56 protein-coding genes (2 of these 56 cut by a window edge) are annotated in these 57,671 nt (G+C 44.9%); 27 read left to right on the top strand and 29 right to left on the bottom strand.

Features of this window, described 5'->3' with window-relative positions; genetic code table 11:
- Window positions 1-988: the 3' portion of an efflux RND transporter periplasmic adaptor subunit gene (locus LT679_RS17155; protein ID WP_232178898.1), read on the top strand. Its footprint begins 353 nt before the window's first position; 988 of the gene's 1,341 nt are visible here — the last part of the coding sequence; its start codon lies off the left edge, out of view; the stop codon is at window positions 986-988.
- A gap of 372 nt (window positions 989-1,360) precedes the next feature.
- On the opposite strand, the gene LT679_RS17150 is transcribed toward LT679_RS17155, so the two are convergent.
- From LT679_RS17150 to LT679_RS17135, 4 genes are all read right to left on the bottom strand, one after another.
- Window positions 1,361-2,458 carry a glutaminyl-peptide cyclotransferase gene (locus tag LT679_RS17150; protein WP_232178897.1) on the bottom strand — a complete coding sequence of 366 codons (1,098 nt, stop codon included), beginning with the start codon at window positions 2,456-2,458 and terminating at the stop codon, window positions 1,361-1,363.
- Between the two features lie 5 nt (window positions 2,459-2,463).
- Window positions 2,464-2,832, bottom strand: coding sequence for a YraN family protein (locus LT679_RS17145; protein WP_232178896.1), 369 nt, complete (start codon window positions 2,830-2,832; stop codon window positions 2,464-2,466).
- Entirely contained in the window at window positions 2,832-4,793 is a 1,962-nt protein-coding gene (gene dnaG / locus LT679_RS17140; RefSeq protein WP_232178895.1) for a DNA primase, read from the bottom strand. The genes LT679_RS17145 and dnaG overlap by 1 nt, the downstream gene beginning before the upstream one ends.
- Window positions 4,794-4,854: 61 nt before the next feature.
- A complete protein-coding gene (locus LT679_RS17135; RefSeq protein WP_232178894.1) occupies window positions 4,855-5,793 on the bottom strand; it encodes a DMT family transporter in 939 nt (312 codons plus the stop codon).
- A 143-nt stretch (window positions 5,794-5,936) separates the two neighbouring features.
- On the opposite strand from LT679_RS17135, the gene efp reads away from it, so the two are divergent.
- Both efp and LT679_RS17125 read left to right on the top strand, forming a co-directional pair.
- Window positions 5,937-6,500, top strand: a complete 564-nt coding sequence (efp, locus tag LT679_RS17130; protein WP_232178893.1) for an elongation factor P — start codon at window positions 5,937-5,939, stop codon at window positions 6,498-6,500.
- Between the two features lie 92 nt (window positions 6,501-6,592).
- Window positions 6,593-6,970, top strand: a complete 378-nt coding sequence (locus LT679_RS17125) for a PH domain-containing protein (protein WP_232178892.1) — start codon at window positions 6,593-6,595, stop codon at window positions 6,968-6,970.
- 19 nt (window positions 6,971-6,989) lie between these two features.
- Here LT679_RS17125 and LT679_RS17120 read toward each other — a convergent pair whose 3' ends face one another.
- The 5 genes from LT679_RS17120 to LT679_RS17100 all read right to left on the bottom strand — a co-directional run bounded on the left by LT679_RS17120 (window position 6,990) and on the right by LT679_RS17100 (window position 12,868).
- Complete coding sequence (locus tag LT679_RS17120; protein ID WP_232178891.1) at window positions 6,990-8,051, bottom strand: AI-2E family transporter; 1,062 nt, start codon at window positions 8,049-8,051, stop codon at window positions 6,990-6,992.
- A 119-nt stretch (window positions 8,052-8,170) separates the two neighbouring features.
- Entirely contained in the window at window positions 8,171-9,451 is a 1,281-nt protein-coding gene (locus tag LT679_RS17115; RefSeq protein ID WP_232178890.1) for an MFS transporter, read from the bottom strand.
- Window positions 9,452-9,463: 12 nt separating this feature from the next.
- The gene (locus LT679_RS17110) at window positions 9,464-9,700 is read right to left on the bottom strand and encodes a hypothetical protein (RefSeq protein ID WP_232178889.1); all 237 of its coding nucleotides are present in this window, start codon (window positions 9,698-9,700) and stop codon (window positions 9,464-9,466) included.
- Between the two features lie 20 nt (window positions 9,701-9,720).
- Window positions 9,721-10,311 carry a TetR/AcrR family transcriptional regulator gene (locus LT679_RS17105; RefSeq protein WP_232178888.1) on the bottom strand — a complete coding sequence of 197 codons (591 nt, stop codon included), beginning with the start codon at window positions 10,309-10,311 and terminating at the stop codon, window positions 9,721-9,723.
- Between the two features lie 88 nt (window positions 10,312-10,399).
- Entirely contained in the window at window positions 10,400-12,868 is a 2,469-nt protein-coding gene (locus LT679_RS17100) for an OstA-like protein (RefSeq protein WP_232178887.1), read from the bottom strand.
- A 51-nt stretch (window positions 12,869-12,919) separates the two neighbouring features.
- On the opposite strand from LT679_RS17100, the gene tilS reads away from it, so the two are divergent.
- From tilS to LT679_RS17085, 3 genes are read left to right on the top strand one after another with little or no spacing between them, the layout of a single operon-like run.
- Window positions 12,920-14,251: a tRNA lysidine(34) synthetase TilS gene (gene tilS / locus LT679_RS17095; protein ID WP_232178886.1), complete on the top strand. Its 1,332-nt coding sequence runs from the start codon at window positions 12,920-12,922 to the stop codon at window positions 14,249-14,251.
- A gap of 3 nt (window positions 14,252-14,254) precedes the next feature.
- On the top strand, window positions 14,255-14,737 hold the full coding sequence (locus LT679_RS17090; RefSeq protein WP_232178885.1) for a hypothetical protein: 483 nt from the start codon (window positions 14,255-14,257) through the stop codon (window positions 14,735-14,737).
- A gap of 35 nt (window positions 14,738-14,772) precedes the next feature.
- Window positions 14,773-15,705 (top strand): cobalamin-binding protein, encoded by a 933-nt coding sequence (locus tag LT679_RS17085; RefSeq protein ID WP_232178884.1) that lies wholly within the window; start codon window positions 14,773-14,775, stop codon window positions 15,703-15,705.
- A gap of 53 nt (window positions 15,706-15,758) precedes the next feature.
- Here LT679_RS17085 and asnS read toward each other — a convergent pair whose 3' ends face one another.
- The 9 genes from asnS to LT679_RS17040 all read right to left on the bottom strand — a co-directional run bounded on the left by asnS (window position 15,759) and on the right by LT679_RS17040 (window position 24,261).
- Window positions 15,759-17,207 (bottom strand): asparagine--tRNA ligase, encoded by a 1,449-nt coding sequence (asnS, locus tag LT679_RS17080; RefSeq protein ID WP_232178883.1) that lies wholly within the window; start codon window positions 17,205-17,207, stop codon window positions 15,759-15,761.
- Between the two features lie 32 nt (window positions 17,208-17,239).
- Window positions 17,240-17,725 carry a hypothetical protein gene (locus tag LT679_RS17075; protein WP_232178882.1) on the bottom strand — a complete coding sequence of 162 codons (486 nt, stop codon included), beginning with the start codon at window positions 17,723-17,725 and terminating at the stop codon, window positions 17,240-17,242.
- A gap of 93 nt (window positions 17,726-17,818) precedes the next feature.
- Entirely contained in the window at window positions 17,819-18,313 is a 495-nt protein-coding gene (locus LT679_RS17070) for a DUF6252 family protein (protein ID WP_232178881.1), read from the bottom strand.
- 72 nt (window positions 18,314-18,385) lie between these two features.
- Entirely contained in the window at window positions 18,386-18,874 is a 489-nt protein-coding gene (locus tag LT679_RS17065; RefSeq protein WP_232178880.1) for a DUF6252 family protein, read from the bottom strand.
- A gap of 102 nt (window positions 18,875-18,976) precedes the next feature.
- Window positions 18,977-19,594 carry an ABC transporter ATP-binding protein gene (locus LT679_RS17060; RefSeq protein ID WP_232178879.1) on the bottom strand — a complete coding sequence of 206 codons (618 nt, stop codon included), beginning with the start codon at window positions 19,592-19,594 and terminating at the stop codon, window positions 18,977-18,979.
- A 132-nt stretch (window positions 19,595-19,726) separates the two neighbouring features.
- The gene (lpxA, locus tag LT679_RS17055; protein WP_232178878.1) at window positions 19,727-20,509 is read right to left on the bottom strand and encodes an acyl-ACP--UDP-N-acetylglucosamine O-acyltransferase; all 783 of its coding nucleotides are present in this window, start codon (window positions 20,507-20,509) and stop codon (window positions 19,727-19,729) included.
- 3 nt (window positions 20,510-20,512) lie between these two features.
- Window positions 20,513-21,916 carry a bifunctional UDP-3-O-[3-hydroxymyristoyl] N-acetylglucosamine deacetylase/3-hydroxyacyl-ACP dehydratase gene (locus tag LT679_RS17050; protein WP_232179056.1) on the bottom strand — a complete coding sequence of 468 codons (1,404 nt, stop codon included), beginning with the start codon at window positions 21,914-21,916 and terminating at the stop codon, window positions 20,513-20,515.
- Between the two features lie 23 nt (window positions 21,917-21,939).
- Window positions 21,940-22,980, bottom strand: a complete 1,041-nt coding sequence (gene lpxD / locus LT679_RS17045) for a UDP-3-O-(3-hydroxymyristoyl)glucosamine N-acyltransferase (RefSeq protein ID WP_232178877.1) — start codon at window positions 22,978-22,980, stop codon at window positions 21,940-21,942.
- A gap of 54 nt (window positions 22,981-23,034) precedes the next feature.
- The gene (locus LT679_RS17040) at window positions 23,035-24,261 is read right to left on the bottom strand and encodes an HD domain-containing protein (protein ID WP_232178876.1); all 1,227 of its coding nucleotides are present in this window, start codon (window positions 24,259-24,261) and stop codon (window positions 23,035-23,037) included.
- A 136-nt stretch (window positions 24,262-24,397) separates the two neighbouring features.
- Here LT679_RS17040 and porX point away from each other — a divergent pair, with 136 nt between their 5' ends.
- The 6 genes from porX to LT679_RS17010 all read left to right on the top strand — a co-directional run bounded on the left by porX (window position 24,398) and on the right by LT679_RS17010 (window position 30,888).
- Window positions 24,398-25,954 (top strand): T9SS response regulator signal transducer PorX, encoded by a 1,557-nt coding sequence (gene porX / locus LT679_RS17035; RefSeq protein WP_232178875.1) that lies wholly within the window; start codon window positions 24,398-24,400, stop codon window positions 25,952-25,954.
- An 83-nt stretch (window positions 25,955-26,037) separates the two neighbouring features.
- Window positions 26,038-26,454: a tRNA (adenosine(37)-N6)-threonylcarbamoyltransferase complex ATPase subunit type 1 TsaE gene (gene tsaE, locus LT679_RS17030; protein WP_232178874.1), complete on the top strand. Its 417-nt coding sequence runs from the start codon at window positions 26,038-26,040 to the stop codon at window positions 26,452-26,454.
- A 56-nt stretch (window positions 26,455-26,510) separates the two neighbouring features.
- Window positions 26,511-27,737 (top strand): alanine dehydrogenase, encoded by a 1,227-nt coding sequence (locus LT679_RS17025; protein ID WP_232178873.1) that lies wholly within the window; start codon window positions 26,511-26,513, stop codon window positions 27,735-27,737.
- 5 nt (window positions 27,738-27,742) lie between these two features.
- Window positions 27,743-28,423, top strand: coding sequence for a M15 family metallopeptidase (locus LT679_RS17020; protein WP_232178872.1), 681 nt, complete (start codon window positions 27,743-27,745; stop codon window positions 28,421-28,423).
- A 114-nt stretch (window positions 28,424-28,537) separates the two neighbouring features.
- Window positions 28,538-29,581, top strand: a complete 1,044-nt coding sequence (locus LT679_RS17015) for a YihY/virulence factor BrkB family protein (protein ID WP_232178871.1) — start codon at window positions 28,538-28,540, stop codon at window positions 29,579-29,581.
- A gap of 203 nt (window positions 29,582-29,784) precedes the next feature.
- Window positions 29,785-30,888 carry an aspartyl protease family protein gene (locus tag LT679_RS17010; protein WP_232178870.1) on the top strand — a complete coding sequence of 368 codons (1,104 nt, stop codon included), beginning with the start codon at window positions 29,785-29,787 and terminating at the stop codon, window positions 30,886-30,888.
- A gap of 8 nt (window positions 30,889-30,896) precedes the next feature.
- Here the strand turns inward: LT679_RS17010 and LT679_RS17005 are convergent, their stop codons facing one another.
- Entirely contained in the window at window positions 30,897-31,163 is a 267-nt protein-coding gene (locus LT679_RS17005; protein WP_232178869.1) for a hypothetical protein, read from the bottom strand.
- A 186-nt stretch (window positions 31,164-31,349) separates the two neighbouring features.
- Here LT679_RS17005 and dtd point away from each other — a divergent pair, with 186 nt between their 5' ends.
- From dtd to LT679_RS16990, 3 genes are read left to right on the top strand one after another with little or no spacing between them, the layout of a single operon-like run.
- The gene (gene dtd, locus LT679_RS17000; RefSeq protein ID WP_232178868.1) at window positions 31,350-31,802 is read left to right on the top strand and encodes a D-aminoacyl-tRNA deacylase; all 453 of its coding nucleotides are present in this window, start codon (window positions 31,350-31,352) and stop codon (window positions 31,800-31,802) included.
- A gap of 30 nt (window positions 31,803-31,832) precedes the next feature.
- Window positions 31,833-32,159 (top strand): nucleotide pyrophosphohydrolase, encoded by a 327-nt coding sequence (locus tag LT679_RS16995; protein WP_232178867.1) that lies wholly within the window; start codon window positions 31,833-31,835, stop codon window positions 32,157-32,159.
- A 6-nt stretch (window positions 32,160-32,165) separates the two neighbouring features.
- Window positions 32,166-33,023 carry a DUF4349 domain-containing protein gene (locus LT679_RS16990; protein WP_232178866.1) on the top strand — a complete coding sequence of 286 codons (858 nt, stop codon included), beginning with the start codon at window positions 32,166-32,168 and terminating at the stop codon, window positions 33,021-33,023.
- Here LT679_RS16990 and LT679_RS16985 read toward each other — a convergent pair whose 3' ends face one another.
- The 4 genes from LT679_RS16985 to LT679_RS16970 all read right to left on the bottom strand — a co-directional run bounded on the left by LT679_RS16985 (window position 33,024) and on the right by LT679_RS16970 (window position 36,835).
- Window positions 33,024-33,773 carry a 2-phosphosulfolactate phosphatase gene (locus LT679_RS16985; protein ID WP_232178865.1) on the bottom strand — a complete coding sequence of 250 codons (750 nt, stop codon included), beginning with the start codon at window positions 33,771-33,773 and terminating at the stop codon, window positions 33,024-33,026.
- A gap of 12 nt (window positions 33,774-33,785) precedes the next feature.
- Entirely contained in the window at window positions 33,786-34,865 is a 1,080-nt protein-coding gene (gcvT, locus tag LT679_RS16980) for a glycine cleavage system aminomethyltransferase GcvT (protein ID WP_232178864.1), read from the bottom strand.
- A 42-nt stretch (window positions 34,866-34,907) separates the two neighbouring features.
- Window positions 34,908-36,110: a glycosyltransferase family 4 protein gene (locus LT679_RS16975; RefSeq protein ID WP_232178863.1), complete on the bottom strand. Its 1,203-nt coding sequence runs from the start codon at window positions 36,108-36,110 to the stop codon at window positions 34,908-34,910.
- A gap of 113 nt (window positions 36,111-36,223) precedes the next feature.
- Entirely contained in the window at window positions 36,224-36,835 is a 612-nt protein-coding gene (locus tag LT679_RS16970; protein WP_232178862.1) for a ribonuclease HII, read from the bottom strand.
- A 160-nt stretch (window positions 36,836-36,995) separates the two neighbouring features.
- Between LT679_RS16970 and LT679_RS16965 the strand changes: the two genes are divergently transcribed.
- Window positions 36,996-37,367 (top strand): response regulator, encoded by a 372-nt coding sequence (locus LT679_RS16965; protein WP_232178861.1) that lies wholly within the window; start codon window positions 36,996-36,998, stop codon window positions 37,365-37,367.
- Between the two features lie 45 nt (window positions 37,368-37,412).
- On the opposite strand, the gene LT679_RS16960 is transcribed toward LT679_RS16965, so the two are convergent.
- Both LT679_RS16960 and rsgA read right to left on the bottom strand, forming a co-directional pair.
- Window positions 37,413-40,388 carry a TonB-dependent receptor gene (locus LT679_RS16960; RefSeq protein WP_232178860.1) on the bottom strand — a complete coding sequence of 992 codons (2,976 nt, stop codon included), beginning with the start codon at window positions 40,386-40,388 and terminating at the stop codon, window positions 37,413-37,415.
- A gap of 347 nt (window positions 40,389-40,735) precedes the next feature.
- A complete protein-coding gene (gene rsgA / locus LT679_RS16955; protein WP_232178859.1) occupies window positions 40,736-41,656 on the bottom strand; it encodes a ribosome small subunit-dependent GTPase A in 921 nt (306 codons plus the stop codon).
- 111 nt (window positions 41,657-41,767) lie between these two features.
- On the opposite strand from rsgA, the gene LT679_RS16950 reads away from it, so the two are divergent.
- From LT679_RS16950 to LT679_RS16925, 6 genes are all read left to right on the top strand, one after another.
- On the top strand, window positions 41,768-42,565 hold the full coding sequence (locus LT679_RS16950) for a carbon-nitrogen hydrolase family protein (protein WP_232178858.1): 798 nt from the start codon (window positions 41,768-41,770) through the stop codon (window positions 42,563-42,565).
- A gap of 235 nt (window positions 42,566-42,800) precedes the next feature.
- Window positions 42,801-45,251, top strand: a complete 2,451-nt coding sequence (gene thrA, locus LT679_RS16945) for a bifunctional aspartate kinase/homoserine dehydrogenase I (protein WP_232178857.1) — start codon at window positions 42,801-42,803, stop codon at window positions 45,249-45,251.
- Window positions 45,252-45,296: 45 nt separating this feature from the next.
- Entirely contained in the window at window positions 45,297-46,304 is a 1,008-nt protein-coding gene (locus tag LT679_RS16940) for a homoserine kinase (protein ID WP_262909332.1), read from the top strand.
- Window positions 46,305-46,406: 102 nt separating this feature from the next.
- Window positions 46,407-47,711: a threonine synthase gene (gene thrC / locus LT679_RS16935; RefSeq protein ID WP_232178856.1), complete on the top strand. Its 1,305-nt coding sequence runs from the start codon at window positions 46,407-46,409 to the stop codon at window positions 47,709-47,711.
- Window positions 47,711-48,058 (top strand): hypothetical protein, encoded by a 348-nt coding sequence (locus tag LT679_RS16930; RefSeq protein WP_232178855.1) that lies wholly within the window; start codon window positions 47,711-47,713, stop codon window positions 48,056-48,058. Before thrC ends, LT679_RS16930 begins: the two co-directional genes overlap by 1 nt.
- A gap of 26 nt (window positions 48,059-48,084) precedes the next feature.
- Window positions 48,085-48,450, top strand: a complete 366-nt coding sequence (locus tag LT679_RS16925; protein WP_232178854.1) for a hypothetical protein — start codon at window positions 48,085-48,087, stop codon at window positions 48,448-48,450.
- Window positions 48,451-48,579: 129 nt separating this feature from the next.
- Here the strand turns inward: LT679_RS16925 and LT679_RS16920 are convergent, their stop codons facing one another.
- Window positions 48,580-48,984: a hypothetical protein gene (locus LT679_RS16920; protein WP_232178853.1), complete on the bottom strand. Its 405-nt coding sequence runs from the start codon at window positions 48,982-48,984 to the stop codon at window positions 48,580-48,582.
- Window positions 48,985-49,163: 179 nt separating this feature from the next.
- A protein-coding gene (gene prfB, locus LT679_RS16915) for a peptide chain release factor 2 (RefSeq protein WP_232178852.1) occupies window positions 49,164-50,253 on the bottom strand; the annotation gives its coding sequence in 2 pieces (ribosomal slippage) (window positions 49,164-50,192 and window positions 50,194-50,253; 1,089 coding nt in all).
- A gap of 169 nt (window positions 50,254-50,422) precedes the next feature.
- Between prfB and pgi the strand changes: the two genes are divergently transcribed.
- From pgi to LT679_RS16895, 4 genes are all read left to right on the top strand, one after another.
- Window positions 50,423-52,069 carry a glucose-6-phosphate isomerase gene (gene pgi / locus LT679_RS16910; protein ID WP_232178851.1) on the top strand — a complete coding sequence of 549 codons (1,647 nt, stop codon included), beginning with the start codon at window positions 50,423-50,425 and terminating at the stop codon, window positions 52,067-52,069.
- Window positions 52,070-52,453: 384 nt separating this feature from the next.
- Window positions 52,454-53,461 (top strand): NAD(P)H-dependent glycerol-3-phosphate dehydrogenase, encoded by a 1,008-nt coding sequence (locus tag LT679_RS16905; protein ID WP_232178850.1) that lies wholly within the window; start codon window positions 52,454-52,456, stop codon window positions 53,459-53,461.
- A 65-nt stretch (window positions 53,462-53,526) separates the two neighbouring features.
- Complete coding sequence (locus LT679_RS16900) at window positions 53,527-54,039, top strand: hypothetical protein (RefSeq protein ID WP_232178849.1); 513 nt, start codon at window positions 53,527-53,529, stop codon at window positions 54,037-54,039.
- A gap of 80 nt (window positions 54,040-54,119) precedes the next feature.
- Window positions 54,120-54,413 (top strand): hypothetical protein, encoded by a 294-nt coding sequence (locus LT679_RS16895; RefSeq protein WP_232178848.1) that lies wholly within the window; start codon window positions 54,120-54,122, stop codon window positions 54,411-54,413.
- Window positions 54,414-54,466: 53 nt separating this feature from the next.
- Here LT679_RS16895 and LT679_RS16890 read toward each other — a convergent pair whose 3' ends face one another.
- Entirely contained in the window at window positions 54,467-55,099 is a 633-nt protein-coding gene (locus LT679_RS16890) for a DUF4136 domain-containing protein (protein WP_232178847.1), read from the bottom strand.
- A 70-nt stretch (window positions 55,100-55,169) separates the two neighbouring features.
- Window positions 55,170-56,819 carry an NAD+ synthase gene (locus LT679_RS16885; protein WP_232178846.1) on the bottom strand — a complete coding sequence of 550 codons (1,650 nt, stop codon included), beginning with the start codon at window positions 56,817-56,819 and terminating at the stop codon, window positions 55,170-55,172.
- 40 nt (window positions 56,820-56,859) lie between these two features.
- Between LT679_RS16885 and gldB the strand changes: the two genes are divergently transcribed.
- Window positions 56,860-57,671: the 5' portion of a gliding motility lipoprotein GldB gene (gene gldB, locus LT679_RS16880; RefSeq protein WP_449560089.1), read on the top strand. 223 nt of this gene lie beyond the right edge of the window; 812 of the gene's 1,035 nt are visible here — the first part of the coding sequence; its start codon is at window positions 56,860-56,862; its stop codon lies beyond the right edge, outside the window.

Below are 57,671 nucleotides of genomic sequence, written 5' to 3'. Positions count from 1 at the left end.
GGCACAGATGCTGAAACAAGCCGAGGCAAACTTTAATAACCAGGCATCTATCTATAAACGTAATAAGGAGCTTTATGATAGCAAAGTAGTTACAGCTGCTGAGTTTGAAACAGCAAAAGCGAATTATGAAAGCGCCAAAGCCAACCTGGAAGCCGCTAAGCAAAGCGTTATAGGCGCTAAGTTCGGGCTTGATCAATCACAGGCATCTGTAAAAGAAGCGCAGGATAACCTGGCCAAAACATCTATCTACTCTCCGGTGGATGGTGTAGTATCAAAACTATCTATTGAAAAAGGCGAGCGCGTATTGGGTACCATTCAGATGGCGGGTACAGATATCATGACCATATCTGACGTAAACGCGATGGACGTGAACGTTGATGTGAACGAGAACGATATTAACCGCGTAGCCGTTGGCAATGAGTCGGACATTGAGGTGGATGCCTTTTTAGGCAAAAAATTCAAAGGCAAAGTGATCGAGATCGGCAGCTCGGCTAATGTAGTGGGTACCAATGCCGACCAGGTAACTAACTTCACGGTTAAGGTACGCATAAACCCGGAATCATATAAAGCGTTAATGGCTGACAAAGCGGGTACGCCATCTCCTTTCCGTCCGGGACTAACCGCTACGGTCGAGATTAAGACAAACAACGTTAAGGGTCTGTCAGTGCCTATCCAATCGGTTACTACCCGTGAGGATGAAAAGAAAAACGCGGCAGCCGTCAAAAAGGATGATGACGATGACGACAAAAAACAATTAACCGAGCCGGTTAAAGAGTATGTATTTGTGTACAGTGCCGGTAAGGTAAAGCAGGTACAGGTAAAAACCGGTATTCAGGATGATGCTTATATCCAAATACTATCCGGCGTTAAAGCAGGTGACGAAGTGGTTTCTGCACCGTACTCGGCTATATCGAAAACATTAAAGGACAACGAAGAGGTTGAAAAGGTTGATAAATCAAAACTTTTCGGTACCGAAGAAAAGAAGTAGTAGTTTAGTTTTATAGTGTTAATATGGAAAAGGGCTTGCTAATGCAGGCCCTTTTTTGTAACCATCATTTTTATTAAGAAACAGTTCGTTACCTGTCCTGAATTTCTTTTGAACGATCAAAAGAAACAAAACTCGCCGGCTGCGTCCTGCCCGGTGATAGTTTCTGCTTTGGCTGGGTGTGTGCTGTTCCGGGCATTACTGATGCCGGTAGATCAGGTTATTTAAGGCTTATGCTTTTATAAAAAAAGCACTTTCGAAGCGTCAGCGAGAAATCTGCCTGCATATAATCAAGCGACAGATTTCTCCTGGTACCTCGTTCGAAAGGACAAATAATTTATTAAAGTCCTCCCCTTGGGGAGGATTTAGGAGGGGTTACAGCGGCAACTCCGACGTCTTTACAAACTTTACCTGGAAAAGCTTGTCCCAGTTTTTGCCGGTAACAAATATACGTTTGCCTTTGACATCGTAAGCAATACCATTTAGTACGTCGGCATTGGCATTACGCTTATCTTTAGGGTATAAGCTGCTCATATCAATCTTGGCCAGCACCGCACCTGTTTTAGGGTCGATCACTAATATATCGTCGCTTAAGTAAACGTTAGCGTATAGCTTGCCATCAATATATTCCAATTCATTAACCTGGTCTATCTGTTTTTCGTTGTCGTAAACGTTAATGGCGCCAATCTGGTGGTAGTCGTTCTTATCTAAAAACAAAATACTGTTGCTGCCATCGGTATTATAGATCTTTTCGCCATCAAAGCATAAACCCCAGCCTTCGGTACCGGCGGTGTAGCTAAATGTTTTCAACTGTTTGAACGATTTTTTATCGTACACGTAGCCAATTTTCTCCTTATAGGTAAGCTGTACAATCTTATCCCCAACAATAGTTATACCTTCAGCAAAAACCTTTGGGTCAACCATAGCTTGCTGTACTACTTTGCCGGTATTCAGGTCAACTCTGCGCAGGCTTGATTGCCCGGTTACATCTTCGCCCTCGGGTGGCGTAAGGTAACCACCATCACTTTCAAATAAAAAGCCATCGTGGTACTCCAATCCCTCTGTGTACGATGTAGTATCATGAGGGAATACCTTTTCAACTTTGAAAGTATAAACATCGGGCGCTTTGGCAGCTAATAAAACCACGTTGCTTGTCACTTCCTGGCTTTTGCCGCCGGTAAATACATTAGCAGTTATAACCTTGTTACCTAAGGGCATACCGTCAGTTTTAATCATAACGGCAGTGGTATCTTTACGTGAGCCTATACGCAATGTATCCAGCATGTACACTACCGAGTCAATGCTCAACCCATCAGGCAAGTTCACTTTAACGGCAAGTTCTTTACCACTGTTAATGCTTGTACCGGCTTCCGGACTTAAGGTAATGTCAGCAGTTTTCTTTTTATCGTCGCCGCAACTTGCTACGGCCAGTAGCGATGCTCCGGCTAAAAAAAGTTTAAGTTGTTTGTTCATAAGTATCAATCAGCAGATGGCCAAAAGGCATCTTCAATATGTTTTAACGTATAATTCCCGCTTTTATTAAACAGTACCGAAATTATATCAAAACGCGCATCGCCCTGGTGATTTGTTATGTAGATGTATTCGTCGGCCGCTTGTGCCATCAGGCGCTGTTTGCGGCTGTCAACAAAATCTTCGGGCGCTCCAAAACCGGTTCCGGTACGGGTTTTAACCTCCGCAAATATAATCACCCTGTCCTTATAAGCTATCAGGTCAATTTCGGCCTTGCCATAGGTCCAGTTCTCATCCAATATTTCATAACCCAGATTTTCCAGATAAGTTTTAGCTAAAGCTTCGCCCCGGCGACCTAATTCGAGGTGTTGCGCCATTATTTAAGGATTACCGAACCTAAATAATCAGATATATGCTTTTCAACCTTTTTCATGCGCATATACTGGTTAAGCAATATTTCCTGATCCTGCTCGCCCGGGGTGTTCTGCAATTCCTTACGCAGGTTTTCCAGTATTTGGGCTACCTTATGTTTTTTAAGATGAAATATAGCGCCGAGTATAGTAGCTTTCATATTGGCCTGTTCATCAGGTACGCTGATGTGGTGCATCTCGTACCAGTTTTCGCTCAGCGTATAGCGTGAGGCCAGCATCGTTACGGTTAGGTCAACAATATCTTTCTCTTTGTGATGAATGTAATGCTGTTCATCAGGCAATACGCCGTTTTCAACATTGGCGCGGTAGTCTTCCACAAAAGCCTTGCAGGCGGTATTATCAAAAGTAACATCGCTTAGCTCGGCTATCATGAATGGCCCTATGTAGGTGTTGGCAATGCCATCCCAGTCAATCATACGACTACCGTACAATAACAGCAGCCGGATAATTTCCCGCTCCTGGTTATAAGCTTCCTCTCTTTTTTCAGTAACAGGAGAAGTAGTTTCGCCCGGCTCATCAAAAAACAGGTCTTCGGGTGGCATATCCGGATGCTGCGTTGCGCGCTGATTTTGATTGTATTGCTGCTGCGAATCTTTTTTAGCCTTGGTAAGGCGCATTTTATTCAATTCAGACAACAGTGCACGCTCATCAATCTGCATAATGTGGCTGCACTCCTTAACAAACACCGATGCTTTGATTGAATCAGGTATTTTAGCGATGCTCTCCACTATTTCCCGGATAACCCCCGCCTTGCGGATAGGATCATTACCTGCTTCTTTTAACAGGATACCGGTTTTATAAAGTATAAAGTCTTTTTTATTTTGGTCGATGTAGGTTTTGAAGGCGTTGGTGCCCACATTGCGCACATATGAGTCGGGGTCGTGCCCATCCGGAAAGGACACTACTTTTACGTTTAGCCCTTCTTCCAATATCATATCCAGTCCGCGTAACGAAGCTTTGATGCCCGCCGCATCGCCATCATATAATATGGTTACGTTTTTGGTAAAACGACCTATCAGCCTGATCTGCTCAACAGTTAATGAGGTTCCTGATGACGCTACAACGTTCTCGATACCGGCCTGATGTACCGATAGTACATCCGCATAACCCTCAACCAAGTAACAATTGTCCTCATCACGAATGGCCTTTTTCGCAAAATAAAGCCCGTAAAGCACACTCGATTTATGATATATCTCCGACTCCGGAGAGTTTACATATTTGGGTACGCTTTTGTCGCTCTTAAGGGTTCGTCCGCCAAAGGCTATTACCCGGCCGGTAAAGCCATGTATCGGGAACATTACGCGCCCGCGATAGCGGTCGTACATGCTGCCATTGTCGCGTTTTACCGATAGGCCCGTTTCTTCCAGGAATTGTGCCTGGTAGCCTTCTTTTATCGCTGCCGAGGTAAAGGCCTCCCACTGATCGGGCGAGTAGCCCAACTCAAACTTACGGATAGTTTCAGGTGTAAAGCCTCGCTCTTTAAAATAACTCAAGCCAATGCTTTGCCCCTCGTCGGTTTCCCACATGCTGTCCTGGAAAAACTTAGCAGCAAAGCCCGAAACGATCATCAAGCTTTCGCGATGGTTGGCTTCTTCGCGGTTTTCATTGGTATCAACCGTTTCCTCAACCTCGATGCCGTACTTCTTGGCCAGCCATTTAAGCGCTTCCGGATAGCTGAACTTTTCATGCTCCATTAAAAAGGTAATGGCCGAGCCACCCTTTGACGATGAAAAGTCTTTAAAAATACCCTTGGCAGGCGATACGGTGAATGATGGCGTGCGCTCGTTACTGAAAGGCGACAAACCAATGAAGTTGGCGCCCCGCTTTTTTAATTGCACAAAATCACCTATCACCTCCACAATGTCGGTGGCTTCCATTATTCGGTCAACGGTAGCTTTGGTAATCATAGTAACGAGATGCAAAGGTAGGGCAATTGTACCAATGCCTTAACGTATTGCAAACGTTAAATTAAGAAATTTTTGATTGTGAGGGCTTTAAAAAAGTTACCGCGATGCCGCCAAGTACAATCAGGCTGCCCATAATCTCGGTAAGGCCAAGCTTTTCGTGCAGCATAATAGCCGCTAACACACCTGCAACCACGGTTTGGCTTAAAAGGGTGATTGATACTTTGGTGGGCGGTAAAAATTTGATTGCATAGTTAATGGTGATCCAACCGGCAAGCTGGCATATAACGCCGGTAGCTAAAAAGTATAGCCAGGTAATTGCCGGAAAGTTAATCAGGTTATGCCCGCCACCTATACCCAACGCCAGCAAAAACACCATTGAAGCCAGCATATTATAAAACATAAAGGTTAGCGTATTTACACGCTGTAACACACCTTTGCTGGTAACAATATATAAAGAATAAAAAAAACTCGCCAGCACGGCGAGCAATACGCCGGCGTTTACCTGCAGGGCGATTATGTTACGGTAGCCCACCAGCACAAACATGCCAATAATCGCAATAATAGTACCCGCCCAAAATAGTTTGCCGGTTTGCTTGCGCAGTATAAAAAAGCTTATAAGCCCCACCCATACCGGCGCCAGGTTAGCCAGCAGGGTTGATACAGTTGCGCTTATTTTTAATAAAGAGATATTCCATACAGCAATATCAGCAGCGAAGATGATACCGCAGATCAGCGTAATCAGCAAATCTTTACGCCCGATCTTTAGCATCCCTTTTATAACACAGTATGGCAGCAGAAATATCCAGGCCATAAAAATACGGTAAAAAGCGGCGGTAATGGCGGGCTCGGCGGCAAGCTTTACAAATATGGGCGAGAATGATATGAATATGATGCCTAACGCCAGGCTTACCTTCGGGTTCATAATACGGATGCGTAACGGCGGCAAACTTAACAAAATTAAACCGCTGTCATGGCATACCTGATAAACAGGGTTATGCATCGGTTTAACCTGTACGCATTAGTAACCGTCGCCTTAAGGGTTTATAATTAACCCATTAGCAGCTGTGCGGGTTTGCAAAATGTAAAATACAGGCCGTCAAATCTCAAATCAAATTCATAAGTTTGCGCCTCAAATATTTTTTTATGGCTAAGGCATCTGATATAAAAAACGGCAATATATTACGCTTTAACGGTGAGTTATTGCAGGTTGAAGAGTTTATACACCGTACACCAGGCAACTTACGCGCTTTTTACCAGGCCCGTATGCGCAACGTAAAAACCGGTAAACTGGTTGAATACCGTTTCCGTACTGACGAAGAGGTTACCATAGCCCGCGTTGAAACCAACGATTACCAATACCTGTATGAGGATGGCGAATTTTTAGTAGTGATGGACAATACATCATACGAACAGTTCAATATACCAAAATCGCTTTTCGGCCCTGCGGTGCGTTTCCTTAAAGAAGGTGTTAACGTAATTGTTGCCTTTGAAAGCGATGAGCCGATTATGGCACAATTACCATCATCAGCCGAACTTGAAATTACTTATACTGAGCCTGCTGTTAAAGGAGATACTTCAACCAACGCTTTAAAAAGCGCTACCGTTGAAACCGGCGCTGAAATACGCGTACCCCTGTTTATCAACATTGGCGATAAGGTAAAGGTTGATACCGCCAGCGGATCGTACGTTGAGCGTGTTAAAAGCTAATTATCAATTCAATAATATTATAAATATGCCTTCATTATCATGAGGGCATTTTTTATTTTGGAGCCTTAAACAAATCACATAAATAAATAACAATGGGACTTTTCTCGAGCCTTTTGGGTAATGCCGGTGTGGCTAACCCTGACGAATTAAATAAAGAATACGCTAACCTGCTTACCGAGGGTGAACATATTGAAATTGGCTTTAAGCTGATTCGCGACGTATTCATCTTTACCAATAAACGCCTTATTTTGGTTGATAAGCAAGGCATAACCGGAAGTAAGGTAGAGTACCTGTCTATCGCTTACAAAAGTATATCACGGTTCAGCGTGCAAACTTCAGGGCATTTTGATCTGGATGCCGAGCTGCGTATATGGATCTCAGGCGAGGTACAACCCAGCCTTACCAAAAAATTCAATAAGCAGGTGAACGTTTACGATCTGCAACGCATATTAGCGCAGCACGTACTATAAAACATTATAAATATCGGGCTTACTCAAGCTCGATATTTATATCTTCTTTTTGCCGTTTAACATACAGCTCATCAATCAGCACAATTACTACAGCCAGTATTGGTGTAGCTAACAATATGCCTAACACACCTGATAATGTACCCATCAGCACTTGACTGATAATGGTAAGCGCAGGTGGCAGGTCGATCATCTTCTTCTGCACCATCGGGGTAATAATGTTACTCTCCAGGGTTTGTATCAAAATGTACATAATGGCGATGATGATAGCCGTATTGGTGCTATCCATAAAACCCAGCAACACGGCTGGTACCATAGCCATAAGCGGACCAAAGTTGGGTATAAAGTTGAGCAAGCCTGCCAGTAATGCCAATGTAAGCGCCATAGGTATGCCTATCACCGTTAAGCCCGTAACCGTAAGTACCGCTATAAGGCACATGGCCAGCAGCATACCCTTCATCCAACCTTTCAACACAAAACTTAACCTGTCCATTACTACGTGGGCTTGAGCTTTAGCCGGTGGCGGCACCAATTTTATGATACCGTTTTTGTATAATGACGGAGCCGAGGTAAAGAATATACCCAAGAATAAAATGATATACAGATCACCCAATACACCAAAACTGGTGCTGAAAAAGCTTTGCGCGGTGGTCATCAGTTTAGATGAGTCGTAGGTTGATGCCTTTTCAACAATTTTAGCGCCCCATGTAGTTTGCTGTAGCTTAGCCTGTGCGGTTTTAACCACTTTCGGAAAATCATCGCTTAATGAGGCTATTTGATGCTGGATGGTATTACCCATAAACCAAAACAGTGTACCCAATAACGCGAAGGTTCCTAAAACGGATATAATTACACAGGGGGCGCGTTTCCAGTGCGTCCAACGCTGTATCATATCAGCGAAGCCATGAAAAAAAACCGCTATAAGCGAACCGGCAAACACCATCAGTAACACATTAAAGGCTACACGTAATATCAGTATCAGGCAAACGGAAAGTGCAAGTATACCTACCACTATCCATACCTTATGTGCAAATGAAAGTTCTTGATCCGTTTTACCTATCGGCCTGTGTCGCGGTTCTGCCATGATGTATATCTATATCCTATCAAATACTTTTTAAATTGTATTTGTTTTCGGTCCATACGCTTTTTATTCCTTAGCAGAATAATGGATAACAAAAGGGCAGCCATGTGGCTGCCCTGTGTTTATGATAAAGCCTCGTTAAGGCTCTCAGCCTGCTGTACCGCAGGTGGCGCGGTGGTTTTGTTTTTAACCATTACGCTTACCCGGTAAACCATGTATAAACAAAGCACTATGGCAATACATACCACGTAGCCTAAAACATCGTAATGCTGCAAAGGGCCATGTTTATGCGGCTGGGTAACTATTAAACCGGCGCACAGGGCGGCAATACCGCCGGCCATTTGTTGTAATGATGAGTTTACGCTCATGAATGCGCCACGGTCAACCATTTCGGGTATAGCCGTTGTAAGCGCGGTTGATGGGATGATACGCCCCATAATGCCGATGAACATAACCATGTTTAACACTACCACTTCCCATAACGGTACACGTGGCAATTGTGTATAGATCAATATCATTACGATTGCCAAAGCGGAGCCTGCGGCGAAAAGCTTAAATTTGTCGTACCTGTCGCTTAACTTACCGATCATGGGCATAATAATGATGGATGCCAGGCCACTGCATAAAAATACCGTTGGCAATTGTGCCTGCGAAATGCCGATGTTGTTAATCAGATAAGCGCTTCCGAATGGCATCATCATAAACCCGCCTATTGAAAGGAAGGCGGTAGCTAAAAAGCCCGTTTGATATTTCCGGTTGGCAATAGCATGCCATAGATGTAAGAACGGGTTGGTATCTTTCTGTAAGCCAATATGTGTAGTTACCGGGTGCATACGCAACAACACCGCCAGGCCTATAGCTATCGCTAAAAACACGATCATAATGAACGGCGCATGCCATCCCCATTTATTGGCAAAGTACAGTCCTACGGGTATACCCAGCACCTGACTAGCGGCAAAACCCATTTGTACCACACCCATTACCCGGCCACGTTGGTTAATCTCGAAAACATCGGTAACTACGGCTAATGATATGGCTCCTATAACGCCGCCAAACAACCCGGTGAATATACGCGCACCAAGCAGCATCCAATAACTGTTGGCCAGGCCGCAACACAGCGTACCTATAATAAAGCCGGTGTAAAAGAAGATCAGCAGCTTTTTTCGGTCGAATTTATCAGCAAAGCCCGCAGCCAGCAAGCCCGATGCCCCGGCGCTGAAAGCGTATGATGATACCACCATGCCGAACATGGACGGCGTCATATCCAATGATTTCATCAGGATATCGCCCAGCGGGGAGAGCACCATAAAATCAAGCACTACGGTAAATTGTAATAATGCAAGTAGCGCTATAAGTAATTTTTGATAAGCGGTAAAGGTTACCGCTGTTTTATCAGGTTTCATTTGTTTATCAGTTTAAATCAGTTCAATACACAAGTAACCCCGGCGGTTTACCAGCTCAATAATATCTGCCGGACAAAGGCAGCCGGTGGTTACCCGCAACAACTTGTCGCAATGGTCAAGGTCAATATGCCAATTGCTGACGGCCTTATCGGCATCAAGCAAAGGACTTACATTAGCCAAATCTGTTATGGTGTTAATATTGGTTTTAAATACCAGCACCCCGGCAGGGTTTATTGACGAATGATCCATAAAAAGATTTTTCGGCGTGCTTATTTTTTCAGCGCTTTCAATACCAGTTCAAAGGTTTGCCAAATCATATCATCGGTTAATACGAAAATTGCCCCGCCAATGCTACGCCCTTCGTTATTAAAACGCACCAGGTTATACAGCGGCGCAAACGCAACCGACCAATAAACCTCAATCGGCATGGGGTTTATTTCGCCCCTTGCTACAGCATTTTGCATAAAGCGGCTCATTTTTATCTTAAACTCCTCAAAGTAGCTTTCATAAATCACCTTTTGATAGGTTGAACTACGCAGTTGCTCAAAAAACTGTACTGTATGCCGGTTCTCCATCATGTGTTGCGCCCGGTTTTTCCATTGCTGCTTCAGTCCATCGGCAAAACTTGCTTCCGGGTCAAAGCCCTCCAGCATCATACCGCTCATACGTTTGGATTCTTCTTCTGCTATCTGTACAATAAGGTCATCCTTATCTTTATAGTAGATGTAGAGCGTTCCGACTGAAATGCGGCAAGCTTTCGCAAGCTTGTTCATGCTAAAACCTTCAAAACCTTCGTGCACCAGCAATTCAATCGCCTTCTGTTTTACAAGCAATTCTTTATCAATATCCCTGCTTCGCATTAATCTATTTGGTCATGCTGTGAAGATAAATGAACATTCATTCATTTACAATTTAAATTTCATCAAGCGCTTTTAATCAGCAGTTCTTTTACTGGAATGTGCTATCTCTGCGCGTTGGCTGGTTAGCTGGCGGGCGGGCAACTGTGGTAGTATCTTTTTGCGGAACAACGGCAGGCATAATTACCGGCGCGGTATTTAGCGTACCATCCTGAACACGGTTACGGTTAACATTCTTCAGGTTACCCGGACCAAGGTTAATGCTCGAATCGCGCGAGGCGCTATCCCTAGGGTTTACCTTTTGCATTACCGCAGTCTTTTTACCACTGCCTGATGATGGCTGCTCTTTTGCACCTCCCGGCGCTTTAGACGAGCCTTTTGTAGCCGCTGCTTTTTTTGCTGCGGCGGCGGCCTCTGCCCTTTCGGCCGCACGTTTGGCAGCCTTACGCTTTGCAGAATTTATCACCGCCTCTTTTGAGGCCGGGCGTTCTTTAGGCTTCCAGATAAAGCCTTTCAATATACGGTCGTCCTCGGTAAACTTACCCAATGGCCCGTACCTGATATCGGGTTTTGACAGGAAGGCCATCTTAAGCGGTTTGTTAGCAGCAAACCTGATGCGCATGCGACTGCTTAGTGAACGCCCCATACCATTAACCGTTTTGGTAGTACTGTCACGGTCAAAATATATGCTTTCGGCGTTGCCATCAACAAACATCACATTGAGCTTATTGTCCTTAAAAAAGCCACGCATTTTTTTACCCCCCACCTGGTTAAAGTGGGTCGAGTCGTCCTTCTCCACGTTCACTACAAACGAGTTATAGAAGATGTCCATGTTGTCCAGCTTCTTGTTCTTCATCTGCAGGTTAATGGTATCGCCTGACAGTTGGGAGCCCTGCGTCCACATAAGCGGTTTTATATAGCAGCGTATGGTAGAGTCGGCATAGCTATAAAACATAGAGTCGGCTTTGGCCTGTAAGTCCGATTTATAGATCCGGGCATCATGGTAAGCAAAAATAACACGTACACGGCTGGTATCACTCAACTTAACCTTGGTGGTCATATAAACTGAATCGACCTTACCCGGCACATTACCCAGCTTGGCAGCAGTGTCGGCTTTCCCTTTTGATGCGCTATCCGTTTTCAGCGTGCTATCCTTTTTGGTGTTACCACCTTTTTGAGCCGTATCCTTGCGTACCGGCTGAGGTTTCGGCTTGCCAAACAGCAGCGGGTTGCGGTACCCGGTATCAAACCGCATAACAGGCGGGTTAAGCGTAAGCACTTTTGGCGAAGTTTTATAAACAATGGGCTTAGGCTTTGCCGGGCCTGCGGCAGGTTTTGCCGATGTATCCCTGAAGTTGGCTAATCGCCGCTGCTCCTGCAATGCCTTTAAATTTTTGTAGGTAAACATCTGCGTTTCCAGCGTATCAGCGCTCATATAAACCGAGTCGACCTTGATTCGTTCACCTTTAGCGTTTATAATAATAGTTGATGTTGATGTGGTTACCGGAGTTTTGTTTTTGCCTGCTGGTTTTGCAGCAGGCTTTTTCACCGTTGCAGAGGGTGCTGCTTTAACATCGAGCGGTTTTGTTGCCTTTTTGGGGATAACCTTGGTTGCACTATCCGTTTTTATTTTATCGAGCTTTTTAGTGGTGTCCGTTTTGATAGTGTCTTTTTCTTCGGTAACTAATATAATATAGGCATTCTCGGTAACCAGGGTACGTTCCTCTTTACGGTTAAATATACCCAAGTCGCCCTTCATGGTGATCTTCTGCTCCCTGTCGTTAAACGTGATGCGCTTTATAGCGCGGCCCAGGCCCAGCAAACGGTCATAAAATAAAGTATCTCCCTTTAAGGATTTAGTTCCCTGCTTATACAGGTTGTTCTTGGTAAAAAAAGCCTGCTCATTTACCGTATTGTACGTACCAAACTCTGTATACAAAGTGTCCTTATCTTTAGCCTTACCGTAAATATTGGTTGGCCCGTAAAAATAAGCTATACGGCTGCCGCTGTTATAGCGCATGGTATCTGTCTTAATCAGCGCGTCAACGGTATTCAGCACCACATCGTACCTGAAATAAGCATCGCGCGAGCCCGCAAAATAATAGCCGTTTTTGCTGGTCAGGGTGTTATCCTTGTTAATGAGTTTACCACCGCCTGTATAGGTACCGATGCGTGTGGCCGTATTGTAGGTCAGGTAATCGGTAGTGAGGATGGCATCCTTATCAATCATCCGCACATTGTTGGTCAGGATGGCAGTTTTGGTGTTGCCGTTATAGTTCAACTTATCGCCATAGATGTTGAGCGTATCTCCCTGCGTAATATGCACGTTGCCAAAGGCATCGAAAGCGTTATCCTGCGGGTAGAAGTACGCACTGTCTGACTGTAGCACAGAAAAATCCTGCTGAAAGGTGCCGTTAAAAACCTTTAATACATCTTTACCATTGCGCTTAATGCCCTCGCTCCGGTCAGACCGCGTAAGCCGCACCTGCGATTTTTTTTGCTGGCCGAACGCCGCGCCTGCGAGCAGCAGCAACAGTATACTTAAAAGGCATTTATTCACGTTGGCAAAATTAGTTTTTTGCGGGGCTTATTAAATTAATAATTTTGATGTATGCTCCCTGTCAAGCGCTTTACCGAATTTATTGAGCAAAATAATCTTTTTACGCAGCAAAACAGCATTTTGGTTGCTGTTAGCGGTGGTATTGATTCTGTTTTGCTTGCCCGGTTATTCAGCGTGGCAGGTTACAGTTTTGGCATAGCGCATTGCAACTTCGGCCTTCGCGGCAGTGAAGCCGATGCCGACCAGCACTTTTGCTGCAGCCTGGCCGTACAGCTTGGCGTACCTTTTCATACCATCAATTTTGATACCACTACATATGCCGATAGCCATAAAATATCCATACAAATGGCAGCAAGGGAGCTGAGGTACAACTGGTTTGAGCAGATAAGACAGCAACATAATTACCACCTTATCGCGCTTGGCCACCACAAGAACGACACTATTGAAACAATATTGTTAAATCTTACACGCGGCACCGGCATTGCAGGCCTGCACGGCATCCTGCCTAAAAACGGGTTATTGATAAGGCCATTGCTTTTTATGACTCGCGAAGAGATAGCGGCTGTTGTTGCAACAGAGAATATACCTTATGTTGAAGATAGCTCGAACGCATCAACCAAATACGCGCGTAACAAGATAAGGCATGAGGTAATACCCAAACTACGGGAACTAAACCGCAACCTTGAACATACTTTTGATAATAACCTGCGCCACTTTCGCCAGTTGGAAGAACTATTGGCGTTAAAGGTTGAGGAGGCAAAAAAGCACTTGTTTATTCAGCACGATGATGAAATTCATTTAGCAATCGATGCTATAAAAGCCCTGCAACCGCAACAGCTACTCCTATATAAACTGCTGCAATCTTTTGGCTTTGCCGAACCTGTGGTTGATGATGTGATCGCATCCCTGGATGCGCAAAGTGGTAAATGGTTTGCCTCCGCAACACACCGGCTGACTATTGACCGGGGTAAACTAATATTGGTTGAGAACAATCCGGAATCAATTGAAAGCGTATCAATAAATGAGCATGACCACGAAGTGCTTTTTAACGGGCAGCGGATTGGGATTTTGCATGATGATTCGCCGTTGATCATTAAAGATAATCCTTATGCGGTGTCAGTTGATTGCGATAAACTGATTTATCCGCTCAGCATCCGCCACTGGCAGCAAAGCGATTATTTTTATCCCCTGGGGATGAAGTCTCGCAAAAAACTGAGCGATTTTTTCATCAACCAGAAAATACCGATGCACAAAAAGCAGTTGATCCCGTTATTAGTGAACGGCAACGGCGATATTATGTGGGTAGCAGGTTACCGGCCCGACGAACGCTACAAGGTTGATCCTAACACTAAAAAAGTTACTATATTCGAACTGTTTAAATAGAGCATGAGCGACAAACCGGTTTACATCGAGAAACAATACCTTGGCAGGGAGTTTATACCGCTAACCATCAGGCTGGTGTTGGCCATGTCGTGTTTCGCGGCTTACTTTTTTACTGAGGGTAACGCCCGCAACGGCGATCTGCTGATTGTGGTAGGTTTCGCAATCATCATCATCTCTATCATTATGGGCTTTTTACTGCACTTTCGTACCCGGGTGCAAAACAAAAGCATTATGCTGGATGGTTTGTGGACCACCCGCCTGGTAAAAATCGACCTGAATAGCATTGTAAAAGCCGAAAAGGGCACTTACAGCCGCTATCTGTTCAATAACCCGGTTTATAACCTGCATACGCGAGGTACCATCCGTTTTTACGCGGGCGGCAAGGATGCCATACACCTTACCGACCGCGACGGCCTGCTGTACATTATCGGTTCGCAGCACGCCAATGAATTGCTTAGGGCTATCCTGAGCGAAATGAGGCGATAATTCATCTTCGCTTACTGTACTTTAAATTTTTCCGCATGTCATCATCACCCCTTCGTATTATATCGCTTTTACCATCGGCTACCGAGATTATCTGCGCACTTGGCCTCGAACAAAATCTGGTCGGCCGCTCTCACGAATGCGACTATCCCGAAAGCGTAAAAGCCCTGCCCATTTGTACAGAAGCTAATATACCTGACGGATTAAGCAGCGCCGAGATCGATAATAAGGTAAAAGAGATACTGAACGATGCGCTATCCTTGTACACTGTAAAAAAAGAAGTTATAAGGAATTTACAGCCTGATGTGGTGATCACGCAAGATCAATGCGATGTTTGCGCCGTATCACTACCCGAGGTACAACAGGCCTTGCAGGAATATCTGGATAAACCGGCGCAGATTATATCATTGCAACCTAACAGCATTGATGAAATGCTTGCTGATATAAAAAATGTAGCATCGGCGCTGAATGTTTCTGAAGCCGGTAATGTGCTGATAGAAGATCTGGAAGACCGCATCAACATCATCCGCCACAAACTTAAATTTATTGATGCTAAGCCAACTGTAGCTTGTATTGAATGGTTGGAGCCGCTGATGACATCGGGCAACTGGATACCGGAGCTGGTAAACATTGCCGGCGGCACACCTGTATTGGCTGAAGCCGGTAAACATTCGCCTTATGTGGATTGGGAGGCTATCCGCCTGGCCAACCCGGATGTTATTGTGCTGATGCCATGCGGTTTTAGCATTGACCGCACCATGCGCGAGATTAATTTACTGTTGGATAAACCCGGCTTTGCTGAACTAAAGGCCATTAAGAATAACCGGCTATATATTGCCGACGGCAACCAATACTTTAACCGCCCCGGCCCGCGGCTGGTGGATTCGCTGGAGATCATGGCCGAGATCATCAACCCAAAACAGTTTATCTTCGGGTTTGAGGGCAATGGCTGGATAAAGTTCAGCGTGTAAAAAACGGCCTTTAGCGCAATGCTAAAGGCCGTTTTACTTTTGTATTTCTGTTATTAAAACTCTGCGTTTTTAGGAAACCTTGGGAAAGGTATTACATCCCTGATGTTGCCCATACCGGTAACAAACAGTACCAAACGCTCAAAGCCCAAACCGAAACCAGCGTGCGGGCAGGCACCAAAGCGGCGGGTATCCAAATACCACCAAAGCTCCTCTTTAGGGATGCCCATTTCGTCCATGCGTTTTTCAAGTCTGTCTAAACGCTCCTCGCGCTGCGAACCGCCTACAATTTCACCGATGCCCGGGAACAGGATATCCATTGCCCGTACAGTTTCGCGGCCATTGGCATCCGGCTCGTTCTGGCGCATGTAGAAGGCCTTGATCTCTTTAGGATAATCCGTCAGGATAACCGGTTTTTTAAAGTGTTTCTCTACCAGGTAACGCTCATGCTCTGATTGCAGATCGGTACCCCAACCTTCAACCAGATACTGGAATTTCTTTTTCTTATTTGGGGTCGAATCCTTCAGTATGTCGATGGCCTCGGTGTAAGTAAGACGTACAAAATCATTCTCCAGGCAAAACTCCAGTTTTTCAAGCAGCGTCATTTCCGAGCGCTCGTTCTGTGGTTTTTGCTTGTCCTCATCCTGCAAACGCTGGCTCAGAAACTCGATATCCTCACGGTTCTTATCCAGTGCGTATTTTATCACGTACTTCAGCAGCGCCTCAGCCAGATCCATGTTATCATCCAGATCATAAAAAGCCATTTCGGGCTCTATCATCCAAAACTCGGCAAGGTGGCGGGTAGTGTTCGAGTTTTCAGCACGAAAAGTTGGGCCGAAGGTATAAATATCGCTCAGCGCCATGGCACCCAGCTCGCCCTCTAACTGGCCTGACACGGTAAGGTTGGTAGCTTTACCAAAAAAATCCTGCTTGTAATCGATCTCTCCGCTATCCGTACGCGGCAGATTATCCAGGTCAAGGTTGGTTACTTTAAAAGCTTCGCCCGCACCTTCAGCATCCGAGGCGGTAATTACAGGCGTGTGCAGGTACACAAAACCACGCTCTTGGAAAAACTGGTGTACCGCGAATGATAAACTGTTACGCACCCTGAAAATAGCGCCAAAAGTGTTGGTACGAAAACGCAGGTGTGCGATCTCGCGCAAAAACTCGAGGCTGTGTTTTTTAGGCTGCAGCGGGTATTTCTCCGGGTCGCTATCGCCCAGTATCTCTATCTCTTTAGCTTTTATGTCGATTTTTTGGCCTTTACCCAACGATGGAACCACAGTACCGGTAACGCTTAAGGCTGCACCCGTGGTGATGCGTTTTAATAAGGCGGCATCGGTATTCTCAAAATCAACAACTATCTGAACGTTATTATTGGTTGAGCCATCGTTTAAAGCTATGAACTGGTTGTTGCGGAAGGTACGCACCCACCCTTTTACGGTTACATCAATGTTGGTTTCATCGCTCTCCAACAAGGCTTTAATTTTAATTCTCTGGCCCATATAATTTATATTATTGAGCGCCAAAAATACAATTATTTAGATAAAGCCAATCTGAATCGGCCTTTTGAAAAATAAATTTCCGGAACGGCATTTCCGGCAGTGGCCGGCATCCTTAATTTCATATTTACCGTTAAAACGCCACTCAAAACACCCGTAGTATCATCGTACTCCTCCACTTCAAACGCATTAACAGGCGAGAAATCCGCAAGGTATTCTACACCATTTATATCAGTGTATCTGCAATTACCACCTGCAATATTGTATTTACCCTTGCCTTTAAATTCTTCGACAGATATATTAAGTGTCTCCGCAGATGACTTTACTTCAAGATAAATACGGTTACGGAACAGATAACATGTATTAGGTTCAGCTACCCATGAAGTATCATTCTTGTAACCGTAAACATAAAATTCAGGTAGTTGCGGTTGAACTATCGGGTCGCAGCAAACTTTTTCGCCTTTACTGCATGATGATAAAAATGAAATAAACAATACGATGTAACAAAGGTAGGTTTTCATACTGCCTAAAACAGCATCATTAAACATTTATTGCAAACTTGCTTAATTAATTTTTTCCCAACTGTACATCACAAACACTTAACGGGCGATGGACTATTTGGGCAGCGCTGCTGAGAATTTACCTCTCACAAAGCTTACCTCGTTACCCAGTGCCGGATTAGTGTAACGAGCGCTTTTGGTAAGTTTTATTTTAAACTGTCCTTCTATCCACCCGGTGTTTTTGCTATAGGTTAAAACTTTTATATAATTAGCAGTGTCGGTAGTGGCCCTATACTCACCAACCAATGCATCTCCGCCAACTAATATATTATAAACCCCACTTTTAGGGTTGATAAAATATTTGCCGGTATCAACTACCTTCATACTTAACCGCAGGGTTTCATTTTTATTTATTCCGAGTAAGATAAGCGAGTCTTTATTATAGCTCAATTCCAATTTGTCTGTTCGCCATGTAGTATCAGCTTTTACAGCACTCATAAAATTGTCCCGAATGTGGCAGCAGTAGTATACTTCCTTTTTTTCATTTTTTTTGCACGCTGTTAATGCGGTTGCGACAGCAAGTAAAGCGATAAACAGTTTGGTTTTCATAATTGATTGTTATTTAGGTTATTTATTGCAAATACGGCTACAAACCCTTAAACGTAACAGCTTCAAATACTTTTATTTATTTGGCAATTCCGCCCGGAACCTGCCTCTCAAAAAACTCACTTCGTTTTGGTAATCTGTGCCGGTATAACGCGAGCCCTTTATAAAGCGGATATCGAATTCACCCCGTATGATGTTCTTCTTTAAATCATAGCTCGTGATTATGACCTGGTTTGAGGTATCAGCCGCTGCCGGATATTCAGCACCCATTACGTCGCCGCCAACCGTAATATAGTACATGCCATTTCGAGGTGTAATGTAATACTTACCTGTAGCGGTTGGCTTTATAATTATCCGGATATGCTCATCGCCTTTGTTGCCAAATATGTATAGCGAATCATTTAATATCCTTGTCTCCACAAAATTTGCCCGCCATACCGAGTCGGCTCGGGTAGCAGTCATGTAAATAGTATTTTCCTCAGGCAAATCGCAGCAAACCCTTCTTCCTTTTGAGCATCCGGAAAATATAAAAGCAACGATAATGGCAAACAGAATTTTTTTCATAGTGATAATAATTTGGTCGGTATAACTTTATTACGCACCGGAAATAGATTATGCTACAGGCCCAGCACATCAAATAATTGTAAACTCAGCATGAAGCGTTAACTACTTATAATCAACTATATTAAGAGAGTGGCTGCAAAAGCTATACTCATGCTCCTGGTTAGAGCAAATAATAGTTAACCGGCCGGCTGCAAAACGCTCAACCAGGCTGAGGTACCAGTCAACGCCCTGGGCATCGAGGTTAGAGGTAGGTTCATCAAGCATCAGTATAGGCGTATCCGAGCAAAAAGCAAGCGCCAGCTTTAGCCGCTGTTTCATACCTGACGAAAAGTATTTTACCAGCTTGTTTTTGCTGCTCTGCATATTAAGCAGTGTAATCAACTCCCTGTTGTCAATACCGGGCTTGTACGATTTGAATTTAAAATGGAAGTCAATTACTTCAGCTAAAGTGAACTCCTCGATCAGTTCGAGGTAAGGCGCGGCTAAACTAAGGTGCTTAAACACCTGCTCCACTTCTATATCGACACCATCGAGGGAAAAGGAAATCTTGCCTTTGGATGGCGACAAGCTACCGTTAAGCACCTGTAATAAGGTAGACTTTCCGGAACCGTTAGGCCCCAACACCGCGTAACTCCCGCCTGTGGTAAAAGTATAGTTCACCCCCTTGAATATCCAATCGCGGTTAAACCGCCGGCCTATATCGGTGAGGGTGATGTTCATTGATCTGAACTGGAATTTGCAGAATTAGAGAATTTACAGAATTAGTTTTGACCCGGAATTTGTGAATTTACAGTATTAGAAAGATGAATAAATTCTGCCCATTCTCTAATTCCACAAATTCAGGTTCGAAATTTATATCCCAAACCCTTTCATAATACCGCGCTGCGAGTTTTGCACAAAATTGATAATCTCGTCGCGCTCAACTGTGGGGTTAAATTCAGCCTCTATAATATCAAGCGCTTTAGTAACATTGTATTTTTTGAGGAAGATAATCCGGTAAATCTCCTGAATCTCGTTAATGGTTTCGGCTGAAAAGCCACGGCGGCGCAGGCCTACCGAGTTGATGCCAATGTATGACAATGGCTCACGGCCGGCCTTGGTGTACGGCGGCACGTCCTTACGTACCAGTGATCCGCCCGAGATCATGCTGTGTGCGCCTATTTCTACAAATTGGTGCACGGCTGATGTGCCGCCAATAAAAGCATGGTCATACACGTTGATGTGACCTGCCAGTTGTACCGAGTTGGCTATAATAACATTATTGCCCACCACACAATCATGCGCTACGTGTACATAGGCCATCAGCAAGCAGTTGCTGCCAATGGTAGTGGTATTCTTGTCAAGCGCGGTGCCACGGTTCAAGGTTACGCATTCGCGGATAACGGTATTATCGCCAATGGTAACGGTGCTTGGCTCGCCTTTGTATTTCAGATCCTGCGGCGGAGCTGACACAACAGCCCCCGGAAATATGCGGCAGTTTTTACCTATACGGGCACCATCCATAATTACACTGTTTGAGCCTACCCAGGTACCCTCGCCAATCTCTACGTCTTTATGTATGGTAACAAACGGTTCAATCACCACGTTATCAGCAATGCGTGCCTGCGGGTGTATATATGCCAAAGGCTGTATCATGTATTACTCTTTGTTTTTTGTTTTTACTATCTGGGCCATCAATTCGGCCTCAACTACCACACGCTCGCCAACCATGCCTACGCCCTTCATTTGCGCTATGCCGCGGCGTATGGGGGCAATCAGGTCGCACCGGAATATAACGGTGTCACCCGGCGTAACCTTATCTTTAAAACGGGCATTTTCTATTTTAAGGAACAGGGTAATGTAATTCTCCGGATCGGGCACGGTATTGAGCACCAATATGCCACCAGTTTGGGCCATGGCTTCAATTTGCAACACTCCCGGAAAAAGCGGCGCATCCGGGAAGTGGCCCATAAACAAATCCTCGTTCATGGTAACGTTCTTCAAGCCTACCACGTGGGTTTTGGTCAGCTCCAAAATTTTATCAACCATTAAAAACGGTTGGCGGTGCGGCAATATATTCATAATCTGCACGGTATCATAAACCGGCTTCATGTTCGGGTCATACACCTTAAGGTGCTTTTTGCTGCGCTCTTTTTTAATAAGCGCCTTTATTTTTTTACCAAAGGCGATGTTTGCCGCATGGCCAGGTCTCGCAGCCATAATGTGGCCTTTAAGCGGAACACCAACCAAGGCAAGGTCGCCAATCATGTCCAGCAATTTATGTCTCGCAGGCTCATTCTGATGGCGAAGTTCAATATTATTGAGAATACCTTGCGGGGCAACCTTGATATCCTTACGGTTGAACAACTTGGCCAGGTGTGCCAGCTCTTCTTCGTCAACCTGTTTGTCAACAACTACAATGGCGTTGTTAAGGTCGCCTCCTTTAATCAGGTTATGTTTTAACAGCATCTCCAGCTCGTGCAAAAAGCAAAAGGTGCGGCATGAGGCTATCTCCTTGGTAAATTCGTTAATGGTTGATATACTGGCATGCTGGCTGCCCAATACATCCGAATTATAGTCGACCATGCAGGTAAAGCGGTAATCGTCAAGCGGCATGGCCACCATCTCTACCTTACGGTCAGCTTCGGTGTAGTGTATGTTATGGGTAATATGATAATACTCACGGTCAGCCTCCTGCTCAACAAATCCACCGCCGGTTAAGGCGTTCACAAACTCAATGGCGCTGCCATCCATAATAGGTGTCTCCGGACCGTCCAGATCGATCAATACATTATCAATCTCTAAACCAACCAGCGCTGCCAATACGTGTTCAACGGTACTTACGCTTGCGCCGTTTTGTGATATGGTTGTTCCGCGCGAAGTGTCGGTAACATTATCTACATCGGCATCAATTACCGGCTGCCCTTCAACATCTACCCGGCGAAATTTGTAGCCGTGGTTTTCGGGGGCTGGGTTAAAGGTCATGGTAACCTTTTCGCCGGTGTGCAAACCGGTGCCTGAAACAGATACAGGCGATTTAATAGTTCGTTGTTTTACGTTCATATAGTTAACATTAACTGCACTCATTACTTGTTGTTATGCAGTTCAGCAATCATTTTTTCTAATTCGGCCACGCGCTTTTCAAGTTCAGGTAAACGCCTGATATTTACATGCGCCCTAAGATAATCTTTTAAAGGCAGGTACGGCGAACCGCCCCATTGTTTGCCTTCTTCGCGGGTTGAGCTGTTTACACCGGTTTGCGCAGAAAATTGCGAACCTTTTGAGATGGTTAAATGCCCCGCAATACCTACCTGCCCACCAATAACCGCCTGCTCGCCAATTTTGGTACTGCCTGATATACCCGCCTGCCCGGCAATAACCGTGTTTTGGCCAACTTCAACATTATGAGCAATTTGCACCAGGTTATCAATTTTAACACCTTTACGAATGATGGTAGAACCCATGGTGGCACGATCTACCGTGCTATTCGCGCCTATTTCAACATTTTCCTCTATCACTACATTACCTATCTGGCTGATCTTATTATATGAACCATCAGGATTTGGCGCAAAACCGAAGCCATCGCTGCCGATAACCGCACCGGAGTGTATAATCACATTGTCGCCCAACACACAATCAAAATATACTTTTACGCCTGAAAATAAGGTAACATTGTTACCAATGGTTACATTGTCGGCAATGTATGTGTTAGGATATATCTTGCTGTTGTCGCCTATGGTTGCGTTCGGGCCTACATAGGCAAAGGCACCGATGAATACATTACTACCAACCTTGGCAGTAGGATGTATAAAGCTTGGCTGCTCAATACCCGTCTTATTTAGTTTGATGGTATTGTATTGCTCAAGCAGCACCGAAAATGCGCTGTAAGCATTATCAACCCGTATAAGCGTAGCGCTTACCGGACCGTTTAAAACATAATCCTTATTTATAATAACAATCGAGGCGCCTGTGGTATAAAGGTGCTGTTCATATTTAGGGTTAGCCAAAAATGAAAGCGATCCGGGTGTACCCTCCTCTATTTTAGCCAGTTTATCAACCGCTACCAAAGCATCACCTTCAACAGTTCCGTTCAATAATAAGCTAATCTGCTGGGCGGTAAATTGCATCGCACAAAGTTATATGTTAATATTAAAGCAACAAATAATACAAACGTTCATAATTTATATCAATTGTTTGGGGTAGCAGAGTATGTGCTTGGTAACTGTTTTAGCCAAGGCGGTAAGGTTGGCGTTATCGCTGGCGGCGGTTATATCCTTTACGCTTCCGTCCTTCATCAGTATGCGGATGTTGGTATCATCTACCTTGTAAGCATCATTCAGCACCGTATCAGTAAACACAAAAAAACCGGCCTCATCCTCGTTAATATTATAATATACGGATGCTTTTTGTGTGAGGTTTTTTACTGTAAGTTCATCCGGTTTGCTATTAGTAATGTCAACATGCAGCAGGTCGCGGTAAACCAGGTTGCGGCAAAGGGTGGCCAAAATAATATCATCGCAATTAATCCAAACCTTTACAGCCGACATGATGTCGGTATCATCCATCTGCGCAAATATTTCCAGGTGCTCCGGGTTATTAACAAAATCATCCCTGCTGATCTCATCGTACAGGAAATGGCATAACGCGGGCGTACAAAACAGCTTTTTGCCGCTAAGCGCCAGTTGGCGTGCACGTACCAGTATTTTATTTAAACCTTGCTCTGCCGCTATAACCGTTTTGTGCAGGTATACCTGCCAGTACATCAGGCGGCGGGCTATCAAAAACTTTTCGATGGAATAAATGCCTTTCTCTTCAACCACAATTTGTCCGCTGTGCAGGTTAAGCATCTTTATAATGCGGTCGCTGCCCACCATTCCCTCTATTACGCCGGTAAAAAAGCTGTCGCGGTTAAGGTAGTCCAGCCTGTCCATATCCAGCTGGCCGGATACCAGCTGATGCAGAAAGCGGCGCGGATAGGTATCATTAAATAAGTTGATGGCCATATTCAACCGGCCATCAAACTCCACATTCAGGCGGCTCATTAATAAGGCTGATATATCCTCATGGCTTATGCCTTGTACAATAGTGCTTTCGAGCGCGTGCGAGAACGGGCCGTGGCCTACATCGTGCAGTAATATGGCTATGGTAACCGCTTCTTCTTCGGCTTCGCTTATCTCGTGGCCTTTGTTGCGCAGCGTTTCAATGGCCAGCCCCATCAGGTGCATGGCGCCAAGCGCATGATGAAAACGGGTATGTATAGAACCAGGGTACACCATATGCGTCATCCCCGATTGCTTGATGTAACGTAACCGCTGAAAGTACCGGTGCTCAATTAACTTAAACACCAAACCCTCCGGTATGCTGATAAATCCGTATACCGGATCGTTAATAATCTTCTTTTTATTCAATGCCTTAAAAAACTGTGCAAATGTGTTAAATATGCTTAACTAAAGTATCTTATATTTGTTATTTTTTGTTAACACGCCTATTTACAAACAACAAAACCCCGAAAATGAGGTTATAACCCAACTAAATAATATTACGATGCAGGATACCACCATATTATGGGCCGATGACGAAATCGACCTGTTAAAACCTCATATACTTTTTTTGAATGAGAAGGGCTATAAAGTAACCACCGTAACCAGCGGTAACGATGCCGTTGAGGCTTTTAAGAACGGTTACTTTGACCTGGTTTTTTTGGATGAGAACATGCCCGGACTTACCGGACTGGAAACACTTTCGCAGATCAAGAACCTGAACAATGACGTGCCAATTGTGCTGATCACCAAAAGCGAAGAAGAGTATTTGATGGAGGATGCTATCGGCTCAAAAATTGATGACTACCTGATTAAACCGGTACATCCCAAGCAAATATTGCTTACCATAAAGAAGCTTACCGAGAACAAACGCCTGGTGACCGAAAAAACCACCATGGCCTATCAGCAGGACTTCCGTACACTGGGCATGACGCTGAACGATAATCTGGACTACCAGGAATGGATTGACGTATATAAAAAACTCATATACTGGGAGCTTGAGTTGGAGCAGCTTGAAGATGCCGGTATGCACGAGATTTTGACTTTACAAAAAGCCGAAGCCAACGCCCAGTTTTGTAAATACATTGAAAAAAACTACCTCAACTGGGTAAAAAACCCCGAAAGCGGCCCGATCAGCTCACCGCAGTTGTTCAAGAAAAAAGTGTTCCCCAGGCTGGACAACGACGGCAAACCATTATTTTTTATTTTGATTGATAACCTGCGCTACGATCAGTTTCGCATCATCAACCCGTTGATATCTGAATATTTCAGGTTAGAGGAAGAGGATATTTACTTCAGTATATTACCTACCGCTACACAATATGCCCGCAACGCCATATTCTCGGGCCTGATGCCGCTGGAAATGGAGCGCCGTTTTCCTGACAAATGGCAGAACGACGAGGACGAGGGTGGCAAAAATCTGTTTGAGGAAGATTTTTTAGGCGATAACATAAAACGCAACCTGCGTAAGGAATGCAAATTCTCATACCATAAAATACTGAACCTCGACGAGGGCAGATCGTTAAATGAGTCGGTTAACAACCTGATGAATAATGATTTGAACGTAGTAGTGTACAACTTTGTGGATATGCTCTCGCACGCCCGTACCGATATGCAGATGATACGTGAACTGGCCAGCGATGACGCCGCTTATCGATCGTTAACGCTATCATGGTTTGAGCATTCGCCGCTGTTTGAATTGTTAAAATACCTGGCACAAAAACAGGTTAGGGTGATTATCACAACTGACCATGGCACCATCAAGGTAAAAAATCCGAGCAAAATCATAGGCGACCGCAATACCAACACCAACCTGCGCTACAAACAAGGGCGAAACCTGAATTTTAACGCAAAGGATGTGCTGCATATACGCAACCCGCACGATGCCATGCTGCCTAAGCTGCATGTAAGCTCAAGCTTTGTATTCGCTAAAAATGATGGTTATTTTGTTTACCCGAACAACTACAACCATTTTGTAAATTTTTATAACGAAACTTTCCAGCATGGGGGAATTTCATTAGAAGAAATGATTATCCCGATAGCTACTTACGGGCCTAAATAATTATTTTTGACTTAAATACACAAGGTTCGTCATAATCGTTATTCGCTGCTTATGGCGAACCTTGTTGATCAAAAACTGAATAAGTGCAACTAAACGTTACATCGCTAAGCGGATTACCCGATGCTGCCCGACAAATAATTACCTATGCCGGCGAGAATAAGATCTTTGTTTTTTATGGCGATATGGGCGCTGGAAAAACTACACTAATAAAGGAACTGGCAGCGGCGCTTGGCGTAACAGAAGCAGTTACCAGCCCAACATTCTCTATAGTAAACGAATACGTCATTCCGGCAGGTAAGGCATACCATTTTGATTTCTACCGCTTGAAGAAACAAAGCGAGGCACTGGATATGGGCTATGAGGAGTACTTTTATTCGGGCAATTACTGTTTTATTGAATGGCCTGAAAAGATCCCTGACCTGTTGCCTGAGCACTACACCCGCATAGCCATAACCGCTTTAAATGATAACCACCGCCAGCTTGAGGTTGAAAATATTTAGGTCCGGTTATTGATTAAATCTGTATCTTCAACATCCGTAAATTTATTGACAGCCAAATGAGTTCAGGTAAATACAGCGGTTTTAGCGATGTGGCACGGCAGGCATTGATGCAAACACAGGAATCAATGCTGGAAGTTAAAACCCGCAAGAACAAGCTCTACATAGGTATACCTAAAGAAGTTTCATTTCAGGAGAACCGCATACCACTTACGCCGCTTTCGGTAGCGTTACTGGTAAATAACGGCCACGATGTAATGCTGGAAAGCAATGCCGGCAAGGCCGCCAATTTTTTAGACAAGGATTACAGCGAACAGGGCGGCCGCATAGTTTACGATACCAAAAGTGTTTACGAGGCCGATATCATCATTAAGATAGCCCCGCCTACCCTGGCCGAAATTGAATTGATGAAGCCGGGGCAATTGCTGATATCAACCCTGCAGCCTGCTACCATGAAGGCCGAAGTACTGCAGGCGCTGCTCAATAAAAAAATAACCGCGCTTTGCTTTGAGCACCTGCTCGACGAAGGCGGCACCCTGACCGTAGTGCGTGCAATGAGCGAGATAGTAGGCGCTACATCCATACTTATAGCCGCCGAATACCTGAGCAACGTTTTTGAAGGCAAAGGCTTAATGCTTGGCGGTATTACAGGCGTTCCCCCTACCGAAATTGTAATTTTAGGCGCAGGTACCGTAGGTGAATATGCAGCGCGTACAGCCATATCATTAGGCGCCGAGGTAAAGGTTTTTGATCCATCGATATACAAACTGCGCCGTTTGCAGAATAACATAGGCAGCCGGGTATTTACCTCGGTGGTGCAGCCTATTGTGCTCGAAAAAGCCATTACTACCTGCGATGTAGCCATCGGTGCGTTACGCGCGCAGGCCGGCCGTAGTCCGTGTATTATAAGCGAGGAAACGGTTAGCCGCATGAAACGTGATTCGGTTATTATTGATGTAAGTATTGACCAAGGCGGCTGCTTTGAGACATCCGAGGTAACCAACCATACCAACCCGGTTTTCCGAAAGTACGATGTAACGCATTATTGTGTACCCAATATAGCCTCACGTGTAGCGCGCACCGCTACTTACGCGCTCACCAATATATTTGCCCCAATTCTGGTTGATATTGGCGATCAGGGCGGTATCAAAAACGTGATCTGGCAAAAAACAGGCGTGCGCAACGCAGTATATATTTACCAGGGGCACCTTACCAACAAGCATTTGGGCGACCGTTTCAATATCCCTTGTAAGGATCTGGACTTGCTTATCGTATCCAACATCTGATACTTATGCGGCTGCTTTTAACAATCAGCTTTGCTTGTTTATTGGTTACAAATGCCTGCGCGCAGGTTTATAAATATATCGACAGTAGAAAGATAACCAGCTATAATGCTTACAAAAAGCAAATCGCCTTGCATCCGCAAAAGCGGCTGGTAAAACTTAAGGAATTGGTACCTGGATTAGTGCTCGATATCCGTTATGCAACTACTAACAATTTCACCAAACAAAAAGTATACAAAAAAGCCGAAGCATATGCCAGGCAGCCTGTGGCCGATGCCTTAAAAGCCATACAGGCGAAACTCAATAAAAAAGGGCTCGGCTTAAAGGTTTATGACGCCTACCGCCCGTATGCCGTTACTGTTAAGTTTTACGAAATAGCTACTGATACTACTTATGTAGCCAATCCGCGCAAAGGCTCGCGGCATAACCGCGGCTGCGCGGTCGATGTTACTCTTATCAATCTTAAAACCGGGCGTGAGCTGGACATGCCTACCGGCTACGACAGCTTTACACCTCAGGCCTCGGCAAACTACAGCCATTTGCCATTTAACAAGCTTAACAATCGCAAATTGCTTCGCGATGTAATGGAGCGCCACGGCTTTAAAGTATACAGCAGCGAGTGGTGGCATTTTGATTATACCGGCTGGGAAAAATTTGAATTGCTCGATATCCCTTTTGAGCAATTGTAACAGCATTATAACATAATTTCAGGCTATTAGCGGCCTCTAATTACGATTTACCAAAACATTAACATTTACGGTGCTGTTAGCTTAAGAGTTTAACAATACACATTTTGCCTGCCTATGAAAATGTTTAGCAAAGAATACTTTAAGCAGTTATGGAAAGTACTCATGGCCACTTTCAGTAGTTTTGGTAATGATAATGGCTTAAAACTAAGCGCCTCGCTTGCTTACTACACCATATTTTCTTTAGCTCCGTTGCTTATCCTTGTATTGGCATTAACAGGCATATTTTTAAAGGATGCGGAAAACCGTAACGAGCTATATGAGCAATTGCAGCAATATGTAGGCGCGCAGGCTACTGAACAAATAAAAGCTACTATAAAAACGCAGGATATAGCAGGCAAAAGTGGCATAGGCCTGGTAATCGGTATTGCTACATTATTGCTCGGTGCAAGTAGTATTTTTCTGGAGATACAGGATTCGCTTAACCTGATATGGCGTGTGAAGGCCAAGCCTAAAAAGGGTTGGGTACGCTTGCTGAAAAACAGGTTTTTATCCTTTTCACTTATTGTCAGCCTGGGCTTCTTGTTACTGGCTTCCCTTGTAGTGAGTATCGTCATCAGCGCCATTAGCGATAAAATCGAAGCCTGGCTACCAAAGGTGTTAGGTAATGATATCTCGGCTGTGGTAGGTACTACGCTCATATTCGCCATTAACTTTGGCGTTACACTGCTGGTTATTTCGGTGCTTTTTGGCATTATATTCAAGGTACTGCCCGATGTTAAAATTAAGTGGAAAGATGTGCGCGCAGGCGCCATATTTACCGCCATACTTTTCATCATTGGCCAGTACATCATCAGCCTGTACATACAATACACCGCGCAGGGATCAGCTTACGGAACCGCGGGCTCCATCATCGTGATACTGGTTTGGATTTATTATACCGCGGCGATACTGTATATCGGCGCCGAATTTACGCAGGTGTATGCCGAAGCAAGGGGCAGCCGTATTGAACCGGCACCTTACGCGGTAGTAATCAGGCAAACTGAATACGAAAGTAAAACCAGCGAATTACCGTTGCAAAACCCGGAACTGGAAGGTGTACTTAAGTGTGATACCGACGACAAGGATAATCCTGAATGCAAAGATGAAACTAAATCCTGATAATTAATTTGTTTAATGGCCGGTACATTGTGTAAATTTAAGTACCGGTTATAAACACATTGATTACGGCTTTACTTAAACGGCGCTTCTTTGTCGTCGCACTATGTATCATTACTTTTTGGTGCGGGCTGCTGCATGTTGCCTATGCCCAGCATTTCGATTTTGATGCATCCCGTAAAAAAATCTCGATTCCGTTTCGCTTTGTGCGTAACTCAATCATAATTCCTGTTAGTATAAACAGCAAAGGCCCTTATAACTTTATACTCGACTCAGGGGTCGGCTTGATGCTGATTACGCAACCCAACCTGGTAGACTCACTCAATATTGACTATAAACGGCTGGTAAAAATTCCGGGGCTTGGCGACGGCGATGATGCACAAGCGTACATCACAGGCCCCCTTGATGTAAAGATTGCGGGCACACAGAGCTACGGCATTTCGGCAGCGATTTTAAAAACAGACAACCTCAACCTGTCCGGCTTTGTGGGCATGCCTATCCACGGCATAATCGGCTACGAATTTTTCAACAACCTGATCGTACAGATCAACCTGGCAGATATCGTTTTAAATGTTTATCGCCCGAAAGACATTCACCGTATTAGAAAGAAAGGCGATAAAATACCGATGGTAGTCGAGGAAAAGAAACCTTACATCTTCTCCAAAGTAACTTTGCCCGACGGATCATCATCCCTAAATAAACTACTCGTTGATCTGGGTGCAGGCCATGCGCTATCCTTAGATTACCTGATACAGAAAAAAGGAATGCCTGATAAATTCATTGCCGCCAATCTCGGCGTTGGGCTTAACGGGCCAATCACCGGTTTCATCAGCCGGGCTAAACAGCTTGATTTGGGCGGTTACAAAATACTTAATCCGCTTACCTCTTTTCCGGATGGTAACAATACCAACATCAAGCCTTCCATACCGCGGGATGGCAACGTTGGCATGGAAATATTAAAGCGCTTTAAGATCACCTTTGATTATAGCGGCAATGCGATCTATCTCAAAAAGGCAGCTAAATTCAGGGAACCGTTTGAGCATGACATGACAGGCATTGAATACTACGCGTCAGGGCCGGGATTGCAGCATGTAATTATCAGCAGAGTAGAGCCAGGCTCATCCGGTTTTGATATCGGACTTGAACGGGGGGATGAGATTATATCAGTTAATTTTAAACCTGTTTACAGGATGAGCCTGGAGGAGATCGACAATGTTTTTAAATCGAAGCATGAACGCACCGTTTTGCTTGAAATATACCATAGCGGTAAAGCCGAAATGGTTGTGCTCACCTTAAGGAGACGAATTTGAGGTGGCTGCTATTTAAGCCGGCTCAAATTATCAAAAAAGGCAGACTGCAGATCGAGCAGCGAACGTACCGGTATTTTTTCGCCATAAACATCAAAACACAGGTACTTTGATTTTGCGGGATCATCCTGCTTTTCTTTTTCTATTAGGTTAAATGTTTCAAAGAAATAATGCTTGGTAGTCACATTATCTTTACTGGTTTGGGAGTTGAGACTGAAACCGACCTTGTCGATCCATTTGTGAACACGCGAGTGTAAGGATGCTCTTAATTTTGCCATAGGATTGATATTTAACCTATTAACGGATTTTAAAACGGAATTGTTGCCGGTTATTCACAATTAGTTTATGAACAGTTGTTATAAATTTAAACTAACACCTGCTGTTTGAAGCTAAATCGATAATTTTACCATTGGTTAAATTTGTTTATTTACAACCCATGTGCGTAAACATTGTAATATTGTAGAATGAGAGCAGTATTACAAAGAGTAAGCGAGGCCGCCTGCCGGGTTAACGGCGAAGTAACCGGACAGATCCAAACCGGCTTTTTAGTACTATTAGGCGTAGAGGATGCCGATACCATTGAAGACCTGCAATGGCTTGCCCAAAAAATTGCCAATATGCGTGTATTCGGTGATGAGAATGGCATGATGAACAAAGCGCTTGCCGATGTTGATGGCAGCATCTTACTTATATCCCAATTCACGCTGTTCGCTCAAACCAAAAAGGGCAATCGCCCTTCATTTATCAGGGCGGCACGCCCGGATAAGGCTATTCCACTTTATGAGCAAATGATAACGGAACTCGGTAAACTGACCGGCAAACCCGTTGCTACCGGCATTTTTGGTGCCGATATGAAGATCAGCCTGGTGAATGACGGTCCTGTTACCATCACCATCGATACAAAAGTGAAGGAATAAGCATTCCTTTAAAAAATTTTAAATTCATTTATGGAAATCAAGGAAGCGCAGCATCTTGTTGATAGCTGGATAAAAACTACAGGCGTGCGGTATTTTAACGAGTTAACCAATACCGCCATTTTAATGGAAGAAGTCGGCGAGGTGGCCCGCATAATGGCCCGGCAATACGGTGAGCAATCGTTCAAGAAATCGGATACGGAAGTTAACCTGGCTGATGAAATGGCCGATGTGCTGTTTGTACTGATTTGTTTGGCTAACCAAACAGGAATCGACCTTACCGACGCGCTGTTAAAAAACCTGGACAAAAAAAATATCCGCGATGCCGAAAGGCATAAGAATAATGAGAAATTGAAATAACAGTATATGAAAAAGTTTGCGCTTGCTGCCGTTGCGGCATTAGTTATTGCCGGGTGTCAGGATAAAAAAGGTGTTTCATACGGTTTTGCCGATAAGGCTGAAAATTTGACGGTTAGCGATGTTGTTTTAACTGAGCCGCCGGTAGCTAATGAGTCATTAAAGACTATGCCGGCGCCGGCGCCGTCCGTACAAAAAAAGATCATTAAAGAAGGGGACATCAGCTTTGAAACCAACGATATTGCCAAGGCGCGCAAACGGGTAACGGATGCCTTGAAAGTTGTTGGCGGTTATGTAAGTGAAGAACGACAGGCCAACAACAGTTACGAAAAACGTATTGAATATACGTTGGATGTGCGCATCCCAGCCGCTAAGTTTGAGGGCTTTTTAAAAGAAATTACCGCCGCGGGCGACAGGATAGAATCAAAGAACATACGCACCCGAGATGTTACTGCCGAATATATTGATGTAACCACCCGCCTCAACAACAAAAAGGCCTTAGAGAAACGCTACCTCGAACTGCTTGCCAAAGCCGGCAAAATGGCCGATGTGCTGGAAATAGAGAGTAAGTTGAACGATGTACGCACGGATATTGAAAGCAACCAGGGCCAACTGAATTACCTGAGCAAGCAGATAGATTATAGTTCGCTCAGCATCACCTTTTACACGCAGCAGTCAGCAAAAGATAATGGGCAGGGTTTTGGTTACCGTTGGCAAAAGTCAATAGGGGATAGCTGGGGTATCGCAGTAAACCTTTTCTTCGGCATTATAACCTTGTGGCCGGTATGGTTGTTAGCTGCGATTATTATTTACATTATACGGCGGTTGATAAAACGCCGTAAAGCCAAACGTACACAACAACAATAGTTAAACGCTTAGCTTAACCAGCTTTTCGCCCAGTAATACAGGTATGGCAGTGGTAAGGTCAACATTAAGGCAAAAAGCAATGTCTTTTTCAATACCCAATTGTTTTAAACGTTCGCTGTGCGATGTTTTGCTGAGGTAACCGGCAAGATCATTCTTGGCTAACTGGTATAGGTCATTAGCGGCAATGGCCGGGTCATCCGTGCGGTGTACCGAACCTTTAAGCTGTTCAACTATCGCACCGGCAAACAGGGTGTCCTCCAGGTTAAAATTGTTTTTCCAGCCCGAGCATACCAGCAAAATGTTTTCATGCTGATCTTTCAGCCAGTTGCATAACGCGGTCAGGTTTAAAAATGAACCTAAAACAATTTGTTTAGCACTGCGCGACAAATGCAGCGCATGCGTGCCGTTGGTGGTGGTAAGCACTACCGTTTTCCCGGCAACCTTATCGGCGGTGTAGGAGAATGGCGAATTACCAAAATCGAAACCCGCAACCACCTGCCCGTCGCGCTCGGCGGCAAGCAAATAGCTTAAACCTTTTTCGCGGTAAGCTGCGCATTCTTCCACCTGTGATACGGGGATGATGGCCTCCGCACCGTTTTCAATACCGTAGCAAATAGATGTTGTGGCGCGAAAAATATCGATCACCACAACAACATAGTCTTCCACTTTGTAAAGCGGCAGCAGGGCCGGGGTAAGGCACACTGCCAATCCCGGCTGGCTTTGCGTTAAGCTGTTCGTTTGATCAACCAATTTTGGATGGTTTTATTTGTAAAACGGCGGTTTGGCAACCTTTGCCTTTACTTTGTTATCACGAATTTTGATGTAAATCTCGGTACCCTCTTTAGCAAAGGCATTAGCCACATAACCCAGACCAATAGCTTTTTGCAGCGATGGCGATTGCGTGCCTGATGTTACCCGGCCTATATTATTACCTTCTGCGTCAACAATTTCATAATCGTGGCGGGGAATGCCGCGCTCGATCATTTCAAAGCCAACCAGCTTTTTGTTGATGCCGGCTTGTTTTTGCTCGGCAAGTTTTGCCGAGTTGGTAAACTCCTTGCTGAATTTAGTTACCCAACCCAAGCCGGCTTCAAGCGGCGAGGTGGTATCATCTATATCGTTACCATACAGGCAAAAGCCCATTTCCAGGCGCAGGGTATCACGCGCGCCCAAACCTATCGGCTTAATACCAAATGGTTCGCCTGCTTTAAAAATAGCATCCCAAATGGCCTCAGCATTCGCGTTGTCAAAGTAAATTTCAAAACCACCTGCGCCGGTATACCCCGTTGCTGATACCAGCACATTTTCAATACCGGCAAAAGTTCCTTTTTTAAAGGTGTAGTATTCCATTGAGGCCAGGTCGATATCGGTCAGGCTTTGCAGGGCTTCGGCAGCTTTGGGGCCCTGCACAGCCAGCAGTGATGTACGGTCTGATATATCTTTCATATCAACACCTTCTGTATTGAATTTAGATATCCAGTTCCAGTCCTTTTCAATGTTCGAGGCATTAACTACCAGCATATAGGTTTTCTCGTCAATACGGTAAACCAGCAGATCGTCAACAATACCGCCATCCTCGTTAGGCAGGCATGAGTATTGCACCTTTCCGTCATACAATTTTGAGGCATCGTTGCTGGTTACACGCTGTATCAGGTCGAGCGCCTTTTCGCCTTTCAGGATGAATTCGCCCATGTGGCTTACATCAAACACACCAACGGCTTTACGCACAGTTTCGTGTTCGGCGTTAATGCCGGCATATTGCACAGGCATGTTGTAACCGGCAAAAGGCACCATTTTAGCGCCCGCCTTAATATGTATATCGGTTAATGCGGTATTTTTCATTTCAGTTAATATGCCGCAAAAGTAGTAAAAATACGCTGATTTTTATGGCTTGATCAGTTGGCTGTAATAGCCGGTAAGGCGGTTGGTAACGGCCGTAACATTATGTCTTTCCTCAACCAGTTTGCGGGCGTTTTGGCCAATGCGGCGGCAGTAGTGCTCATCGGCAATACAGCGCTTAATAGCGTTAAAAAACTCGGCACGCGTATTAGCGATAATGATATTTTGGCCATGAGTATATTCAATCCCCTCGGCACCCAGTGAGGTAGAGATGATACACTTCTGCATCGCCATACCTTCCACTATCTTCACCCTCATACCACCACCTGAAAGCAGCGGAACAATCATGATGGCTTTGCTGTTTACAAACTCCAGGGCATCATCAACTTCGCCCTGAATGTATATTTTTCCCGGCACTTCGTAATCGTCGAACGTCTCAGGAATATCATTACCGGCCAGGTAGAAGCGTACACGCAGATCACCCTCAGTAAGGTCGGCATGAAAATTATCAATAAACCACTCGATCCCTTCCAGATTGGGCATCCAACCCAACGAACCTAAAAAGAAAAGGCTTGGAAATTCTGTTTTGTCCGTGGAGGGATGGTATTTATTCAGCTCAATGCTGATCGGCAATATCTCTACCGGGGCTTTAGCGCCGTACTCAATAATGCAATTCTTATCCTGATCGGTAAACGCGATGATGCCGTCAAACCGGCTTAGCTGACTGATCTCATAGTCCTTTATCCGCTTGGCCAGCAACATCAGGTATATCCGTTTAAACGGATCCGCCTTGCGCTGAGCTATGCGGTGCCATACCTGATGCTCAATGTTATGCGCGCGGTAAATTATTTTAGCTTTTGAATGTTTTTTTACCGCGTTGAGGTATGGTGTAACAAACAAGCCCTCAAATTGTACAACATCGTAAGTGTTGCTGCGCAATTCATTGATAAGTATCTTCTCGGCACGCTCATCAAAATATTTATCAATAAAAGGCACAGCAGCGGTAAACAAGCTTGTGAATCCTTTAAAAATGCTGATATCCGTGTTTACGCTGCAATGGCGATAAGTTATACTATCCAGTATATCGTCTGATTTGTAATGCCTGTCGGTTACCTGTTTCTCGTCTAACGATATTAACGTTACCTGATGGCCTTGCGCAAGCAATCCCCTTATGGTATTATATACCACAATAGGGTAACCGCCGTTTTGCGGAAACAAAGCCCGGTGAGTCAGTATCAATATATTCAAAACAGAAGAAGAAGGTTTACAGGGATAAAAATATTGTTATTGAACCAAACAGGCAAGTAACTTGCTCATAGTATGACACTCAATCTACATAAAAAATACAAAAAAGGGCGGCATTACAAGGTATCTTCAAACTTTAGTTTGAGTTGTGGCTCGGTCACCTTAAAGCTTAACCGGTGATAAGGCGTGTGCCCGTTTTGCAAAACCATATTACGGTGTTTTATGGTAGGATAACCTTTGTTGCTGTGCCAATCGTATTCAGGATGTTCGGCGGCAATAAGTTTCATATAATCATCCCGGTAAGTTTTAGCTAATACTGACGCGGCCGCAATGCTGTAATACTTAGCATCGCCCTCCACTATACAAAAGTGCGGTGTGGTGCCATATTTATTAAAGCGATTACCGTCAATAATCAAAAAACCGGGTGTAACGCTTAACTGCTCAATTGCCCGGTGCATGGCTAAAAATGAGGCATTCAGTATATTGATGCTGTCAATCTCCTTGTTACAGCACGATGCTACTGCCCAGGCTAAAGCGGTTTGCTGTATTTCGTCGCGCAGTATATAACGGGCATCTTCCGAAAGCTGCTTGGAATCGTTAAGCAGCGGATGTTCAAAATCGGGTGGTAAAATTACCGCCGCCGCGAAAACCGGCCCCGCTAAACAACCACGGCCCGCCTCATCACACCCCGCCTCAACTAAATCATACTGATACCGCGCTAATAACATACAATCAATTTTATTCAAATATCGGCTTAATTGCCCGTTTTTTAACAACACTGTTTTAATAAAGCCAACACCCTTACAACTTTATTTTATTGTTGTTAAAACATTTATTGGCATAGTAATATTATACTTGTGCAAAAATTAAAACTGCGCGTATCCCCAAATGAGCGACCCGGCGAAAACGATTATAATTTTCGATGACGATAACGATATACTTTCAATCTGTTCGTATATTTTAGAAGAACACGGATGGAACGTGCATACGTTTGAGGATTGCAATGATATTGTTAACCGCGTTTCAGTTATTATGCCGGATGTTATATTGATGGATAACTGGATACCCGACACCGGTGGTATTAAAGCCACCCGTACCCTTAAAGAAAACGAGGACCTGAAAGATATTCCGGTAGTTTATTTTTCCGCCAACAGCGATATCGAGTCGCTTGCCGGTGCCGCCGGTGCCGAAACCTACCTGGCAAAACCGTTTGATCTGGACGATCTGGTATCTACCATAGCAAACGTGGCGCACAAATAATACCTGCACGCCACGTTATTTTTTCCACTACTATTTATCCGACCGTTACATCGGACCGCCACCCGGCGGCGGACCACCTGCACCGGGACCTCCACCCTCGCCTCTTCTATAATCGCGCTGCCCGCCTTGTGATGGCGCGCCACCTGCAAATTTGCGCAACCTTAACGAGAAGGTAAGCAACACATAACGGCTCAGCCTGTTTACGTTGCTTTGTGTGGTTATGGTACCGTTATCTGTTGAAGTAAAGCCTCTGTTCTGGTTCAAAAGGTCAAGCCCTGAGAGGCGGATGGTTGCTACATTATCCTTCAGGAAGCGGCGCTCTACGTAAACATTCAATATATTGGGGTTGGTAACCGCTACGTTGTAACCATAATTGATAGAGCGCGTAAAATCATAGCTCAGCGTCCAGTCTTTCCAAAAATAGTTTTTACCGTTTACACCCAGGTTTAAAGTACGGGCGTTTGTGTTTAGCAATGGGTTGTTACCAATAGCGCTAACCGTGCGGTTTATGGCGTAACTGCTGTTCACCTCAGCATCCATTACATCATCAATGTTAACCCTGAAGCGTACGCCAGGAGTTAAAACCAGGTTTTTCGAAATGTTTTTTTCAAATTCAGATGCGCGGTTCAAGCTATCCACACTGTTTGAGTAACCTATATTGTTGCTGTAGGTTACATTACCATTCAGGAACAAGGTGTATTTACGCTCGGCAAACGGTTTTGAAAATACACTGAAACCGCTTAACTGGTAATAACCATCGGCATTTCGGTAAGTAGTTAAGTTAGTATTCTGCAGATTTTTTAATGATGGATCTGCCGCCAGCGTAGCCTCGCTGAAGCGACCGTAAGTGGTGGTTTGCGATACCACCTGATCCATAGTAGTAGTATAAGCAAAACGGGTGAAGAATACGTTGCCTGTTTCAAAGCTAAAGTTGTTGTAACGGGCTTCGAGCGTGTTGGTAAACGACGGTTTCAAGTCAGGATTACCTAATACCGGGTACAAAGCATTTGACAGGTCGAGCACCGGCTGTAACTGGTTGAACGATGGCTGATTGGCTTGTCCGTTGTAATTAAAGTTGATTGATTTACTGCGCGAAAAGTTATATACAAAACGTGCGGTAGGTATAAAGTTAAAGGTGTTTTTAACGGTTTGCGGCGCATTTACAGAGTTGCCTTTTAACGAGGCCGGCTGCACACCAAAACCAGCTGTCAGGTTATATTTACTTTCAACCAAACGGTAGTTTAGCCCTACCCTATTAGTAGTAAAGGTATAATCGTAGCTATTGCTTAACAGCGCGTAACGGTTAAAGTCGCCATCGCTATATTCGGTTGGCGGCGTAGTACCGGTGTAGCTTAAAGTATCTGTCAATTTATCACTGCTGGTGTTAGAGTGATTGTAAGCGTAGTTAAGCTCCAGGAACGATACTTTGCTCAAGGGCTCCATGTAAGCAAAGTTGGCACCCCACGTGGTAGTACGGCTGTTAGTATTAATGCGCTGGTTTAGAGGTGTAGTTGGTGTACCCGCGGTGTAGTTATATATCGGGTTATCAAACTGATCGTTCTTGGCCGTGTTCCAGCTTAAATTCAAACTAAAGTTGCGGCCGCGTTTACCAAACTTATGGTTATATAAAGCATTGATACCATAGTTTGGCGATGTAGTATTGGTTAACGAGTTAACTGAATAAGCCTGGTTTGCACTTGCGCGGCTACTATCGGCAAGGGTATAAATTACATTTTCAGAACCTACCGTATTAGTACGGGAGTAAGAGAACGATGGTGTTATTTTAAAGTAGTTTATGGTATCAGGTTTCCACTCCACATTAAAGTTGAAACGGTGGTTTAAAGGGTTATTAGTTTCCTGACTGCTAGAGCTGCTGGTGCTCGGGTTTTGAAACCGGTTTATTTGCAAAGAGTTGGTGGTGGTGTAGGTACTATTATCGTTAAAGCTATAGCTACCATAAACCGATACATTTTTACCCCATTGATCCCTGAAGTTTAAACCCAGCGACTTGGCATCCGTAATACCATTTGCATTGGTAGTAGTACTACCACCGCCACCACGAAGCGCGTTGCCACGGCCACCACCGCCGCCTCTGCCCCCACCGTTAAAGTTACCGCCAAAGCCGCCGCCGGTAGCGCCGCTAAAACTAAAGGTATTCAGGTTGGTGTTATTTAAATTACCTAACACCGCTATCTGCTGATCGCCTTTGAATTTAAAGTAGTTTACATTACCCAGGTAACGGTTAGCATTATTTGCCTCATTGCTTGGTAGTGCATCGGTACCTTCACCTGCAGTTGCCTGTAACGAGTAGCCATAGTTCTTATCCTTACGGATGTTAATGTTCAATATCTTGTTAGGCTCGCCGGTTTTAACGCCGGTAAGGTTAGCCTGATCGCCATAATCGTCAATTATCTGCACACTCTCCACAATATCGGCAGGGAGGTTTTGGGTAGCTGTTTTCAAGTCGCCGGCAAAAAAGTCTTTGCCGTTAACACGCACCCTGGTAACTGATTTACCCTGGGCGGTAACATTACCGTCCTTGTCTACGTCAACGCCGGGCATTTTGCGTATGGCATCTTCAACCGGGGCGTTATCACGCACTTTATAGGTGCTTATTTTATACTCAACCGTATCTTCTTTAAGAGTTACCGGATTCGGCGCGCCTACAATATTTACCTGGTTAAGCTGGTTGTTTTGCACCTGAATTACAATGTTACCTAAAGACACCGGCTCAGTACCTGCCTCAAGCGAGTAGTGCTTTAGCAGTACCTGGTAACCAATAGAAGTAACCGTAACATTAATTTTAGTACCTTTTACTGATGGAAAGGTGAATTTGCCGTTCATATCAGCAGCAATAACGGAGCTGTCACCCTCGGCCGAGGTAAGTTTAACACTTGCGCCGGGTACCGAGAGTTTTGTAGAATCTATTACCGTACCGCTAACCGACCGGCCTGTTTGTGCATAAGTGGTTAGCGTTGCCGCAAACATCAAAGCCAGGATCAGTAAATATCGTTTCATCATTTTGGGGGTGTGTATTGTTTTTGTACTTATTAGAATTTAATTAACCTGAATTTCACAATACAAATGTTTAGCTAAAAAGTGTTAAAAAGTGTTATCATACATTATTGTTACACAAGCTATAAACACCATTACCTCAACAAAAAACAGGCTATTTGCCATTGTTTTAACTAAACAGCCGCATAAGCGTCCGTTTAATTAACTTTAAACAACTGCAACTAAACCAAAAATTAAAATTGCGATGATTTTAACAATGTTGTTACCTATTACAACGGCAATGCAAATTCATAAATACACTGTACAAAAAAATGGAAAGCGCCGCATGCTTTAACGGTCATTAGGGTAGCGCTTTAGCTACGCGTATCATTACCATTATAAATACTCAGGTAACTATCGTAGCGCGATGGTTCTATCTCGCCATCCTCTAAAGCATCAAGCACGGCGCAGCCGGGCTCATTAATATGGCGGCAATTATTAAAGCGGCAATTATGCATACGCTCCCGCATTTCAGGGAAGAAGTGGCTAAGCTCTTGTTTCTCGATATCGATGATACCCAGCTCGCGTATACCGGGCGTATCGATGATGAAACCGCCTTGCGGCAGCTCAAACATTTCGGCAAAGGTGGTGGTGTGCATACCCTTATCGCTCCACTCGGATATCTGGTGCGTACGCAGGTCAAGGTTGGGCAACAGGCGGTTGATCAAACTTGATTTGCCTACGCCTGAGTGGCCGGAGAAGAGCGTGATATTATCTTTCAGCAAAGCCTGTACACCATCAATGTTGGTACCCTCAAGCGCCGAAACCTCGTAACAGGGATAACCTATATTTTCGTAAACGGCTTTATAGGCCTGCAGTATTTCCAAACCCTCGTCGCTAAAAAGGTCGAGCTTATTGAATATCAGCTTTGCCGGAATATCATAAGCTTCGGCAGTAACCAAAAAACGGTCGATAAAGCCCAGCGAGGTTCGCGGCGAAGCCAGGGTTACCACCAGCAGGGCCTGATCCAGATTAGCGGCAATAATCTGCGCTTGTTTTGACAGGTTGATGGATTTGCGAATGATATAATTTTTACGCGGATGCAGGTTGGTGATCACCGCGGTGCCTTGCTCAGGTTCAAGCTCAAAATCAACAATATCGCCCACGGCAATAGGGTTGGTAGTGGTAATACCCTTTATACGGAACTTACCCTTTATACGGCAATCATAACGTTGCCCATCGGGCGTTTGCGCCTGGTACCAGCTCCCGGTTGATTTTGTAATTAATCCCTGCATTGTAAGGGTGTAAAGTTAGGCATTTGCATCCGACCGAAATAAAAATTAATAAGGCTTTGTGAGGGATGGCTAAATTGGCTATTTTTAATAGCTTTAAAAGTAAAGCAAAACATGAAGATCGCCTTAGCTTCGCCGCCCTTTCCGGGCAGTATTGATCAAGCCCTGATAAATCTCGAACAACTTACTGAACACGCAGCCGCGCAACATGCTGTTATTATATGTTTCCCCGAAACATATATCCCGGGTTACCCGATGCCGGGTTTTGAGCCCGAGCAAGGCTCGCCCGAAAAGATGGAAGCCGCGTTGAAAAAAGTTTGTGAGGTAGCTGCCAAAAACAACATCGCCATTATTATACCGATGGACTTGTATCGATCAGAAGGCATGTATAATGTAGCTTACGTCATATCGGCACAGGGCGAGGTGCTGGGCTATCAAACCAAAAACCAGCTCGACCCTTCCGAAGACGATATATGGATTCCCGGCACGGAACGCAGGCTGTTTGAAGTAAACGGATTAAAATTCGGCATCACAATTTGCCACGAGGGTTTCCGATACCCGGAGTCAGTACGCTGGGCGGCTCGCAAGGGGGCGCACGTTGTTTTTCACCCACATTTTGGTGGCAGCGAAACAGAAGGTACCACCCCAACTGAATGGGGTAGCATGAGCAATGCTTACTACGAAAAGGCTATGATGATGCGCGCCCTGGAGAACACCATTTACTTTGCCAGCGTGAACAACGCTACACGTTATCCCGATTCGGCATCGTCCGTAATAGCGCCTGATGGTACTTGTTTGGCGCATCAGCCTTATGGCGTTCAGGGTGTGTTGGTGGTTGATATTGACCCGGCGCTGGCTACCGGCTATCTTGCAAAAAGATTTAAGCCAGCACTTTATGTTGATGGATTTTAAAAAATAAAAAAGCTGTTGTGCTTGCTATTTTAAAAATTAACTACTTTATTTGCCATGACCTTAGTACGATAAGTAATTATATGTTTAACAGCAACACCATTATTATTACCATTATTACCACCGGTATAAACCTCGGAGGAAAGTAATCGTATGGTGTAAAATAAGATAAAACAAACCAACTGACCGCCTTCCTCCGACAAAGAGGAAGGCGGTTTTTTTTAATAGCTATACCAACATGAAAGTCTTAAAATTCGGGGGCACCTCCGTAGGCTCAGTAAGCAGCATAACAACCCTGCTGCAAATTGTAAAAAACGAAGTTGAGGAGGGCGAGCGCCCGGTAGTGGTGCTATCGGCCATGAGCGGTGTTACCAACCTGCTGATCAATATGGCCGAGCAGGCCGCCAAAGGCAATGAGTTTACCGCGCAGCTTGCCGAGCTGGAACGCCGCCACTTTGATGTGGTAAAAAGTCTGCTGGATATTCAAAACCAAAACCCGGCTTTCACACGCCTGAAAATTCACTTTAATCAGTTGGAGGAGTTATTACAGGGCGTACTGACCCTGCGCGAGCTTACCGCAAAAACACGCGACTTGATTGTTAGTTTCGGTGAGCGCTGCTCTACTTTAATGATTAGCAAAATTGCGGCGCAACATTTTGGTAATGCCTTTTTTGTGGATGCATCCGAAGTATTAAAAACCGACAGCGCCTTTGGTAATGCCAGGGTTGATACTGCATTGAGTGAGCTATTGATTCGCGATCTGTATGCTTCCAATACCGATAAAGTGCTGTTTATTACCGGTTTTATAGCCAGTAACGAGGCGGGGCAAATCACCACGCTTGGCCGTGGCGGCAGTGATTATACCGCGGCTATCTTCGGCGCGGCATTGAACGCGCAGGAGATACAGATATGGACCGACGTGAACGGCATGATGACCGCCGACCCGCGCATGGTGAAAAAAGCCTTCCCGCTAAGCGAATTAACCTATACCGAGGCTATGGAACTATCCTACTTCGGCGCCAAGGTAATCTACCCGCCAACCATGATCCCGGCCTTCCTGAAAAAAATCCCTATCGTTATAAAAAATACGTTTGAGCCTGAGTTTGCCGGTACGGTTATTCAGCACCAAAGTAAGGCATCTAATCAGCCTATAAAGGGTATATCATCCATCAATAACATCAGCATACTCAACCTGATGGGTAGCGGCATGGTGGGCAAATCGGGCTTTAGCGGGCGCTTGTTCTCGCTGCTGGCCCGCGAGCAGATCAACGTGATCCTGATCACCCAGTCATCATCAGAGCATAGCATCACCTTTGCCATACAACCCGGTGATGCCAAACGCGCCAAGGCGATTATTGAGCAGGAGTTTGAGCTGGAGATACTGGCTAACAAACTGGAACCTATCACGGTAGAAGAAAACCTGGCCATTTTAGCTGTGGTTGGCGAAAACATGAAACAAACACCGGGCGTATCGGGCAAGTTGTTCCATGCGCTTGGCCGTAACGGTGTAAATGTAAGGGCAATAGCGCAGGGCTCATCCGAGTATAACATTTCGGTGATCATCAGCGAACATGACCTGGCCAAAGCGCTGAATGCCGTACACGATGCCTTTTTTGTGGACCTCTATAAAACCTTACACGCCTTTTGCCTGGGTACCGGCAACATCGGCAAAACATTGTTCAGTCAGCTCAATGCACATGCTGATTTTCTGCGTAACGAAAATGGCATACAGGTTAAGGTTGTCGGCATAAGCAACACCCGTAAAATGACATTTGATGCTGACGGCATTGAGCTGAATAACTGGCAGGCATCACTTGACGAAAGCAATGACAAGGCCGATCTGCGTTTGTTTATCGATACCATGAAGAGCATGAACCTGCCTAACTGCGTGTTTATTGATAACACGGCAAGCCCGGTTCCGGTTGAGTTTTACGAGGAAGTGTTGAATTCGGCAATATCGGTAGTAACCTGTAATAAGATAGGCAACTCGGGCTCATACAGCCGCTACAAAGCATTTAAGGATGCTGCCCGCACACATGGCGTCGACTTTTTCTATGAAACCAACGTGGGCGCAGGTCTGCCGATCATCCGTACGCTTAGAGATCTGATGAATAGCGGCGACCGCGTGCAACGTATCGAGGCTATCCTGTCCGGCACCATATCATTCATCTTTAACCAGTTTAAAGGCGATGCCAATTTTCACGATGTGGTTAAACTGGCGCAGGAGAAAGGTTACACCGAACCCGACCCACGCGACGACCTGCGCGGCACCGACTTTATGCGCAAGATACTGATACTGGCACGTGATGCAGGGCATACCTTAGAAGCCGCCGACGTGCAAATAGAGAGCATACTGCCGACAGCCTGTCTTGATGCCGCTACCGTTGATGATTTTTACGCCGCCCTAAAAGCCGAGGATGCTTATTTCACCAACCTGAAACAACAGGCCGAAAGCGGTGGCAAGGTATTGCGTTACATCGGCAAACTGGAGGATGGCAAGGCATCCATCACCCTGCAAATGGTTGATGAAAATCACCCGTTCTACATGCTGTCGGGTAGTGATAACATCATATCATTCACTACCGACAGGTATAAGGAGCGCCCGCTGGTAGTAAAAGGCCCGGGCGCCGGTGCCGAGGTAACCGCCGCGGGTGTATTTGCTGATTTAGTAAACGTGGGTGCGAATTAAGAGCCCCCTAACCCCCTGAAGGGGGAACTTAAATATAACAAGATAATGAGTAACAAATTACAGGAAATAGATACAAAAAGCGCTTTCACTCCCTTTAGGGGGGCGGGGGGCTTAGTGGGAGATGCAGTACACGTTTTTGCCCCGGCAACGGTGGCTAACGTGGTTTGTGGGTTTGATGTGTTAGGCTTTGCCGTTAACGAGCCCGGCGATGAGGTAATTATGCGGGTTACGGATAAGCCCGGCATCACCATCAGCAAAATTACGGGTGATGATGGCCGCCTGCCGCTTGACCCGGCTAAGAATACCGTGAGCGTGAGCGTACAGCACTACCTGGACAGTATCGGTCGTGCTGATATTGGTTTGGATATTGAGTTGCATAAAAAAATGCCTATTGGCAGTGGTTTGGGCTCAAGCTCGGCCAGTACCGTGGCGGGTTTATATGCTATTAAAACCCTGATGCGTGATGACCGCGACCCGATAAACCTGCTGCCCTTCGCCATGAAAGGCGAGGAGATGGCCTGCGGACATGGCCATGCCGATAACGTTGCGCCTGCCCTGTTAGGCGGTTTTGTGCTGATACGCAGCTACGAGCCACTTGATGTGGTGCGCCTGCCGCATCCAAAGGATCTGTGGTGTGCCGTGGTTTTTCCGGATGTGGATGTGCCAACCCGCGAGGCCAGGCAGATCATCCGTAATAAAATCAATATGAAGGATGCGGTAACGCAGTGGGGTAATATTGCCGGTTTGGTGAGTGGTTTATTTATGCAGGACATTGACCTGATTGGCCGCAGTATGCAGGATGTACTGGTTGAGCCGGTACGCTCCATGCTGATACCCGATTTTTACAAGATGCGGGAAATTGCCATGAGTAACGGCGCTGTGAGTTTTGGTATATCAGGATCAGGTCCATCGGTATTCGCCTTTACCCGGGATGAGCAAACTGCAAAAGCTATTACTGAAAAACTACAACAACATTTAACCGGATTAAAAATCGGCTCAAATACCTATGTATCGACCATAAACGATGCCGGACCGAGGGTAATACCCACTTAACCCTCCCGAAGGGAGGGCTAATAATGCCGGATTGAAATACAATTAAGATCACAATAAATAAGATAACAAAGCCCTCTCCTTGGGAGGGGGTTGGGAGAGGCCATGAAACTATACAGCACCAACAATACATCAGCAAGCGTATCATTTAAAGAGGCGGTTTTTAACAGTATGCCGCAGGATAAGGGTTTATATATGCCTGTGAGCATTCCGCGTTTAAGCGATGAGTTTATCAGCAAGCTCGGCGAATTGACCTTGCCCGAGATCGCTTTCGGCGTAGCCAAAAATATATTGGGCAACACCATCCCGGAGGCTGACCTGAAAGCGCTGATTGACGACGCCATCAACTTTGATGCCCCGGTGGTTGAATTGGAGGATGATGTATATGTGCTGGAATTGTTCCATGGCCCGTCATTAGCATTTAAGGATTTTGGCGCCCGCTTTATGAGCCGGGTAATGAGCTACTTTTTACAAGCAGGAGAAAAGCAGCTCGATGTGCTGGTTGCCACATCGGGCGATACCGGTGGTGCCGTAGCCCTGGGCTTTTTAGGTGTGCCGAACACCCGTGTTACCATCCTTTACCCTAAAGGCAAAGTAAGCGGCGTGCAGGAGCAGCAGCTAACCACCAACGGCCAAAACATCCGCGCGCTGGAAGTTGCCGGCACTTTTGATGATTGCCAGGCGCTGGTTAAGCAAGCCTTTACGGATGCAGAGCTGAATAGTGTTTACCGCTTAACATCGGCCAACTCTATCAATATTGCCCGACTGATACCGCAAACCTTTTATTATTTTAATGCCTGGGCGCAGTTGCTGCGCAAGGGCAAAAGCAAGGTCGCCTTTGCGGTACCGAGCGGTAACTTTGGTAACATCGGCGCGGGTTTGTTAGCCTGGAAAATGGGTTTGCCGGTTGAGCAGTTTATTGCCGCTACCAATGCTAACGATACCGTACCTGCGTTTTTAAAGACCGGTGTTTATGAGCCCAAGCCATCCGTGCAAACCATATCAAACGCTATGGACGTAGGCAACCCGAGCAATTGGGTGCGCATTGCCGATCTTTTTAAAGGCGACGAAGCAGCCTTGAAGCAGCTCATCACCGGGTATAGCTATAATGATGAGCAAACTGTTGAAGCCATTGAAAAGGTATATGCTGATCACCAGTATGTGGTTTGCCCGCATACGGCTATTGCCTGGAAGGCTTTAAAAGAATGGCAGTCAGAACATGCCGAAGTAACCGGTGTTTTCCTCTCAACCGCACATCCGTGCAAGTTTCCGGATGTAATACCGGCTAAGGTGGCTGCGAACATTTCGGTGCCAGAAAGCGTTAAAGAGCTTGAAGGCCGTGAAAAGCAGGCGGTACAAATGCCGGCCAGTTTTGACGCTTTCAAAACATACCTGTTAAACAATATTTAATGAAGCTCTTACTCCACTGCGTTTTTGTTGGTTTATTACTACTGGGCTTCGGCTGCAAGCAAAAATTCGACAAGGAAAAGTGGAGTCAAAAAAAGGAATGGGATTATCCGCACCGCAACAAAATGGTGAAGGATCTGCTCAAAAACCATGAACTAAAAGGTAAACCGTTTAGTGAGGTGAGAGCAATGTTGGGCGAGCCCGACGATATGGATGGCAAACAGGCTTACTATGATATTGTAATGAAGTACGGGAGCGATATGGAGCCAAAATACTCTAAGGAGCTTGCCGTAACCTTTAATGCCGACTCGGTGGTTACAGCGGTTGATGTGCAGGAGCACAAAAATTAAGTATCTTTGCGCTATAACTATCAGCCATGTTAAATAAGGCCTTTACTATCGGTTTATCTTTTATTGTACTCGTGCTCTCTGCCTGTACCAGAGATCAACCTTTTAACCGCAAATTGTGGAATGATGCCGAGGGCCTGGATTTTAAATACCGCGACGGTATGCTGAACGACCTACTGAAAAACCGCAAGATAAAAGGCATGAGGTTTTACCAGGTAACCGATAGCCTGGGGTGGCCGCAGGGTAAAAAGGATAATTATATTTATTACGATATAGATGTAAAGTACGATGGCTACCCCCCCAGCTACATAAAGCGCCTGTACGTTTACTTTAAGGATTCAGTAGCGGTAAGCACCAGGATTTACGAGCATACGGAAAAGAAAAAGAAGAAATAGACTTTCCGTTAAACACGCAGAGGAGATTCCGTCACTCCGAGCGGCAGCGAGAAACCTGCCGGCCTTCATATTCAATTGAGAGATTTCTCCTCGTACCTTGTTTAAATTGACATCAAAAAAAGGACAAATCTACGTTGTTTTAGCCAGCACCCGCATCAGCGATGCATCCAGTATCGCGGTAAAAATGCTTACCTTTTCGGTCGTGTCCGAAAGTAAATCCTCAGGGTAAATAAAATTATTTACGCCGATAGCTTTCAGCAATTCATCCGTTTCGGTATGCGGCTTAAGCTTGTAACAGCAAATTTTGGTTTTTTTATAGAAGGCGTTCATGCGCAGGCGGCGAACTATTCTTTCAATATCAGCCTTAATGTATTCGTAATCAAATAATATTAAATCGGGCTTCATTTCAAATATAACCGGGAATATACGCGTGGAGTCGGCAATATGCTTTACATAATCGTATTCGGCTGCTAAACGACGGGGGCAATTATCGGGGGCTACAAGTAGTACGTTTTTAAAACGTTGTCGTGTCATGCTCAGTTAATTAGGGGTGATAAAATTAAACTGTATTAATCACAATATCAAGCATTTATTATTTAAAAGATTGTTAGATCTTTATTCACCTCATAAATGCCGAAACTTATTAAACTAAAAAAGCCCTTAATTTATTGTTAAGGGCTAAGTTTTTATTTAATTCAAGTTAAAAACAACGTTTATTTATCGCCGCCAAATTCCATTAAATAGGCCTTTAGAAAGTCGTTGATGTCGCCATCAAGCACTGCCTGCGCGTTTGATGTTTCGTGGTCGGTACGTAAATCCTTCACCAGCTTGTACGGGTGTAAAACGTAGTTACGTATTTGCGATCCCCATTCAATCTTCTTTTTGTTACCCTCAATGGCATTGGTGGTTTCCATACGCTTGCGCATCTCAATCTCGTATAACTGAGATTTCAGCAGGCGGATAGCGTTCTCCTTATTCTGCAACTGCGAGCGAGATTCCTGGTTTTTAATGATAATGCCAGATGGTTTGTGATATAAACGCACGGCAGTTTCCACCTTGTTCACGTTTTGCCCACCGGCTCCACCCGAGCGGAAGGTTTCAAACTCAATATCGGCAGGGTTCACTTCAATCTCAATGGTATCATCAACCAATGGATATACATATACCGATGCGAATGAGGTATGGCGCTTGGCATTGGCATCAAACGGCGATACGCGCACCAAACGGTGCACACCGTTTTCTCCTTTAAGATAACCGTAAGCGAAATCTCCTTCAAACTGCAGGGTAACGGTTTTTATACCGGCCACGTCACCTTCCTGCGAATCCTGTTCGGTAACCTTGTAGCCGTTTTTCTCACCCCACATAATATACATACGCATCAGCATGCTGGCCCAATCGCAGCTTTCGGTACCACCGGCACCTGCGGTTATCTGCAAAACGGCATTCAGCTGATCTTCCTCGGCCGAGAGCATGTTCTTAAATTCCAGCTCTTCAATGGCGACAGTCGCGGTATCAAACTGCTCCTTCATTTCAGCCTCGGTTGCATCGCCGGCCTGATAAAACTCATACAGCACCTGTGTATCATCAACTATGGATGCTACGCGCTGGTAAGCGTCTGTCCATATTTTTTTGGCTTTGATAGATGCCAGTACCTTTTCGGCCTCTTTGGGAGCGTCCCAAAAATTAGGCCCTATGGTGATCTCCTGTTCTTCGTTCAGTTTTTCAAGCTTCGCATCAATGTCAAAGATGCCTCCTCAGGGAAGCTGTTCTATCCCTCAAGTCTTGTATCTGTTCCTTGGTCATATAAAGGCAAATATAAACAATTGTAAACGCCGGGGCTTACAAATCGTTTTAATACGGCTGGTAAAAATGACCGCTTTAAACATTAGTGTAAAAACGTGACGCGCTATTTACTTTAATCGCTTTTATAAGAAGCTCAAAAAGTTAATTTTGTCAAAAAACATTAAGTCATATGCTACCTTCAACTGATTTTACCACAACCAACGCGTTCAAATATCTTACCGACCATTACATTGATTTAGCGCCTAAAAGCCTGCGAGAACTTTTTTCCGCTGACCCGAATCGATTCAGCAAGTTCTCAATTCAATTTGAAGACATACTGCTCGATTATTCAAAGAACCGTATAGACGATGAAACCATCGCCCTGCTAATACAACTGGCCAAAGAATGCGGTGTTAAGGATGCTGTTGAAGCCATGTTTAACGGTGAAAAGATAAACGCTACTGAAGGCCGTGAGGTTTTGCATACAGCCCTGCGTAACCGCAGCAACACCCCCGTTTTGGCTGGCGGCAAAGATGTAATGCCCGATGTGAACGCGGTATTACAGCATATGAAGGAGTTTAGCAATGCCGTTATAAGCGGAGAGTGGAAAGGCTACACCGGCAAGCCGATTACAGATGTGGTGAACATCGGCATCGGCGGATCAGACCTTGGCCCGGTAATGGTCACCGAGGCTTTAAAAGCCTATAAGAACCACCTGAACCTGCACTTTGTATCAAACGTTGACGGTACGCATATTGCCGAAACATTGAAAACGGTTAATCCGGAAACTACCTTGTTCCTGATCGCCTCGAAAACCTTTACCACGCAGGAAACCATGGCTAATGCTCATACTGCGCGTAACTGGTTTTTAGAGAGCGGCGCGGTGGAGGCTGATGTTGCCAAACACTTCGCGGCACTATCAACCAATGCCGAAGCGGTTAGCAAGTTTGGTATCGATACCGCTAACATGTTTGGTTTTTGGGATTGGGTAGGCGGCCGTTATTCGCTGTGGAGCGCTATCGGCTTGTCAATTGCCCTGAGCATTGGCTTTGATAACTTTGAGGAACTGCTTGGCGGTGCCCATGCGATGGATAACCACTTTCGCAATACGGAATTTGAACAGAATATCCCGGTGATACTGGCGCTGATCGGCATTTGGTACAATAACTTCTTTGAATCAGAAACCGAGGCTATTTTACCGTACGACCAATACATGCACCGCTTTGCCGCATACTTTCAGCAAGGCGATATGGAAAGTAACGGCAAATACGTTGACCGCAACGGCAAGGTGGTTGATTATTCAACCGGTCCGGTTATATGGGGCGAACCGGGTACAAACGGGCAGCATGCTTTTTATCAGCTGATTCATCAGGGTACTAAACTGATCCCTTGCGATTTCATCGCACCTGCACAAACCCATAATCCGGTAGGCGAGCATCATACTTTATTACTTTCAAATTTCTTCGCCCAAACCGAAGCTTTAATGAACGGCAAAACCGAAGAAGAGGTGGTGGCCGAATTAAAGGCACAAGGTAAAACTGACGATGAGATTAAGATACTGGCACCATTCAAGGTGTTTGAAGGTAACCGCCCGACCAACTCTATACTTGTTAAAAAGATAACCCCACATACCTTAGGCGCACTGATAGCCATGTACGAGCATAAAATATTTGTACAAGGCATTATATGGAATATTTACAGCTTTGACCAATGGGGTGTTGAGTTGGGCAAACAGCTGGCCGGTAAAATTCTGCCTGAGTTACGCACAGCAGAAGACGTTACCACGCACGATGCTTCAACCAATGGCTTGATCAATCAATACAAAGCCTGGAGATAGACCCCACCAAAATCCTCCCCCTTGGGGAAGGATTTTGAATAAAGTTTTGTCATTTTGAACCATGTAGAAGGAGAAATCGGTCCGTTTTAAAAAAAACGCAGACAGATCTCTCCTTCCTCGAGATGACAAGAAATTTTAATTAAAAACCAAAGCACAAACTATAAATAACCAATCCCTCCGGCCTCTTAGTTTTCGGATAGCACTAAGGAAACACTGCCTTTCAAAGAAAATTAAACAGCCGGCGATTTTTCTTTCTTTTGATCGCTTTAGGTCTTGTAGCACCTCATAATAAAAGTCCTTTCTACCTCTCAATTATATTTCATTAATTTGTCCCTCCGCTTTTTTGTGGTAAAACATTTTTACCGGCGGCACATTTTAATTGTAATGCAAAAGCAACCTAAAAAAATAGCGGTTATTGGCGGTGGCAGCTGGGCTACAGCAAACATCAAAATGCTGAGTGATAACGCCACTCCCAAAGAGATATACTGGTGGATGCGTAACCCCGAAGCGGTTGAGCACATCCACAAATTCAGGCATAACCCTAACTATTTAAGCTCGGTTGAAATAAAGGTACCGGCCGAAAATATATCTACTGATATAAAATATATCATCAGCGAAGCCGATATGGTGCTGCTAAATGTACCGGCGGCATTTTTGAAGGAAGCATTGAAAGGTATAACGCCTGATGACCTAAGGGGTAAAAAGATCATCTCGGCCATCAAAGGCATCGTTCCGGATGAGAACCAAATCATCGGCGAATTTTTGCAGCAGCACTGCATGATACCCGCCCGTGATATCATCGTGATCAGCGGGCCATGCCACGCTGAAGAAGTGGCACTGGAAAAGCTCTCCTACTTAACCATAGCATCCCAGGATACAGAACTGGCCGCCGAATTTGCTGGTATGATCAGCAACCGATACCTGAAAACCATCGTGTCCGACGATATATACGGTACCGAATACGCCGCCGTATTGAAAAACATATATGCCATTGCCAGCGGTATTTGCCACGGCGTGGGTTATGGCGATAACTTTCAGGCAGTGTTGATATCAAACGCCATAAAAGAGCTTAAAAACTTTTTGGACGCGGTACATCCTATTGACCGCGACATTAAAGAGAGCGCCTACCTGGGCGATCTGTTGGTAACCGCTTACTCACAATTTAGCCGCAACCGCACCTTTGGTAATATGATAGGCAAGGGCTACACCGTAACATCAGCCCAGCTAGAGATGAACATGGTTGCCGAGGGGTATTATGCCATAAATTGCCTGCACCAGGTAAACAAGCAGCATAAGGTAGCTATGCCTATTTGCGATGCGGTTTACAGCATCCTGTACCAAAAAAAATCGCCGGTATTGGAGATGAAAAATTTAGCCGAAAAGTTAAGTTGATCCGCATAAAGCAAACAAACGTCAGCTTATCACACTTTTTACTCTGAACACCAGCTTAAATTGTCATGGCAAGCCTTATTAACATTTTCGTACCGATAGCGATCTTACTTAAAGATGCAGAGCTACTAATAAAATCTAACAGGTTATATGTTTACGCTAAACCAGTTGGTGCTAACCAAAAAGTTCCAGTGCTTTTGGACACTGCTGACGAAAAATTATTTAAAGCGCAAAACCGCGTAAATGTATTTATCACCGCTGAGCCTTTTGATAAAAAACAGCATCAGAGCTTTTACAACGACAATTTTTTTACGTATGCGATTGAGGTAAAGGGCGGCAGGTCAACAAACGAAGAACTGGAAATGCTCAGTTTAAGAGTAATAGCAAAAGAACCGGACAAAAGGATAAAGGCGTTCATAAATAAACTACAAAAGTCACTAAAGCAAAACGATGCATATGGTATGGGTATTGGCCCAGGCAATTATCATAGCAAGATATTCTATCATCGGCAGGAGGTTAAGGGTAAAACCTTGTGGAATGATTTTGAAAGAAAGATTACTCCCGTAGTTATACCTGATTAACACAGCTCAGTAATCGCGGTAAGTAAAAAGTAATTTGGCAGAGAAATTGAGCTGATTAATCAACTTAATTATCTGATACCATGAAAAATATAGTAAAAGCCGCTATAGTAGCGGTAGGCTTATTTGCCGCCTCATACAGCCATGCGCAAAGTGTAGGTCAGGACGTTAAAAAAACGGCCAAAAAAGTAGGCAACAAAACGGCAGAGGTAGCTTCTAAAGGCGCCTCATCGGTAGTCGACAAAAAATACGATGGCAAAGCCGGCCCAAATAACGAAACCATCTTTATCGATAAAAACTCGGCCTATTACTACATCAACAAAAAAGGTAAACGCGTATATGTGCCAAAAGAGCAATTACGCGATAAAGTAGAATAAACAAAAACGCCCGCTATTGAAGCGGGCGTTTTTTGTAAGTGCTTATTCGTAAATTATGATTTACGTTGCGAATTGTTCAGATCAAGCTTTTCGATTATACCGCTTACTACTTTTGGCAAATCGTTAATGGCTTTTTGCGGGTTGCGCACCTCACCTACCCCATAACCGCGCCACACCATTTTACCGGTTTTGCGGTCAATCAGGTCAATAATAACGGTGCCTTCACGGTAAGGAACGCGTTCGGCGAAACCGCCGCCGCCCCAGCCGCCCCAACCCCAGCCGCCGCCATAAAACGGACGGTAGCCCCAGCCACCCCATCCGCCCCAGCCCCAGCCAAAGCCCGGATAACCCCAGCCGCCCCAACCACCACCATAGTAGTTGGTTTTGTAGCCACGGCCGGTCATGGTTGTATAATTAACCAACAGGTCAGGCTGCGCAGGTTGCTCAACAAGCCCTTTCGCTTTTAACGCCTCAATGGCGGCATCTTTAATATTGGCATCGGCAATGTCGTTAGCGTAAATCTTACGTGGATTATTGCTTGGTTTTGGTGCTTCCACAAAAGCAAAACTGCGGTATGCGCTTAAGTTAGTTTTGTTTTTGGCAGCGGTATAGTAGCGGTAATTTGAGCAGGCACTCAACCCTGCAAGCAGGAACAACACCAGCCCTGCATATATTAATTTTCTCATAACCTTATATCTCCCTTTTCTTGATTAGACCATATACGCTGTAAATGGTTTAATATATGTTTAAATATTTTTACGACAGATACTTACCTACTATCGGCATGCGCCTACCCATACCAAATGCCTTTGGCGATACCCTTAAAATAGGTGGCGTTTGGTAACGCTTATGTTCGGCTGTATTTACCAGTTTTATCACCCTGCGAACGGTAGCTTCATCAAATCCCATTTGTATAATCTCTGATGACGAACGACGGTTTTCCAGATATTCCACCAATATCTTATCCAACACATCATATTCAGGCAACGAGTCGGTATCCTTTTGATCGGGCCTTAACTCTGCCGAAGGCGGTTTGATGATCGTATTTTCCGGAATGATCTCCCGCTCGCGGTTTATGTATCGGGCTAACTGAAACACCTGCGATTTATAAACGTCACCTATTACCGAAATACCGCCGCACATGTCGCCATATAAAGTACCATAGCCTACCGCAGCCTCGCTTTTGTTGGATGTGTTAAGTAATATATAGCCAAACTTGTTACACATGGCCATCAACAACACGGCACGGCTGCGCGATTGTATATTCTCCTCTGCTATGTTAAACGGCAGGTTTTTAAATTGCGGTGATAAAGCGGTTTCAAAAGCGTCGGTAACATCTTTTATGGCGATTGTTTCAGATTTACAGCCAAGCGCATTTACCAGGTCTTCCGCATCTTTAAGGGAGTGGTCTGTTGAATATTTCGAGGGCAGCAGCACGGCCATTACATTTTCGGGCCCAAGCGCCTCAGCAGCCAGGGCACATACCACGGCCGAGTCGATACCGCCTGACAAGCCCAGGGTAGCACGCGTAAAGCCTGACTTGTAAAAGTAATCGCGAATGCCCAAAAGCAAGCCCTGGTGAATTTGGGCTATATCGCTTTCACGTTCTGCCCTGATGCCCGATTGATGGGTAAAAGTTATTGAGGCATCATCGTTCAATGTATAATAAGCAATACTTTCTTCAAAGTATGGCATCTCGTCAATCAGGTTACCTGCGTTATCAAACACCATTGATCCACCATCAAAAATCAATTCCGTTTGCGCGCCTACCTGGTTTACGTAAAACAAGGGCAGGTTATAACGGGCGGCGTTATCTTTCAGGATAGCTATGCGTTCCTCGTCGTGGTTATACGCAAACGGCGATGCCGCAATGTTGATCATTACCGTTGGCTGCTGTTTAATCAGCGTATCCATCGGGCGGGTAATATACAGCGGATTTTCGATGGTGTTCCACAAGTCCTCGCAAATAGTCAGCGCTATACGGTGCCCTTTAAAATCAATACAGTTAAATTCTGTCGACGGTTCAAAATACCGGTATTCATCAAACACGTCATAGTTGGGCAGCAATGCCTTATCAACGCGTTGCTGTACTTTGCCATTGCTGATGAAATAGGCGGAGTTATTTAAATCCTTCCCTTCCGGCTTATTGTTCTCTGTCGGTAGGCCTATGATACAGGCAATATCGGTACACTCCTGTGCTATTTTTTGTGCAGCTTCCTCACACAGCCCGATGAATTCCTTAAACTCCAGGAAATCCCGGGCCGGGTAGCCACATACGCTCAGCTCGGCAAATACTACCAGGTCGGCGCCTTCGGTGCGGGCCTTTTTAATAGCATCAATGGCCTTAGCCGTGTTTGATTCAAAGTTACCGATATGATAGTTGAGCTGCGCTAAAGCGATCTTCATAAGAATGTATGGTTATTTTATAAATTTGTACAGGATGAGCATGATTTACACCTGTAACAAAGCAAAACAAATTTATTTATTTTTCAGCATCATGCTACTGTTTTGCGCCTGCGGCGACAGTAAAAAGGTTGATGTAAGTAATATTGATATTAATGTTTCCATCAGCCGTTTTGACCGCGACTTTAATGCTTTGGGTACAAAACCCATGCCGCAGCAGGCCGCTTTACTGCAACAAAAGTATGGCAGCTTTTACCGCGATTATGTTGAGCGCGTTTTGCAAGCCGGCTCTACCACCGATACCGCGTACTTCGGCACACTTAAACAGGTATTCGCAGGGAAAGCGTACCAGGATTTGAAACACGAGGTCGACTCGGTATACCCTACGCTTGATTTACAAGAAGCTGAACTTACGGATGCTTTCAGGCGCGTTAAATATTATTTCCCGGCATTTAAGCCAATGAAGGTATATGCTTACTTCTCGGGCTTCCAGGCGCAAACATCCATAGGTGATGGCTACGTTGCCGTTGGGCTGGATATGTTTTTGGGAGCCAATTCCAAATTCTACCCGGCATTGGTACAGCAATATCCGCACTACCTATCGCGCCGGTTTACCCCTGATAACATAACGCCGCGCGTAGTGGAAGCTGTTTTGCGCGAAGACATGTTTCCCGAAAACGATGCAGACAAAAACCTGCTGGCGCGCATGATCTATAACGGCAAAATAATGTATGCTATGGACAAGGTACTGCCAGAGGTACCGGATAGTACCAAAATTGGATATACAGGAAAGCAGCTACAATGGTGTAACACTTTTAAGGGTGATATATGGGCTTACTTTCTGGATGAGAACCT

Origin of the sequence: Mucilaginibacter roseus (genome assembly GCF_021215455.1) — a bacterium.
Taxonomy (GTDB): Bacteria; Bacteroidota; Bacteroidia; order Sphingobacteriales; family Sphingobacteriaceae; genus Mucilaginibacter; species Mucilaginibacter roseus.
Note: the sequence above shows the minus strand (reverse complement) of the source record. Positions and strands in the feature narration are given on the sequence as shown.

Excerpts from the sequence above, each read along its gene's own strand:
- LT679_RS17150 (WP_232178897.1), bottom strand. The coding sequence starts at position 2,458 with ATGAACAAACAACTTAAACTTTTTTTAGCCGGAGCATCGCTACTGGCC.
- LT679_RS17145 (WP_232178896.1), bottom strand. The coding sequence starts at position 2,832 with ATGGCGCAACACCTCGAATTAGGTCGCCGGGGCGAAGCTTTAGCTAAA.
- dnaG (WP_232178895.1), bottom strand. The coding sequence starts at position 4,793 with ATGATTACCAAAGCTACCGTTGACCGAATAATGGAAGCCACCGACATT.
- LT679_RS17135 (WP_232178894.1), bottom strand. The coding sequence starts at position 5,793 with ATGCATAACCCTGTTTATCAGGTATGCCATGACAGCGGTTTAATTTTG.
- efp (WP_232178893.1), top strand. The coding sequence starts at position 5,937 with ATGGCTAAGGCATCTGATATAAAAAACGGCAATATATTACGCTTTAAC.
- LT679_RS17125 (WP_232178892.1), top strand. The coding sequence starts at position 6,593 with ATGGGACTTTTCTCGAGCCTTTTGGGTAATGCCGGTGTGGCTAACCCT.
- LT679_RS17120 (WP_232178891.1), bottom strand. The coding sequence starts at position 8,051 with ATGGCAGAACCGCGACACAGGCCGATAGGTAAAACGGATCAAGAACTT.
- LT679_RS17115 (WP_232178890.1), bottom strand. The coding sequence starts at position 9,451 with ATGAAACCTGATAAAACAGCGGTAACCTTTACCGCTTATCAAAAATTA.
- LT679_RS17110 (WP_232178889.1), bottom strand. The coding sequence starts at position 9,700 with ATGGATCATTCGTCAATAAACCCTGCCGGGGTGCTGGTATTTAAAACC.
- LT679_RS17105 (WP_232178888.1), bottom strand. The coding sequence starts at position 10,311 with ATGCGAAGCAGGGATATTGATAAAGAATTGCTTGTAAAACAGAAGGCG.
- tilS (WP_232178886.1), top strand. The coding sequence starts at position 12,920 with ATGCTCCCTGTCAAGCGCTTTACCGAATTTATTGAGCAAAATAATCTT.
- LT679_RS17090 (WP_232178885.1), top strand. The coding sequence starts at position 14,255 with ATGAGCGACAAACCGGTTTACATCGAGAAACAATACCTTGGCAGGGAG.
- LT679_RS17085 (WP_232178884.1), top strand. The coding sequence starts at position 14,773 with ATGTCATCATCACCCCTTCGTATTATATCGCTTTTACCATCGGCTACC.
- asnS (WP_232178883.1), bottom strand. The coding sequence starts at position 17,207 with ATGGGCCAGAGAATTAAAATTAAAGCCTTGTTGGAGAGCGATGAAACC.
- LT679_RS17075 (WP_232178882.1), bottom strand. The coding sequence starts at position 17,725 with ATGAAAACCTACCTTTGTTACATCGTATTGTTTATTTCATTTTTATCA.
- LT679_RS17070 (WP_232178881.1), bottom strand. The coding sequence starts at position 18,313 with ATGAAAACCAAACTGTTTATCGCTTTACTTGCTGTCGCAACCGCATTA.
- LT679_RS17065 (WP_232178880.1), bottom strand. The coding sequence starts at position 18,874 with ATGAAAAAAATTCTGTTTGCCATTATCGTTGCTTTTATATTTTCCGGA.
- LT679_RS17060 (WP_232178879.1), bottom strand. The coding sequence starts at position 19,594 with ATGAACATCACCCTCACCGATATAGGCCGGCGGTTTAACCGCGATTGG.
- lpxA (WP_232178878.1), bottom strand. The coding sequence starts at position 20,509 with ATGATACAGCCTTTGGCATATATACACCCGCAGGCACGCATTGCTGAT.
- LT679_RS17050 (WP_232179056.1), bottom strand. The coding sequence starts at position 21,916 with ATGAACGTAAAACAACGAACTATTAAATCGCCTGTATCTGTTTCAGGC.
- lpxD (WP_232178877.1), bottom strand. The coding sequence starts at position 22,980 with ATGCAATTTACCGCCCAGCAGATTAGCTTATTATTGAACGGAACTGTT.
- porX (WP_232178875.1), top strand. The coding sequence starts at position 24,398 with ATGCAGGATACCACCATATTATGGGCCGATGACGAAATCGACCTGTTA.
- LT679_RS17025 (WP_232178873.1), top strand. The coding sequence starts at position 26,511 with ATGAGTTCAGGTAAATACAGCGGTTTTAGCGATGTGGCACGGCAGGCA.
- LT679_RS17020 (WP_232178872.1), top strand. The coding sequence starts at position 27,743 with ATGCGGCTGCTTTTAACAATCAGCTTTGCTTGTTTATTGGTTACAAAT.
- LT679_RS17015 (WP_232178871.1), top strand. The coding sequence starts at position 28,538 with ATGAAAATGTTTAGCAAAGAATACTTTAAGCAGTTATGGAAAGTACTC.
- LT679_RS17005 (WP_232178869.1), bottom strand. The coding sequence starts at position 31,163 with ATGGCAAAATTAAGAGCATCCTTACACTCGCGTGTTCACAAATGGATC.
- dtd (WP_232178868.1), top strand. The coding sequence starts at position 31,350 with ATGAGAGCAGTATTACAAAGAGTAAGCGAGGCCGCCTGCCGGGTTAAC.
- LT679_RS16995 (WP_232178867.1), top strand. The coding sequence starts at position 31,833 with ATGGAAATCAAGGAAGCGCAGCATCTTGTTGATAGCTGGATAAAAACT.
- LT679_RS16990 (WP_232178866.1), top strand. The coding sequence starts at position 32,166 with ATGAAAAAGTTTGCGCTTGCTGCCGTTGCGGCATTAGTTATTGCCGGG.
- gcvT (WP_232178864.1), bottom strand. The coding sequence starts at position 34,865 with ATGAAAAATACCGCATTAACCGATATACATATTAAGGCGGGCGCTAAA.
- LT679_RS16970 (WP_232178862.1), bottom strand. The coding sequence starts at position 36,835 with ATGTTATTAGCGCGGTATCAGTATGATTTAGTTGAGGCGGGGTGTGAT.
- LT679_RS16965 (WP_232178861.1), top strand. The coding sequence starts at position 36,996 with ATGAGCGACCCGGCGAAAACGATTATAATTTTCGATGACGATAACGAT.
- LT679_RS16960 (WP_232178860.1), bottom strand. The coding sequence starts at position 40,388 with ATGATGAAACGATATTTACTGATCCTGGCTTTGATGTTTGCGGCAACG.
- rsgA (WP_232178859.1), bottom strand. The coding sequence starts at position 41,656 with ATGCAGGGATTAATTACAAAATCAACCGGGAGCTGGTACCAGGCGCAA.
- LT679_RS16950 (WP_232178858.1), top strand. The coding sequence starts at position 41,768 with ATGAAGATCGCCTTAGCTTCGCCGCCCTTTCCGGGCAGTATTGATCAA.
- thrA (WP_232178857.1), top strand. The coding sequence starts at position 42,801 with ATGAAAGTCTTAAAATTCGGGGGCACCTCCGTAGGCTCAGTAAGCAGC.
- LT679_RS16940 (WP_262909332.1), top strand. The coding sequence starts at position 45,297 with ATGAGTAACAAATTACAGGAAATAGATACAAAAAGCGCTTTCACTCCC.
- thrC (WP_232178856.1), top strand. The coding sequence starts at position 46,407 with ATGAAACTATACAGCACCAACAATACATCAGCAAGCGTATCATTTAAA.
- LT679_RS16930 (WP_232178855.1), top strand. The coding sequence starts at position 47,711 with ATGAAGCTCTTACTCCACTGCGTTTTTGTTGGTTTATTACTACTGGGC.
- LT679_RS16925 (WP_232178854.1), top strand. The coding sequence starts at position 48,085 with ATGTTAAATAAGGCCTTTACTATCGGTTTATCTTTTATTGTACTCGTG.
- LT679_RS16920 (WP_232178853.1), bottom strand. The coding sequence starts at position 48,984 with ATGACACGACAACGTTTTAAAAACGTACTACTTGTAGCCCCCGATAAT.
- pgi (WP_232178851.1), top strand. The coding sequence starts at position 50,423 with ATGCTACCTTCAACTGATTTTACCACAACCAACGCGTTCAAATATCTT.
- LT679_RS16905 (WP_232178850.1), top strand. The coding sequence starts at position 52,454 with ATGCAAAAGCAACCTAAAAAAATAGCGGTTATTGGCGGTGGCAGCTGG.
- LT679_RS16900 (WP_232178849.1), top strand. The coding sequence starts at position 53,527 with ATGGCAAGCCTTATTAACATTTTCGTACCGATAGCGATCTTACTTAAA.
- LT679_RS16895 (WP_232178848.1), top strand. The coding sequence starts at position 54,120 with ATGAAAAATATAGTAAAAGCCGCTATAGTAGCGGTAGGCTTATTTGCC.
- LT679_RS16890 (WP_232178847.1), bottom strand. The coding sequence starts at position 55,099 with ATGAGAAAATTAATATATGCAGGGCTGGTGTTGTTCCTGCTTGCAGGG.
- LT679_RS16885 (WP_232178846.1), bottom strand. The coding sequence starts at position 56,819 with ATGAAGATCGCTTTAGCGCAGCTCAACTATCATATCGGTAACTTTGAA.